At 66.4% G+C, this 41,603-nt stretch carries 42 protein-coding genes and 1 pseudogene; 23 read left to right on the top strand and 20 right to left on the bottom strand.

Annotated features, from left to right (window positions below; translation table 11 throughout):
- The coding region (locus VFC51_07070) for a hypothetical protein (protein ID HZT06776.1) at nucleotides 1-300 on the top strand (300 nt) is incomplete at its 5' end.
- A 294-nt stretch (nucleotides 301-594) separates the two neighbouring features.
- Here VFC51_07070 and VFC51_07075 read toward each other — a convergent pair.
- Nucleotides 595-1,674: an LLM class flavin-dependent oxidoreductase gene (locus VFC51_07075; GenBank protein ID HZT06777.1), complete on the bottom strand. Its 1,080-nt coding sequence runs from the start codon at nucleotides 1,672-1,674 to the stop codon at nucleotides 595-597.
- Nucleotides 1,675-1,860: 186 nt separating this feature from the next.
- Here VFC51_07075 and hpaB point away from each other — a divergent pair, with 186 nt between their 5' ends.
- Nucleotides 1,861-3,330 (top strand): 4-hydroxyphenylacetate 3-monooxygenase, oxygenase component, encoded by a 1,470-nt coding sequence (gene hpaB / locus VFC51_07080; protein HZT06778.1) that lies wholly within the window; start codon nucleotides 1,861-1,863, stop codon nucleotides 3,328-3,330.
- A 53-nt stretch (nucleotides 3,331-3,383) separates the two neighbouring features.
- On the opposite strand, the gene VFC51_07085 is transcribed toward hpaB, so the two are convergent.
- From VFC51_07085 to VFC51_07135, 11 genes are all read right to left on the bottom strand, one after another.
- Nucleotides 3,384-4,100: a hypothetical protein gene (locus VFC51_07085; GenBank protein HZT06779.1), complete on the bottom strand. Its 717-nt coding sequence runs from the start codon at nucleotides 4,098-4,100 to the stop codon at nucleotides 3,384-3,386.
- Between the two features lie 43 nt (nucleotides 4,101-4,143).
- Nucleotides 4,144-5,325 (bottom strand): trypsin-like peptidase domain-containing protein, encoded by a 1,182-nt coding sequence (locus VFC51_07090; protein ID HZT06780.1) that lies wholly within the window; start codon nucleotides 5,323-5,325, stop codon nucleotides 4,144-4,146.
- Nucleotides 5,326-5,449: 124 nt separating this feature from the next.
- Entirely contained in the window at nucleotides 5,450-7,030 is a 1,581-nt protein-coding gene (locus VFC51_07095) for a C39 family peptidase (GenBank protein HZT06781.1), read from the bottom strand.
- Nucleotides 7,031-7,211: 181 nt separating this feature from the next.
- Complete coding sequence (locus VFC51_07100; protein HZT06782.1) at nucleotides 7,212-8,684, bottom strand: ATP-binding protein; 1,473 nt, start codon at nucleotides 8,682-8,684, stop codon at nucleotides 7,212-7,214.
- A 1-nt stretch (nucleotide 8,685) separates the two neighbouring features.
- A complete protein-coding gene (locus tag VFC51_07105) occupies nucleotides 8,686-9,372 on the bottom strand; it encodes a response regulator transcription factor (GenBank protein ID HZT06783.1) in 687 nt (228 codons plus the stop codon).
- 3 nt (nucleotides 9,373-9,375) lie between these two features.
- Complete coding sequence (locus VFC51_07110) at nucleotides 9,376-10,638, bottom strand: ABC transporter permease (protein HZT06784.1); 1,263 nt, start codon at nucleotides 10,636-10,638, stop codon at nucleotides 9,376-9,378.
- A complete protein-coding gene (locus VFC51_07115; GenBank protein ID HZT06785.1) occupies nucleotides 10,635-11,366 on the bottom strand; it encodes an ABC transporter ATP-binding protein in 732 nt (243 codons plus the stop codon). The genes VFC51_07110 and VFC51_07115 overlap by 4 nt, the downstream gene beginning before the upstream one ends.
- Nucleotides 11,367-11,544: 178 nt before the next feature.
- Nucleotides 11,545-14,274: a biotin/lipoyl-binding protein gene (locus VFC51_07120; GenBank protein HZT06786.1), complete on the bottom strand. Its 2,730-nt coding sequence runs from the start codon at nucleotides 14,272-14,274 to the stop codon at nucleotides 11,545-11,547.
- A gap of 200 nt (nucleotides 14,275-14,474) precedes the next feature.
- The gene (locus VFC51_07125; protein HZT06787.1) at nucleotides 14,475-14,984 is read right to left on the bottom strand and encodes a DUF3090 family protein; all 510 of its coding nucleotides are present in this window, start codon (nucleotides 14,982-14,984) and stop codon (nucleotides 14,475-14,477) included.
- Nucleotides 14,985-15,129: 145 nt separating this feature from the next.
- Nucleotides 15,130-16,125: an ABC transporter permease gene (locus tag VFC51_07130; GenBank protein HZT06788.1), complete on the bottom strand. Its 996-nt coding sequence runs from the start codon at nucleotides 16,123-16,125 to the stop codon at nucleotides 15,130-15,132.
- A gap of 66 nt (nucleotides 16,126-16,191) precedes the next feature.
- Nucleotides 16,192-17,160 (bottom strand): ABC transporter permease, encoded by a 969-nt coding sequence (locus tag VFC51_07135; GenBank protein ID HZT06789.1) that lies wholly within the window; start codon nucleotides 17,158-17,160, stop codon nucleotides 16,192-16,194.
- A 293-nt stretch (nucleotides 17,161-17,453) separates the two neighbouring features.
- On the opposite strand from VFC51_07135, the gene glyA reads away from it, so the two are divergent.
- The 3 genes from glyA to VFC51_07150 all read left to right on the top strand — a co-directional run bounded on the left by glyA (nucleotide 17,454) and on the right by VFC51_07150 (nucleotide 19,686).
- Nucleotides 17,454-18,704, top strand: a complete 1,251-nt coding sequence (glyA, locus tag VFC51_07140; protein HZT06790.1) for a serine hydroxymethyltransferase — start codon at nucleotides 17,454-17,456, stop codon at nucleotides 18,702-18,704.
- A 221-nt stretch (nucleotides 18,705-18,925) separates the two neighbouring features.
- Nucleotides 18,926-19,156 carry a hypothetical protein gene (locus VFC51_07145; GenBank protein ID HZT06791.1) on the top strand — a complete coding sequence of 77 codons (231 nt, stop codon included), beginning with the start codon at nucleotides 18,926-18,928 and terminating at the stop codon, nucleotides 19,154-19,156.
- Between the two features lie 110 nt (nucleotides 19,157-19,266).
- Nucleotides 19,267-19,686 carry a DUF420 domain-containing protein gene (locus VFC51_07150; GenBank protein HZT06792.1) on the top strand — a complete coding sequence of 140 codons (420 nt, stop codon included), beginning with the start codon at nucleotides 19,267-19,269 and terminating at the stop codon, nucleotides 19,684-19,686.
- A gap of 31 nt (nucleotides 19,687-19,717) precedes the next feature.
- Here VFC51_07150 and VFC51_07155 read toward each other — a convergent pair whose 3' ends face one another.
- A complete protein-coding gene (locus tag VFC51_07155) occupies nucleotides 19,718-21,556 on the bottom strand; it encodes a heme o synthase (protein ID HZT06793.1) in 1,839 nt (612 codons plus the stop codon).
- Between the two features lie 313 nt (nucleotides 21,557-21,869).
- On the opposite strand from VFC51_07155, the gene coxB reads away from it, so the two are divergent.
- The 5 genes from coxB to VFC51_07180 all read left to right on the top strand — a co-directional run bounded on the left by coxB (nucleotide 21,870) and on the right by VFC51_07180 (nucleotide 26,825).
- Nucleotides 21,870-22,901: a cytochrome c oxidase subunit II gene (gene coxB, locus VFC51_07160; protein ID HZT06794.1), complete on the top strand. Its 1,032-nt coding sequence runs from the start codon at nucleotides 21,870-21,872 to the stop codon at nucleotides 22,899-22,901.
- Between the two features lie 66 nt (nucleotides 22,902-22,967).
- Entirely contained in the window at nucleotides 22,968-24,938 is a 1,971-nt protein-coding gene (gene ctaD, locus VFC51_07165) for a cytochrome c oxidase subunit I (protein ID HZT06795.1), read from the top strand.
- Nucleotides 24,939-25,001: 63 nt separating this feature from the next.
- Entirely contained in the window at nucleotides 25,002-25,610 is a 609-nt protein-coding gene (locus tag VFC51_07170; protein HZT06796.1) for a cytochrome c oxidase subunit 3, read from the top strand.
- A 28-nt stretch (nucleotides 25,611-25,638) separates the two neighbouring features.
- Nucleotides 25,639-25,956, top strand: coding sequence for a cytochrome C oxidase subunit IV family protein (locus VFC51_07175; GenBank protein ID HZT06797.1), 318 nt, complete (start codon nucleotides 25,639-25,641; stop codon nucleotides 25,954-25,956).
- 68 nt (nucleotides 25,957-26,024) lie between these two features.
- Nucleotides 26,025-26,825, top strand: coding sequence for a cytochrome c oxidase assembly protein (locus VFC51_07180; protein ID HZT06798.1), 801 nt, complete (start codon nucleotides 26,025-26,027; stop codon nucleotides 26,823-26,825).
- Between the two features lie 4 nt (nucleotides 26,826-26,829).
- Here the strand turns inward: VFC51_07180 and VFC51_07185 are convergent, their stop codons facing one another.
- Nucleotides 26,830-27,063, bottom strand: coding sequence for a hypothetical protein (locus VFC51_07185; GenBank protein HZT06799.1), 234 nt, complete (start codon nucleotides 27,061-27,063; stop codon nucleotides 26,830-26,832).
- Nucleotides 27,064-27,259: 196 nt separating this feature from the next.
- On the opposite strand from VFC51_07185, the gene VFC51_07190 reads away from it, so the two are divergent.
- The 7 genes from VFC51_07190 to VFC51_07220 all read left to right on the top strand — a co-directional run bounded on the left by VFC51_07190 (nucleotide 27,260) and on the right by VFC51_07220 (nucleotide 31,022).
- Entirely contained in the window at nucleotides 27,260-27,547 is a 288-nt protein-coding gene (locus VFC51_07190) for a hypothetical protein (GenBank protein ID HZT06800.1), read from the top strand.
- A 114-nt stretch (nucleotides 27,548-27,661) separates the two neighbouring features.
- Nucleotides 27,662-28,081, top strand: a complete 420-nt coding sequence (locus VFC51_07195) for a cytochrome c (GenBank protein HZT06801.1) — start codon at nucleotides 27,662-27,664, stop codon at nucleotides 28,079-28,081.
- A gap of 106 nt (nucleotides 28,082-28,187) precedes the next feature.
- A complete protein-coding gene (locus VFC51_07200) occupies nucleotides 28,188-28,571 on the top strand; it encodes a cytochrome c maturation protein CcmE (protein ID HZT06802.1) in 384 nt (127 codons plus the stop codon).
- Between the two features lie 63 nt (nucleotides 28,572-28,634).
- Nucleotides 28,635-29,423, top strand: a complete 789-nt coding sequence (gene ccmA, locus VFC51_07205; GenBank protein HZT06803.1) for a heme ABC exporter ATP-binding protein CcmA — start codon at nucleotides 28,635-28,637, stop codon at nucleotides 29,421-29,423.
- Entirely contained in the window at nucleotides 29,420-30,121 is a 702-nt protein-coding gene (locus VFC51_07210) for a heme exporter protein CcmB (protein HZT06804.1), read from the top strand. Before ccmA ends, VFC51_07210 begins: the two co-directional genes overlap by 4 nt.
- Nucleotides 30,122-30,820: a cytochrome c biogenesis protein CcsA gene (ccsA, locus tag VFC51_07215; protein HZT06805.1), complete on the top strand. Its 699-nt coding sequence runs from the start codon at nucleotides 30,122-30,124 to the stop codon at nucleotides 30,818-30,820.
- Entirely contained in the window at nucleotides 30,813-31,022 is a 210-nt protein-coding gene (locus VFC51_07220; protein HZT06806.1) for a hypothetical protein, read from the top strand. The genes ccsA and VFC51_07220 overlap by 8 nt, the downstream gene beginning before the upstream one ends.
- Here VFC51_07220 and VFC51_07225 read toward each other — a convergent pair.
- From VFC51_07225 to VFC51_07235, 3 genes are read right to left on the bottom strand one after another with little or no spacing between them, the layout of a single operon-like run.
- A complete protein-coding gene (locus VFC51_07225; protein ID HZT06807.1) occupies nucleotides 30,989-31,996 on the bottom strand; it encodes an NUDIX domain-containing protein in 1,008 nt (335 codons plus the stop codon). The genes VFC51_07220 and VFC51_07225 overlap by 34 nt on opposite strands.
- On the bottom strand, nucleotides 31,993-33,090 hold the full coding sequence (rlmN, locus tag VFC51_07230; protein ID HZT06808.1) for a 23S rRNA (adenine(2503)-C(2))-methyltransferase RlmN: 1,098 nt from the start codon (nucleotides 33,088-33,090) through the stop codon (nucleotides 31,993-31,995). The genes VFC51_07225 and rlmN overlap by 4 nt, the downstream gene beginning before the upstream one ends.
- Before the next feature lie 28 nt (nucleotides 33,091-33,118).
- Nucleotides 33,119-33,832 (bottom strand): dienelactone hydrolase family protein, encoded by a 714-nt coding sequence (locus VFC51_07235; GenBank protein HZT06809.1) that lies wholly within the window; start codon nucleotides 33,830-33,832, stop codon nucleotides 33,119-33,121.
- 313 nt (nucleotides 33,833-34,145) lie between these two features.
- On the opposite strand from VFC51_07235, the gene VFC51_07240 reads away from it, so the two are divergent.
- A complete protein-coding gene (locus VFC51_07240) occupies nucleotides 34,146-35,228 on the top strand; it encodes a sodium:calcium antiporter (protein HZT06810.1) in 1,083 nt (360 codons plus the stop codon).
- A 309-nt stretch (nucleotides 35,229-35,537) separates the two neighbouring features.
- Here the strand turns inward: VFC51_07240 and VFC51_07245 are convergent.
- Nucleotides 35,538-36,209: pseudogene (locus VFC51_07245) on the bottom strand (sigma-70 family RNA polymerase sigma factor).
- Nucleotides 36,206-36,592, bottom strand: coding sequence for a hypothetical protein (locus VFC51_07250; protein HZT06811.1), 387 nt, complete (start codon nucleotides 36,590-36,592; stop codon nucleotides 36,206-36,208). Before VFC51_07250 ends, VFC51_07245 begins: the two are co-directional and overlap by 4 nt.
- Nucleotides 36,593-36,684: 92 nt before the next feature.
- Between VFC51_07250 and VFC51_07255 the strand changes: the two genes are divergently transcribed.
- The 3 genes from VFC51_07255 (at nucleotide 36,685) to VFC51_07265 (ending at nucleotide 39,007) form a co-directional block, all read left to right on the top strand.
- Nucleotides 36,685-37,575, top strand: a complete 891-nt coding sequence (locus VFC51_07255) for an SDR family oxidoreductase (protein HZT06812.1) — start codon at nucleotides 36,685-36,687, stop codon at nucleotides 37,573-37,575.
- Nucleotides 37,572-38,006, top strand: a complete 435-nt coding sequence (locus tag VFC51_07260; protein HZT06813.1) for an HIT family protein — start codon at nucleotides 37,572-37,574, stop codon at nucleotides 38,004-38,006. Before VFC51_07255 ends, VFC51_07260 begins: the two co-directional genes overlap by 4 nt.
- A gap of 587 nt (nucleotides 38,007-38,593) precedes the next feature.
- A complete protein-coding gene (locus VFC51_07265) occupies nucleotides 38,594-39,007 on the top strand; it encodes an arsenate reductase ArsC (protein ID HZT06814.1) in 414 nt (137 codons plus the stop codon).
- Nucleotides 39,008-39,554: 547 nt separating this feature from the next.
- Here the strand turns inward: VFC51_07265 and VFC51_07270 are convergent.
- Nucleotides 39,555-39,668, bottom strand: coding sequence for an AbrB/MazE/SpoVT family DNA-binding domain-containing protein (locus tag VFC51_07270; GenBank protein HZT06815.1), 114 nt, complete (start codon nucleotides 39,666-39,668; stop codon nucleotides 39,555-39,557).
- Between the two features lie 289 nt (nucleotides 39,669-39,957).
- Between VFC51_07270 and VFC51_07275 the strand changes: the two genes are divergently transcribed.
- Together VFC51_07275 and VFC51_07280 are read left to right on the top strand one after the other, a co-directional pair.
- Nucleotides 39,958-40,743: an alpha/beta hydrolase gene (locus tag VFC51_07275; GenBank protein ID HZT06816.1), complete on the top strand. Its 786-nt coding sequence runs from the start codon at nucleotides 39,958-39,960 to the stop codon at nucleotides 40,741-40,743.
- 11 nt (nucleotides 40,744-40,754) lie between these two features.
- Nucleotides 40,755-41,603 (top strand): LLM class flavin-dependent oxidoreductase (locus VFC51_07280; GenBank protein HZT06817.1); only part of this gene is annotated, 849 nt, incomplete at its 3' end.

Consider the following 41,603-nt stretch of genomic DNA (forward strand, 5'->3'; position numbering starts at 1 on the left):
GTCTGGACGGGCACCGAGATGCTGATCTGGCCCGGCGGTGGCTCTGAGGGCATCGGCGGGGCCTATCGCCCGTACTGGCTTGCCGTCCGGAGCCCAACCCAGGCTTACGGCGTCGACGACTCGCCCCTGTTCGTCGCCCAGCCCGGGGAGCTGTATCGCGTCATCCAGTTCCAAGACGACTGGGCCCTGGTCCAAGCCGACGGGGATCCGCCGTCCCTCGAGGAATGGGTGGCCATCGACGACCGAGTCGAGCTTTCGACCCCATTTCCGCCGGACCCCGTTGACGACGTGCGACCGTGAGGTACGTTCTTGCTCAAGCGCCCGTTTGCTGCTGCCCGCTACATCGAAAGGAGACGCTATGTCCGCACACGGGACTCGATTTTCACAATGCTTGTCGGTCCCCCTCGCCGTGCTCATCGCGGTGACCTCGATATTCAGTGTCCTATTGTCGGGGGCGCCAGGGCTTGCGCGGGCGGAGGCGGAGATTCTTGACCAGCGAGTCGAAGCGGAAAACCACGTGGCTCGAACTGACGCCCCGCGGATTGGGCAGACTTTCACCGCCGGCGTTTCTCAGTAACGGTGACAATGCGGGGCTTACGCCGGAGCGACCGATCGAGCGGCGGCGCCGTCGCGGCCCGTAGCCGGCTCGTCTCCCCGGAATCTCGGCATGACCTCGGCCGCGAAAAGGCGCATCGCCTTCAAGACCTCGGCGTGCGGAATCCCACCGAAGTTGAAGGTCACGCTCAGGATGTCGAAGTCGTAGTTGCTCCGCGTGGCCTCGATCCCGCGGATGCACTCTTCGGGCGTGCCGTAGACGTTGCGGCCCTGGGCGCGCATCCCCTCCCAGTCATACGACGGCCGCGGCTGCCCGCTGCTGAAGACGCCAATGCGCGCCTCGATCTGCCGCTCGTCGTAGCGCTGGATCGCCCGCTCGGCGACCTGCTTCGCGTGGGCGCCGTCTTCCTCGATCCAGACGCGCACGTGGAGCTTGCAGAAGTGGGTCGCCGGGTCGTGGCCGCCCTCCGCCAGACCGGCCCGGTAGGCGGCGACCGACGGTCGCAGGCGCTCCGGTGGAAACGGGTGCGCGACGGTCATGATGTTGAAGCCGCGAAGCCCGGCCATCCGCAGCGATGATTCCGACGTGCCCGCGAGCCAGATGGGCGGGTGCGGCTTCTGGATCGGCCGTGGATACATGGCCGCGTCGGGCAGGCGCCAAAATCGTCCGTCGTGCTTGAACGAGTCCTTGGTCCACGCTTTCGTGATGATCTCCAGCGCCTCTTCGAACCGTTCTCGGCTCTCGTCGCGCGGCACGCCGTAGACCTCGAAGTCGCCGGGCGCATTCCCGATCCCGACGCCGAACTCGAGCCGCCCGCCCGAGACGACGTCGACCATGGCGTAGTCCTCGGCGATCTGGACCGGATGATGCAGCGGAAGGATCGAGATGGCGGACCCCAGGTGGATCCGCGAGGTGCGAGCGGCCGCGGCAGACATGATGAGCGCCGGGTTTGGGACGGGGCCGCCGTAGAGCACGAAATGATGCTCGGTGAACCAGTAGCACTCGAACCCCAGCTCCTCCGCGAGCTGGACCTGCTCCAGCACCTGACGAAAATACCCGTCGAACGGCGGGTCCTCGCCCGGGAAATAGGTCGGCAAGAGGTGCATGTGAAAGCGCATTCGTCCCCCAACAGATCTGTTGACGCGCTCGGAGAACAGGGGTCAGCGTGAACGGGTTGGCCCGCGCGTGCTGTGTTTCCTACCGCACACGCGCCCCTTCCTGCAAGGCGCCGGCCAATCGGCGAAAATAGCCGCGGCTGCTCATCGCGCGCGTTGGGCGACCAGCCAGACCGACGAGGAGAGAGCATGCCGGCGCGAAGCGGGAGCGAATACCTTCACGGCCTGCGCGACGAACGGGAGATCTGGTTCGAGGGCGAGCGCGTGGCGGACGTGACCACGCACCCGGTGCTTGGCCGCGCCGCCGCCACGCTGGCTCAGCTCTACGATCTCCAATGCGATCCATCTGCCAAGTCCGACTTCACCTATCCATCGCCGTCGACGGGAAACGCGGTCGGCCTGTCCTTCCTCCAGCCTCGGTCCGTTGACGACCTCGTTCGGCGCCGTGCGATGTTCAAGCGCTGGGCCGACTTTAGCGGCGGCATGCTCGGTCGAACGCCGGACTACCTCAACGCGATCCTGGCCGGCGCGGCCTCGTGCTCATCCTATTTCGGGCGGAATGGCGACGAATTTCGCGAGCGGATCGAGCGGTACTACCAGATGAGCCGGGAGCGCGACCTGTGCGCGACCCATGCGTTCGTGGATCCGCAGACGAATCGCGCGCGGACGCAGTCGCAGCAGGCGGATCCCGACGTTCCTCTCCACATCGTGGGTGAGAGCGCTCAGGGGCTGGTCGTGAGCGGGGCCCGGATGCTGGCCACCCTCGCGCCGTACGCCGACGAGCTGCACGTGTTCCCGTCGCCATCCCGAACGGACCCCAGCGACGCCGCCCGCTATGCCTTCGCCTTCGCGTGTCCGGTCGCCACGCCTGGCCTGAAATTCGTGTGTCGGGAGAGCTTCGACGTCGGCCGTTCCACGTCGGAGCACCCGCTCACGGCGCGGTACGAGGAGATGGACGCGGTCGTCATCTTCGACGAGGCCGTGATCCCGTGGGAGCGCGTGTTCCTCAAGGGCGACATCGCGCTGTGCAACCGGCTCTTTCGCGAGACGCCCATCTTCCTGCACGGCATCCATCAGTTCACGACGAAGAACCTGGCGAAGACCGAGTTCGTGCTCGGCGTGGCGAGCCTGGTCGCGGAAGCGATCGGGCGGACGGAGCTGCCCGCCTACCAGCAGCTCCTCGGCGAGATCGTCGACGCCACGCAGACGCTTCGGTCGTTCGTGCGCGCCGCGGAGGCGGACGCCGTGACCGATGAGAACGGCTTCGTCCACCCCAACCCGGACATCATGAACACGGCGCGCAACTACTACCCACGCGTCTATCCGCGACTGATCGAGATCCTCCAGCTTATCGGGTCCAGTGGTCTCATGGCTACGCCGACGGATCGCGAGGTGACGGCGCCGGACCTCATGGGGGACATCGACCGCTATTACCAGTCGGCGACGCTCAACGGCCGCGATCGCGTGCGGCTCTTTCGGCTCGCCTGGGACCTCGCCTGCAGCTCGTTTGCCGGTCGGCAGGTGCTGTACGAGCGGTTCTTTGCCGGGGACGTGTCGATGCTCCTGGCCGCCCGCTTCAACAGCTTCGATCGGGCGGCGATCGTCGCACGCGTTCGCGCCCTGCTCGAGCGGTCCTCACCGACCACCGCGGCCCGCTAAGCCGCGGGCCAGCTCGGCACGACCCGGACGGGCCCAGCGAAACAGCGCGAAGGCTACCGCGGTCCCAAGCCCATGCCCGGAATCGGTCGATCGATCGCCCGGCGAATCATGTCGTGGATGCGCGACCGGAACTGGTCCTCGAACGCCGACGCGAGCTGATCGGCGAGCGCGTCCGGATCGATCCCCTGGTTCTGTCCGATCTCAGCGATCGTTGCGCCGCCCTCGAGCTGCTGGCGAAGATCGTCGGGATCCATGTTGAGCACGTCCGCTACCGTCGCGAGCATCTCGCGCGGCCCCATACCGGGCCCGGTTCCCGCGCCATCGCCCTGGGCGGGCCCGCGCATGCGGCCAAATGCGCCACCCGCGCCGGGCCTGGGGCGAGGCCCACCGCCGCCCATGCGATCCTGCATGCGCTCGCGCATCGCCTGGAAGCGCTCCTCCATCATGGGCCGCATGTCGTCGTGGGTCTTCTGGAGGGCCGATGTGAGCGCGTCCTCGGAAACTCCGAGGTTCGCGGCGAGGTCCGAGAGGAACGCGTCGTGGAGCTCGCCCATGCCGGCGCCGTCCGGTGGCCCGCCCCACATATGAGCGCGCGGCCCTGGTTGGTCACCGCCCGGTGGACCGCCCCATGGATGATCGGATGGGACCGGCCGGTCGCCGCCGGGCGGTCCGCCGGGCTGAGCCCCGGCGATGCCCACCGCCGCGGCGCACAGGGCAAGTCCCGCGCCGACGATGGATACGGTGCGCAGTACCAACGGAAGAGACTTCATTTGATCCTCCTTTCCCTGATTGGTCGACGTGCTCGGGCGCTCGCTATCGAGCGCTCGCCTGGCTATTTTCCCACGTCCCCAGGGTAACGTCCGCGGTCTGGTTTTGCCCGCCGCGCACGTACGTCACGCGGATCGTGTCGCCGGGGTCCTTCTGGTCGATGAGCTGGGCGATGTCTTCAACACTCCGTACGGGATGCCCGTCGATCTCCGTAATGATGTCGGCGCCGGACGCGTCGCCACGGCCGCTGCCGAGCAACCCTGCCTGGGCGGCCGGCCCGCCGGGGGTGGTGTTGGCGAGCACCACGCCCTGCTGGACCGGCGTGTGGAGCTGCTCGGCCAGGGACGGGGTGAGGGCGCGGCCGGCGATTCCGAGCCAGGCGTGCTTTGGCTCGCGCCCCGCGAGGAGGTCGGGAAGATATCGCTTCAAGGTGTTCACCGGAATGGCGAATCCGATGCCGACGTTTCCCTGGGGCGAGGCCTCGATCTGCTCGTTGATCCCGATCACCTCCCCCTGGAGGTTCAGGAGCGGACCGCCCGAATTGCCGGGGTTGATGGCCGCGTCGGTCTGGATCATGTTGGTGATCAAGCGCTGCTCGATTCCCTGCCGCGTGCGCCCGAGCGAGCTGACGATGCCCAGGGATTCCGATCGCTCGAGCCCGAAGGGGTTGCCGATGGCGACGACCGTTTGCCCGACCTTGAGGCTGCCGGAGTCTCCCAGCCGAACGATCGTGAGCTGACGCAGCTTGTCCGCGGGCGCCTGGAGTCGCACGAGCGCGAGGTCATCGGCGACGTCGCTCGCGACCACCTCCCCGATATAGCTGGAGCCGTCCGCCAGGGTGATGTCGAGCCGCTGCGCGTTGCTGACGACGTGCTGGTTGGTCACGATGCTGCCCTGGTCGTCGATGATGAAGCCGGATCCTGTTCCTTGCTGCTGAATCGTCCGCCCGAATACGTCGCGCGATTGGGCGCTGATGGTGATGTTCACAACTCCCGCGCTGACCCGGTCGTAGACCTGGCTCGGCGCGTCGCCAGCGTCCGCCGACGGGGCGGTCCCTCCGTTGGACGGGGGCGTCGGGATCGCCGTCGGCCGGATCTCGGCCTGTGGTCGGGGACCCACGGCGATGGGCGGCGTGATAGACGTAAACGGCGCAGAGCCGAGCGAGTACACACCCGCGACGCCGATCACGATGCCGATGATCAAAGCAATGACGAGCTTCACGTACACCCCTTCACTCCTGGCGGACGCGCGGCTGGCGGACACCGTCCGACTCAGACCACGAGGATTCTAGGCGAAACGCGCCGAACGCAAGTGTGCGAACCGTAAACGGTATGTTAACGAACGTTCCCGGCTAGTCGTTTTCGGCTGGAATGACGCGAGCCATCGCGAACGTAATCGTCGCGGCCGTCGTTACCAGCGAGATGATGACGAGGAGCAGGGCGAGCCAGGGCATTGGCGGCGGTGGATCGGCAATGCCGGACGCCGGCCCCATTCCTCCGGTCGTCGGTCTGTGACTCGCGGGCGCCGCCCGGAGCGCAGGCGGGTCATCGCTCGATGGGGCTCCAATTCCCTGGACCACGGCCTGCCAGAAGATGGCCGCGCTCGGATCGATGGCGAACGCGTCGTCCGATCCGGGTAGCACTGCCGCGTTGACATCGGGATCGGGATACGTCAAATGGCGAATCGCGCTCGGGGAGAGGAGCGCTGCGCCGCTTGCATCCAGGGCGAAGGCCACCGCGTGCGCGGGGATGTCGGCGTCGGCCCAGGCGCGGAGGAGCGTCTCCGGTGGCATCAGCAGCGCGCGACCCGCTCCCTGGGCGTAGGCCGGATCGTTGTAGATGAACTGATCGCCTTTGACTCCGGTCAGCACGATGTAATGGTTCGTGCCGGGGTCGAGCCGTCCATTGCCCGGCAGGTCTGCATAGCGCGTGAGCGTGATGACGGGCTGACCCTGTTCCAGGGCGGCCCGTACGTCTTTGAGGGTCCACCGCTTCGAAATGCCGACGGGAACGAGGCCCGCGCGCTGCGCGACGGCCGCGATCGCGTACAAGGACGTGCCGTCGTCGGGGTTGCTGTCCCCCTGCAGGCGGTTGACCTCACCACGGATCGCGTCGGTCGGATAGCCCTTGAGGCCGAAGGCCTCGAAGACCATGCCCAAAGAGGCGGGACCGCAATTCGTGGGCGCGTACAGCGTTCCGTCGAACTGGCTGCGGTGCGGAACGCCGAGCCACAGGGTCGAGGAATCGAGCCATGCGGCCTCCGTCGATTGGGCGGGAACCCCCGCGTACCGAATGGGCGGTGGGAGGGGCAGGCCGTTGGCCCCGCGATCGCCGGTCGGGGTATCGCCGCCGTCCTCCGGCTGCACGGGGCCAGCCAGCTTCATCTTCGACGGAATGGCGGACATGATGGACACGTCGATCGACGGGGTGGGCTGGAACTGCGGCGTCAGCGCGATCCGTGCCAGCGCGGTGGCGGAGGCCTGCGCTCGGGCCTCCACGGCGGTCATGCGCGCTTCGGCTTCGATCTGCTGGGGCATGATCCAGGCGCCGATGTCCAGAGTGGGCGGCGGCTGGCCTGGCGCTATCGATACCGTCGGCGCGGGGGATGATGTCGGGCGTTGGGCGGTGACGTTGGCGATGACCGGCGAGCCTCGGACCAGCTCCGCGGTCGCTTCCGCGGCTCCGTAGAAGAACTGCGTTGCGACGGGCGCCCGCGTCGGCGTATTGCTGGGCACGGGTGTCGGAGGGAAGTAGGTCGCGGTCGGCGTGAACGTTGGCGGGGGCGGCGTCGGCGTAGAGGTCGGCCACGGCGTCGCCGTCGACGTTGGCACAACCGTGGACGCCCGCGCGGACGCGTGCGCCAGGACCCAGGCGACCAGCGCGATCGTCGAGACGAGGAGCAGCCTCGGTATCAGGTTCGTGGTATTCGCCATGATCCGAGCGTTCTGCCCCGGTGGATGGTACATCCGCAAGCCGGAAGAATACCCGCGTGCAGTCGACAACGTCAATGGCTGTCAGACAAATTGGTCACGACGCGTAACGCGCCAGCGGTGGATGGCGATCGAAACGACGGGACGTTGAAACGTTGGCCGAAGCACCCGGCACGAGGCGACGTCACATGCCCGCTGCGACGAGGTTCCGCGGGGCCGGTCGCGTGACGAGCGGGAGCGCCACCGTGAACGCGGTGCCGTCTTGCTCCGACGTTGCCAGCTCGATCCGTCCTCGGTGCGAGCGAACGATCTCCGACGCGATCGCGAGACCCAGCCCGGTCCCTTCCCCGTCGACGCTCCCGCGGAAGAACCGCTGGAAGATCCGATCGCGGTCTTCCTCGCGGATGAACGACCCGGTGTTGTGGATTCGGACGCACGCCATGCCGTCGCGGGCGAAAGTGGAGACGGATACGCGGCCGCCCGCGGGGCTGTGGGTGACCGCGTTGGCGATGATGTTGTCGAGCACCTGGTCGATTCTGTGCGGGTCTGCCGTGATGAACAGCGGCTCCGATGCCGTGTCGACGACGAGCTCTCGACCGTTCATGCGGAGCCGAACGCGCTTCAGCGCGCCGTCGACCAGCTCGGAGAGGTTCACGACCTCCGTCTCCATCTGGATCTGCCCGGACTCGATCTTCGAGAGGTACAGGAGGTCCTCCACCATCCGTTCCATGCGCGTGGCGTCCTCCTTGATGATTCGCGCCGCTTCGGCGATAGCATCTGGGTCGTGCGCCGTGCCGTCCAGAATTGCCTCGGAGAACCCCTCGACGCTGGTGAGCGGTGTTCGGAGCTCATGCGAGACGTCGGCCAGGAAGGCGCGCAGCGTTCGGTTGGACTTCGCCACCTGCTCGGCCATGAGGTTAAAGGCGGTCGCCAGTCGGGCGATCTCGTCGTGGCCGCGGGTGGGGATCCGCTGGTTGTAGTCGCCGCGCGCCATCGCCTCGGATGCCCGTGTGATGGTCGCAAGTGGCTTGGAGATGGACCGCGCGAGGAGCATCGCCACGGTCACCGATGCGACGAGGGAGATGAGCCCGGCGAGGCCGAGACGTCGGGCAACTTGCAGCCACTCCGCGCCGAGGCTCGCGACGGGGGCGGCGAGGGCGACGGAGTACTGCCGTGGCGGGAGCTGAGACGTCGTCTGCCGGCGCGTCCGCTCGAATCCCGAGAACGTCGGCGGCGCATTGACCGACACGATGGCGAGCGTGCCCTCGCCCGGTATGTCGGCCGTTCCCTGCATCACGGGGCTGAAGTAGTCGTTCGGCCTCGTTCCCTGGAAGTGCATGATCCGGCCTGCTAGCGTCCCGCCCGTGTCGTACAGGACGACGGAATTGTCCTGGCGCAAGAGCAGGATTCGGAAGTTCAGATCGTCTGCCTGGTCGTCGAGGAAGCTGCCAATCTCCTCTGGGGTGGAGCCCTGGACCTCGAGGATGCGGACCTGGACGGCCAGCGGAACGGCCAGAGTGGCCAGGCGATTCAGCGCCTGCTGGGTCTGATAGGGCTGGAGCAGGTAGGCGAAAGCCGACCCGGCGAGGGCAAGACAGAGCAGAATGACCGCGGCAAACGATATGACGAGCTGGGCTCTGAGCCCACGAGGAAACATGCTACGTCGTCACGAGCTTGTAGCCAACGCCCCATACCGTCTGGATTCGTACGCTCGATCCGGAGATCTTGTCCCGGAGCCCGGCGACGTGGACGTCGACCGTTCGTGTGTCGCCCACGTAGTCGTAACCCCAAACGAAATGGATGAGGCGCTCGCGGTCGAACACAACCCCCGGGTTGCGCGCGAGGGTGAGCAGGAGGTCAAACTCTTTGGGACGCAGATCGATGGGGCGGGAATTGATGCGCACTTCCCGCCCATCGGCGTCGATTTCCATACCGTCGAGGTGCACGAACCGGGAAGGGTTCTTCCCGCTCTGATACCGCCGGAGCACAGCCTTCGTTCGGGCGACGAGCTCCCGGGGGTTGAACGGCTTGGTGATGTAATCGTCGGCCCCCAGCTCGAGTCCGACGATCTTGTCCACGTCGTCGGTTCTCGCGGTCAGGATAATGATGGGGATGTCGCCTTCGGCGCGGAGCTTGCGGCAAACTTCCCATCCGTCCATGCCGGGCATCATCAGGTCGAGCACAACCAGGTCCGGGCGCGAGGTGTGGACGTGCTGGAGCGCGTCCTGGCCGTTGGTCGCGGTCTCCACCCGAAAGCCGTCTGAAGTGAGATAAAGCTTCGCAAGTTGGGTCACGTTGCGCTCGTCGTCGACGACGAGCACGGTCGCGTCGTTTATTGGTGCCATATGCTACTCGTACCGCAGCGCGTCGATGGGGTTGAGCCGGGACGCGCGCATTGCAGGATAGATACCGAAAAAGAGGCCGACGGTCGCGGACACCGTGAATGCCAGCAGCACGGCATCCGGCGCCACAACGCTCGGTATCGACTGCCCCCCGAGCTGCAGCTCGGAGATGAGCCGCGAGAGTCCGGTGCCCATAAGTATGCCAATGATCCCGCCCGCCGCGCTCACGACGACCGCCTCGACGAGGAATTGCGAGAGGATGTCGCGTCGCTTCGCTCCGACTGCCTTGCGAATCCCGATCTCGCGGGTCCTCTCCGTTACTGATACCAACATGATGTTCATAATTCCAATGCCGCCGACGACGAGCGAGATCCCGGCGATGGCCCCGAGGAAGGCGGTAAACAACCCGGTGACCTGGCTGATGGTCGCCAAGAAATCGAGCTGGGAGCTGATGACGAAATCGTCTTGAGCCACGCGGTGCCGGGTGCGCAACAGGTCGCCGACGGCCTGGATCAGGGGGTTGACCGCGTCTTCATCGACCGCCTGGATCGTGATTGTCGTCACCATGTCCGCGGCCCGCGGCGTGCGAGCCGGCTGGAGTCGCGCGCTGACCGTCGTGAGGGGAACGAAGGCCTGGTCGTCGAGATTCTGGAACGCGCCACCGCCCTTGCTCTGCATCACGCCGATGACCTTCATGATGCTGCCGGAGCGGCCGAACACGCTCACGCGGACGTTCTGGCCCACGGGGTCCTGATCGCCGAACAGGTTGGTCGCGACGCTGGCCCCGAGCACGATCACGCGGGAGCGGGCATCCAGGTTTTGCTGTGCGATGAAGTCGCCCTCTGCGGTGTGGAAATTTCGCACGTCCTGGTACTCGGGGGTAACGCCGACGATGCGCGTCTGGAGATTCTGCCCTCCGTAGATGAGCTGCGCCCCGCCCACGGCGCGCTCGGGCGCGACGCCGGCGGCCAGGTTCCCCAGGAAGCTATCCGCGATAGCCTTCGCATCGTCGTAGCTGAGCGTCTGGGCGTTTCCCGCCGCCGTCCGGACGTTGCTCTGCTGCCGCTGTGCGCCAGGTGACACAAAGATGAGGTTCGTGCCGAGACTCTGGACCTGCTCGGTTATCTGCTGCTGGGCGCCGCGCCCGATGGACATCAAGGTGATCACGGCGGCGACGCCGATAATCACGCCCAGCATCGTGAGGACGCCGCGGAGCTTGTTGGCCATCAAAGCCCGGAGCGCGACCCGCAGCGCTTCGACGGCGTTCATCGGTCCCCATCCTCCGCCGGCAGATGCGCGAGGACGTCGGCCGCGCGAATCGGGCGCTCCACTGTGTGGTCTTCCTGCACTCGACCGTCCCGAATGTGGACGACGCGGTCGCCGTGGTTGCCGACGTCTGGCTCATGGGTCACCAGGACGATGGTGATGCCGCGCTCGCGATTGAGACTCTGAAACAGGGCAAGGATCTCCTCGCTGCTGCGCGTATCCAGATTGCCCGTGGGCTCGTCGGCGAGAATGATGGCCGGTTCCGTGACCAGTGAGCGCGCGATGGCGACGCGCTGCTGCTGGCCTCCGCTCATCTCGCTCGGTTTGTGGTTGAGCCGATGGCCCAGCCCGACGGCCTCGAGCGCGGCGATGGCGCGCTCTCGCTTGTTCTTCGCGCCGGCGTAGAGCAGCGGGAGCTGGACCTGCTCGACCGCCGGCACGCGCGGAAGCAGGTTGAACATCTGGAAGACGAACCCGATGCGGCGATTCCGCACCTCCGCCAGGGCGTCGTCGCCCAATTGGCTGGTCTCGATCCCATCCAGCTCATAGGTGCCGCTCGTCGGCTGGTCGAGACAGCCGATGACGTTCATGAGGGTCGACTTCCCCGATCCCGACGGTCCCATAATAGCGACGAACTCGCCGCGGCGCACGTCGAGGTCAACGCCGCGCAGGGCGTGGACAGTCGTTTCTCCCAGCTCGTAGACCTTCGTGATCCCGCGAATGCGAATCACGGGCGGCTCGACAGCAATGGGCTGGGATGCTGGTTTCGGGTCCCCTGTCTCAGGCCGAAGCCCGCGGGAATCGGCCGGCGACTGCGCCGGGGTCGTGACGGAGCGTTCTGCAGCCGTCGTCTCGAGGTCCCGCTCGGTCGTGAGCCGGATTCCGGCGAGGACGTCGACCGCAGTCATGTCAAAAGCCCCCAGGCCTCGCAACGGGCCCGGGGCCAAAGGTGGTAATTCCCGCGCCTCCCGGTCGGGCGCCGGGGACGGCCGCGCGCGCCGCCGTGGTGGGCAGAACCACCACGTCTCCCTCTTCGAGCCCGGAGACCACCTCGGTGTTCGTATCGTTGGAGATCCCGATCTGCACGGTGCGCGCTTCGATACCGTTCGGTGTTTGGACCTGGACCTGACGCTGCTGAACGCGGGTCCGCGCCTCTGTCGGCTGGCCGCTCTGGCCCTGCGGGCGTTGAGCCTGCCCCGGGGGGCGCTGCGCCTGACCGCCCGTAGCAGCGCCGCCCTGCGCCTGACCGCCCGTGGCAGCGCCGCCCTGGGCCCGCACGGGGGACAGGGCGCGGTTCGGGACCATCAGCACGCCGTCCCGCTCGGCCGTCACGATTTCCGCGCTGGCCGTCATTCCCTGGCGCACGCCCTGAGCGTTCTGGAGCTGGATCGTCACCTGGTACCCAACCACGCCCTGCGTTGTCGTGCTGGCCGGCGAGACCGCCGTGACCGTGCCGGGGAACCGGCGGCCCGGCAGGCCGTCGAAGGTCACGTTCGCCTTCTGCCCGACTTCAACCTGGGAGATGTCGGACTCATCGACCTGCGCGTACACCACGAGGCTGGCGGGATTGATGATGGTGATTCCGTTGCCCCCGTTCGATCCGCCGGTGCCCGTTCCGCCGCCCGTGACGCCGCTCAGGCTGTTTTCGTCGACCGCGATGTTCACCGTGCCGATCACGCCGTCATAGGGAGCAACGATCGTCGCGTCGCTGAGGTTCGTGAGTGCATTCTGGAGGCTCGTTTGGGCCTGGGCGAGCGCCGCCCGCGCAGCGGCGATGTCGGATGGCAGGTACGGCGTCTGCTTCTCGGAAAGGGTTGCCTGCGCGGCCCGAACCGCCTGGCGCTGGGCCTCGAGGTCTGTGTCTGTCGAGGGCTGAAGTTTGAGCTGAAGCGCTGCCTGGGCAGCCAGGACCGCCTGCTGCTGTGCCTCGATGTCGGCGTCCGTGTATGGATAGACCTTGAGGGTCAGATTGTTCTGCGCTTCGCGCAAGGCGGCCTGCGCGGCCACCAGATCCGCGTCCTGCGGACCGGCGAGGAGTTGGTCCAGCTTCGCCTGCGCCGAGCGCACGGCCGCGTCGGCCGCGTCGACGGCGGTCTGCGCGCTCACCAGGTCGACATTCTTCGGTCCACTGGTGATCTGGCTCAGATTCTGAACCGCCGCGTCATAGCTTGCCTGTGCCGCCGCCACCGCGCTACGCGCGGATTCGACGTCGGTGGCGAGCGGTGTGACGAGGCTCTGGAGGCGTGATTGGGCGCTGGCGAGATTCGCCCGAGCCTGGTCGACCGCGGACTGGTCGCTCTGCTGGTTGGCTCCGATGGTCTGCCGAAGCTGGTCGAGGGTACGCTGGGCGCTCACGAGCTGGGTCTGAGCAACGTCGACGGCGCCGCGCGCCGCGTCGACGTCGGACGCCGACGGCCCAGCCTGGAGCTGCGTGAGCTTCGCCTGAGCGCTGTTCAGCGTTGCCTGGGCTGCCGTCACCGCGTCTGCGTCGGCCTGCCGTTGAGCTTGGGGCACAGTGCCGATCTGTTGATCCTGATCGCGCTTCGCAGTCGCGGTATACAGCGCGACCTGCGCCTGGGCGACGGCCGCTTGCGCAGCGGTGAGGTCCGCCTGGCTCGCGCCGGCCTCGACTTGCTGGAGCTTGGCCTGCGCAGAGGCGAGATTGTTCTGCGCCTGCTGGTACGCGCTCTGCGCGTTCAGAAGCTGGACCGCCGTCCCGCCCGCATTGTTGGCTTGCTGCTTCGAGAGCGCGCTCTGGAGGGCGGCTTGCGCGCTCTGGACGTCGCTCTGGGCGGCGGCGACGTCCTCGGACTTTGGATTGACGAGATCGGCGAGCTTGGTCTGGGCGCTGGAGAGGTTCGCCTGCGCAGTCTGCACCGCGCTCTGCGCCTGGGCAAGCTGCGCGGGGTAGCTGGTGGTGAGGTCATTGAGCTTCGCGCGGGCGCTCGCAGCGTTGGCCTTGGCGCTATCGAGCGCGGTCTGCGCCGCGACCAGGTCGGCGTCCTGCGGCGGTCCGACGAGCTGGTCCAGCTTGGCCTGAGCCGCGTCGACAGCGGCGCGCGCCGAGTCCACATCCTCCGGGCGACTGCCGGCCTGCATCACCTGAAGCTTCGCCTGAGCGGCCTGGAGCTGGGCCTGGGCGGAGGCGATATCCTCCGGTCGGGACTGCTGCATGCCGGCCAGCTTGGCCTGCGCGCTGGCGAGCTCGGCCTGCGCGATGATGACGTCCTCGGGGCGAGGACCGGCCAGCTCTTGATCCAGCTTCGCTTGCGCCGAGTCCACCTGCGCCTGGGATTGTTGGACGGCGAGATCGAGCTGCGTCGTGTCCAGCCGCGCGAGCACCTGGCCGGCCTTAACCTGATCGCCAACCGCAACGTTGACTTCCTTGACCGTTCCGTCGGCTTTGAAGGTGAGTCGGCTGCTCTGGGTGGCTGCTACGTTTCCCGTGGCGTTGACGGTTGCGGTAATCGTGCCGCGAGAGACGGTCGCGGTTTGTTGCGCCACGGGCGGCGGCGGTGCGCTGATGCGCCGGTATAAGAGGACGCCGCCACCACCGATGATGATCGCGGACACCAGAAGCGTAAGCAGCGTTCCTACCGGTGGCAACCGATGTCTGCGTAACTGGCCAGCGATTTCCATATCATCTACTCCGTCACGCAGATCGGCTCGGCCGTGGACGGACTTCGCACGGGTCAGCAGCCACAGCCTGTCCGATCTCGCGTGTGGCACTGCTCCCGATTCAGTGTAGTGGCCGGGCGTGATGTGGATCTTACTGAAGTGTTAAGGATCTGCAAGATCCGGTGTTTGCCGCGGGGAGCGGCCCAACGCGCGCGAACTCGCTAGTGGACGTGTCCGTTCGCCGCCGGGCACACGTGCTTCCCTTCTATCGGGGCTCCACAGAGCGGGCAGCGCGGGCGGCCGGCCGCTACGATCTCCGCGATCTTGGCGCTGAGGGCTCGTACCTGCGGGCGAGAGGCGCTCCACTGGTAACGCAGCGGGCCCGGTCCCGACTCTTCCAGCTCGTCCGCGGTGAAGACGAGCCGTCGGTTGCGCTCATCGTAGCCCACTGCGAGACGGCCTGCCCGAAAGTCGATCGACGGCCGCCCCGGGAACCGGCTGGCGAGGGTGAGGGTGGTGCGGGCTTCTTCCATCCCGCGGCCGGTCGCGCCCGCGACCTGCTGGTCGATGATGACGGCCAGCGCTTCGAGCTGTTCTTTCTCGACCCACAGCGAGAGGGTTGTGTCCCCATGTTCGGCGAGGAGGCGAAACGTCCGATGGCCGGGCGCGCCGATCGCTTCCGCGTCGATCTCGTCCACTTCTCCCAGGTCACGCACGCGTGGCTCGGTCACGGATCTCCCCAAAACCGGATTGGTGAAAATGACATGGAGTCGCGGTGCGAGTGAAGGATAGCACGGTTGCCTGGAGAAGGCCGAGGCCGCGGTCCCGCCTTGGGGATCGCGGCCTCGGCCACCCCGCGTCGCACCTGGTGAAATGTTACCGTCGAGTCATCCGGGGGTCGAACGCGTCGCGGAGACCGTCACCGATCATATTGAAGCTGAACAGCGTGAGGAAGATGCAGATTCCTGGGAAGAAGACGAGCCACGGTGCGCTGAAGAAGTACTGCTGGGCGTTCGAGAGCATGTTGCCCCAGCTGGGCATAGGGGGCTGAATGCCAAGTCCCAGATACGAGAGGCTCGTCTCCGCGCGAATCGCGCCGCCCGCGCCGAGGGTTACTGATACAAACAGCGGAGACAGCGAGTTGGGAATGATGTGGCGGAAGATCAGTCGCGACCAATTCGCTCCCACAGCGCGCGCAGCCTCGCTGAAGAGCTGCTGCTTCAGCGTGAGCGTCATGGCTCTCGTGATGCGGGAGCTGCGTAACATGCTGAGCACGGTGAGGATCACGCACATGGTCCAGAAACCAGGCGGGAGGATCTTCGAGATCACCATGAGAATGGGCAGCTCTGGAAGCGCCTGATTGACGTCGTTGATACGCATCAGGATGTTGTCCCACACGCTTCCAAAGTACCCGGCCACGGCGCCGAAGGTTGCGCCGATCACGACCGCCGTGATCGACACGAAAAAGCCGATGCCGAGCGAGACGCGACCGCCGAACATCGCGCGGGTCATGGTGTCGCGGCCGAGATCGTCGGTTCCAAGCGGGTGACCGAACTTCAGGGCACGCTCGGGCGTTTGGGCGCTTATCGCGTCGAAGTTGTAGAGGGCCGGAGCGCCGCCGCCGGCGGGCAACATGACGAAGCTCGGCTTGCTGAACCGTTCCCGGAGGTTGACCTGGTCCGGCGCGTACGGCGTGACCAAAGGACCCAGATAGGAGAAGATCGTGATACCCGCCACAATACAGAGCCCGATGACAGCCATCCGGTGACGGATGAACCGCCGGAAGATGAGCATCTTCAGGCTAACGATCTTGACTTCCCGCTCTTCAATTCGTGGAAGTACCCGAGTCCCGGCGGTTATCTCTCTCGCCATCTCAGCTTCCTTTCTCTCCCCGCGTCAGGTGTCGCGACTGTCGGGCAGCCGCTTGTCGCCGCGCCGTCAGTCGTACCGGATTCGAGGATCGACGACTCCGTACAAGATGTCCGCGATCAAGTTCCCCCAGAGCACCATGAACGCCAGCACCATGAGGATCGCCATCGAGACCACGAAATCGTTGCCCATGACCGAGTCGAAGAGCAGCTTGCCCATACCCGGATAGCTGAACACCGTTTCCGTGATGGTCGCACCCGCGAAGAACCGCGCGAAGGATGAGCCGATGACCGTGATCAATGGAAGCAGTGAGTTCTTCAGTGCATGCTTGATCACGACCGACTGCTCGGTCAACCCCTTGGCGCGGGCCGTGCGCAGATAATCGAGCTGGAGCACGTCCAGCAAACTGTTTCGCGTGTACCGGGTCCACGACGCCATCTCTGTCAACGAGGTCACGATCATCGGCATGATGAGGTATTTCCCGCGGTCCGTGACCTGATTCCAGAATCCGGGCTGCACGTCGCTGCTCATGATGCCGCCCGGAGGTAACCAGTGGAGGTTGACGCTGAAGAGCACAATGAGCATAAGGCCCATCCAGAAGCCGGGCACAGAGAACCCGAAGAAGGCGAACGCCATCCCTGCGTAGTCGACGAACGAGTATTGCTTCACGGCGGAGACAACGCCCAGAATCAGCGCGACGACGAGCGCCAGGATTAGCGCCGAGACCGACAGAATCAGCGTGTTGACGAGGCGGGGCCCGACGAGCTGCTGGACCGGGATTTTGTACTGGCGCGAGTAGCCCAGCTGCCCCTGAACAACCTGTCCGGCCCACTTGAAGTACCGAATGTAGATCGGGTCGTCCAGCCCGTAAATCTGCCGGAGCCGCATGTAGTCTTCGTAGGTGAAGTCGGGGTTGTCCTCGAGCATCTGGTCGAGAGGATCGCCCGGCATGGACGTCAGCAGCGCGAACACCAGCACAGAGATGAGGATGAGGATCGGGATCATCTGGACGACGCGATTGATGATGTACTTCAGCACACGCCCCTCCTCAGCGCTCACGCCATTGCAGACGAGCTACCGGCGCACACATTCGACAGCCCGCCACGCGGTAGGGCATGAGCCCGCGCTGGTGGATGCATCGTACATAGGGTGCGATGCAAAACACAAATCAGTTTTTCTCGGAATCCCTATAAGGGAAACCTTATGGTTTGATAAAAGGTGGGAAGGTTCGCCCTCGTATACTGTCGGGTGGGTGCTTCCGAAATCATGGGGCATTTCTACAGGAGGGTGGGTTGGCATCGACCCGGAGCGCAGTACGCACTGACGGCACCCTGGCGGAGGTGGACCCAGAGCTCGCCGCGATCCTCCGTGACGAGGAGGAGCGGCAGCGAAATACGCTGGCGCTGATCGCGAGTGAGAACTACGCGTCGGTGGCGGTGCGCCAGGCCGCGGGCTCGATCCTCACCAATAAGTATTCCGAAGGCTATCCCGGCAAGCGCTACTACGCGGGCAATCACTGGATCGACGCCGCCGAGGCGCTGGCCATCGAGCGCGCCAAACAGCTCTTTGGCGCAGAGCACGCCAACGTCCAGCCGCACGCCGGCTCCCAGGCCAACATGGCCGCGTATTTTGCGACCCTCAATATGGGGGACACGGTCCTCGCCATGGAGCTGGCGCAGGGTGGCCACCTCACCCACGGCGCCGGCTTCAACTTCTCCGGCAAGCTCTACCGATTCGTCCACTACGGGGTCCGCCGCGATACGGAGACTCTCGACTACGACGAGATCGAGGCGATCGCGCGCCGCGAGCAGCCGAAGCTGATCGTGGCAGGGGCGACCGCGTATCCGCGCATTATCGATTTCGCTCGCTTCCGCCAGATCGCGGACGCTGTCGGCGCGCGTCTCATGGTGGACATGGCGCACATCGCCGGGCTCGTGGCAGCGGGCATGCATCCCAGTCCTGTGCCCTACGCCGATGTTGTAACCTTCACGACCCACAAGACACTGCGCGGCCCCCGCGGGGGCGCCATTCTGTGTCGCCAGGAGCTTGCCCGGAAGGTCGACACCGCGGTCTTTCCGGGCCTCCAGGGCGGCCCGCTGGACCACGCGGTCGCCGCCAAGGCGGTCGCCTTTCGCGAAGCGCTCCAGCCCGAGTACCGTACCTACCAGGCCCAGGTCGTCGCCAACTGTCGTGCCCTCGCGGACGGAATGGCGCGTCAGGGGGCTCGAATCGTTTCGGGCGGCACGGACAATCATCTCTTTCTCCTGGACCTCACGCCGCTGGGTCTCGACGGACAACAGGGGTCCGATCGAGCAGAGGCGGCGGGCCTCATCGTGAACAAGAACTTGATTCCGTTCGATCCCCTGCCCTCTACGCGCGCGAGCGGACTCCGCATCGGGACCGCGTGCGCGACGACCCGAGGACTCGGTGAATCGGAGATGGACACGGCCGCCGGTTTCCTCTACCGCGCGCTCACGGCTTCCGACGACGATACGCTCCGAGCCATTTCAGCGGAAGTGCGCGCGCTGCTCGACGACTTCCCGGCTCCGTTCCTGCAGCCCCTGGAGCCGGTCGGCGCCTGACCCGTCGCTCAAGTCCCGCGGCGCAGCCGGGATCTGCGACAGCCGTCCTGTGATTGACGCGTGACCCGTCTTTGTCGTGCGGAGAATTCGTTGTGACCCCGGGACTGGTACACCCATGGCACTGCGGATTGCGCCACAAGCCCCGATTCTCCATCGCCTGAACGCGGTGCGGATCGATCTCGCGCCAGCGCCCGCACCTTACCGACAAACGGGGGGAACCGGTGTTTACGCGTCGCGCGCCGGCCATCGACGAAAAGCGGATCATCGACTTTGTCGCCCAGCACGAAACGTTGAGCGAGACGTCCCTCTCCCTCGCCTATAAGCTGGGCGTGGATGCGCGCGTGGCTCGGCGGACCCTGGATGAGCTCGTTAAGGCGGGCGCTCTTCACTGCAGGACCTTCGAGGATATCGAGCCCGTCTACTACCGGAATCCAGGACGCCGCGCGAGCTGACGTTCTCCGACCGCTGATAGAATCGGTCGCGAGGCGTCGCATCGCACGGCGTACCGCCTTGCTGCCGGTCGCATCGAGAAATCCTCGGCGGCGGCCCTCCTGGAGATTCCGTGCCCTCGTGGCTTCCCGCGGCGAACACCGCGCTCATCGTCATCAGCGGGCTCTGCCTCGCCGTCGGCTACGCGTTCGTTCGGCGCCGCAACATTCGCGCGCACCATCGGAGCATGATCACCGCGGCTGTGTTCGCTGCCCTCTTCGTCGTCGTCTACGTCGTGCGCGCCGCGATCGGCGGTCCGAAGCCTTTCCTCGGTCCGCCGCTGTGGCACGCCGTCTACATCGCGATTCTCGTTCCCCACACGCTGCTCGCGATCGCGGTGGCGCCGCTTGCGTTCGTCACGCTCCGCCGTGCGCTTCGGGGCGATGTGCCCGCGCATCGGCGCATCGCTCGCGTCACGCTTCCCGTCTGGGGCTTTGTAGCCCTGAGCGGCTGGGTCGTGTACGTGCTGCTCTACGTGGTGGAGTGGCGTTAGCGCGGTCGGCGACGCGGGGGTCCGTCTCCTGCTAGAGCAACCGGTCGACGATCATCACGCTGAAAAGCGCTGGCAGGTACAGCAGCGAATAGCGAAAGAGGCGCCGAGCGGCGACGTCCGACGCCTGGCGCGACAGTTGGACCGCGAGCGCGACGAACAGGCCGCCGAGAACAATTGCGCCCGCCAGGTAGATCGGTCCGAGCAGCCCGAATGCGACGACGCTGACGGTGAGAAGCGCAAGCAGCGCCGTGTAGAGCAGGATCTGGCGACGTGTCTCCGCGTCGCCGCGGACGACGGGCAGCATCGGAACACCAGCCTCCGCGTAGTCGCGCTTGATCAGAAGGGCGAGAGCCCAGAAGTGCGGCGGCGTCCAAAAGAAAATGATGGCGAAGAGGTAGATCGCCAGGAGGCTCACGTTCCCGGTGACGGCCGCCCACCCGACCACCGGTGGCACCGCGCCTGCGGCCCCGCCGATGACGATATTGTGCACCGTGGAGCGCTTGAGCCACCGGGTATACACGAGCACGTAGAAGCCGAACGCCGCGATGGTGAGCGACGCGGCCAGGAGATTCACCCCCACCGCCAGGATCCCAAACGACATCGCGGCCAGCCCGACGCCGAAGCGCAACGCCGCGGGCGGGTCGACCCGGCCGGCCGGGATCGCGCGCGAAGAGGTCCGTTTCATAACGGCGTCGATATCGCGATCGATACAGCAGTTCACGGCGTTCGCGGCGCCGGCGCCGAATGCGCCGCCCAGCATCGTCAGCAACACGGTGTGCAGCGGGGGAAGACCGTTCGCGGCGAGGATCATCGCGGCCAGGGTCGTGGCGAGAAGGAGCACGATGATACGAGGCTTCGTGAGGTTGAGGTAGGCGGCGAAGGTTGATCGGCGCGACGAGGCGTGGTCCGTAGGCGCCCGATGAGCGCCCGCGCGTCCGTCCGGCGCGACGCCATGAGCCGAAATCCGGTAGCTGATGACGGCAAGCGCGACAACCGACAGCCAGAGCCCCGCGGCCCCCGCCACGTGGAGAACCTGGGCGACGGGTGGCACGCCGGTCGAGACCATCGTCGCGCCGATCGCGATCTGGGTCACGAGCCATGCCACGACGACGCCGGCTGTCCACGAGATGGCGCGGTGGTGAGGCAGCATCCGCCAGGCGCGGGCTGCCACGACGATCAGATGGGCCGAGACCGCGTAAGCCAAAAAGCGGTGGACGAGCTGGATGTCCGTGGCGGGGTTCGCGCCAAAGGGAAGGAGCGCTCCGTTGCACGTGGGGAAACCTAGGCATCCCCACGTGGCTCCGCTGGCCCGGACGTACCCGCCTGCGAGGATCAGGGCGTACACGGCGATGACGCCGGAGGTCGCCAGTCGGCGGAATCGGCCGAGCGTGGCGGACCCATCGTCCTGCGCCTCAACCGTCGTGGGGTCGGCCTGCACGGGCGTGGCGCGGACGGCGACGGCGACGAGCGCGCCCAGAAGCGCCATGGCGAGTCCCAGGTGCGCCATCACGACGAGTGGGGGAAGCTCCATCATGACAGTTACCGCGCCAAGGGCGATCTGCGCCGCCAACAGCAAGCCGATAGCGATACCGGCTGCCGCGACGCGTCCCGCGAAGCCCGATGCCCTGAGCCAGAGCACGATCGACGCGACGATGAAGCACGATGTGATCGCCCCCAGCACTCGATGGCTGTATTCGATCACCGACGGGATGTGCCCCGGCGGAACGACCTGGCCGTAGCAGAGGGGCCAATCGGGACATCCCAAGCCCGACCCACTGGCGCGAACGACGGCCCCCATCACGATGAGAAGGTAGGTCGACAGGACCGCCAGATAGGCGACCGTGCGAAATGCGGCCGACGTCCCCTTCATGAGCGCATTCCTGTGGAGCGGGATGGCCTGCAGCGTCGCGTCACGATTCGCGGGCGCCGCCGGTGCACGGCGGCCGAGGGATGCGCACTCCGATCCTCCGGGGACGATGGTCCTGGTTCATGCGTCATCGAGGGGAGAGGTCGACGGCGAGACTCCGCGCCGACGGCAGAACGCTCGACTGAGGCGATGACGCTGGTCGAGCCCCTGGATTATACCCCGGTGCGTTCGCGCGCCTCTCGTCTCGTGGTTGCGCCGCCTCGGGCGTGCGGCTATAGTTCTCCGGCTCAATTCCCACGCCATCCATGGGAGGACGATGAGTCTGCGCCGTTCGCCGTACCTGCGGGTTGTTGCATTCGGCAGCGCGTTCGTCGCGTTGCTCTCGATTGCAGGCTGCACCCAGCTCGCCAATCCCCAAGCCCCTCAATCCACGGTGATCCCGGCGTCGAACTATGGCGCCATGATCACGCAGCTTTACGTCTTGATCTTCTGGATGGCTGCCGCCGTGTTCGTCGGCGTCGAGGGCTTTCTCGTATACGCGGTCATCCGGTTCCGCCGCCGCAGGGCGAATGAGTTCCCATCACAGGTCCATGGCAACACCACGCTCGAGGTGGCATGGACGCTGATTCCCGCGGTCGTCCTTCTGGTTATCGCTGTTCCGACCATCAGCACCATCTTCGCGTCGGACGTCGTGCCGCCGAAGGTGAACCAGCACATCCAGGTCATCGGGCATCAGTGGTGGTGGGAGTTCCGGTACCCAGACCTCAACGTGGTGACGGCCAATGAGCTGCACCTGCCAGTCGGCCAGACTGTCGTCTTCGATCTCAAGACCGTGGACGTGATCCACAGCTTCTGGATCCCCCGCATGGGCGGGAAGATGGACGTGATCCCCAATCGCGAAAATCGCCTCATCTTCACGCCGGACGAGATCGGTGAGTTCTACGGTCAGTGCGTCGAGTTCTGCGGATTTCAACACGCGAACATGCGACTGCGCCTCTTCGTCGAGTCGGAGGATGACTTCAATCGTTGGGCGAAGACGCAGGCGCAAGACGTCAGCGATCCGATCGGCGCATCGGCCACGCACGGGGCCCAGGTGTTCCAGCAGCGCGGATGCCCGGCGTGCCATACAATTAGGGGCACGCAAGCACAGGGCGTCATCGGCCCCGATTTGACGCACGTCGGCGCACGCAAGACGATTGCGGCCGGCACTCTGGACAACACCGCCGAGAACATGGCTCGGTGGATCAGCGATACGCAGAGCATCAAGCCGGGCAACAAAATGGTGGTCGTCCCCCCAACTGGGCAGGACCTGACCGACGTGGTGAATTACCTCCAGGGGCTCAAATAGCGCGCCGAGCGCGGTACGCGCGCATCGAGATTCTGGGCCCGTGATGCCTCAGCGGGGAGTAAAGACATGGCAACGATCGCAGCGCCCACCGCAGCCCGCCGTGGCCTGCTTGCTCGACCAATTGCGCCGACGGGACTGTGGAGCTGGCTCACCACCATCGACCACAAGCGCATCGGCATTCTGTATGGAAGCAGCGCGTTCGTCTTCTTCCTGATTGGCGGGATCGAAGCGCTGCTGATGCGCACGCAGCTTGCCCGGCCCAACAACACCCTCCTCGGCCCGGGGGAGTTCAACGCCCTGTTCACGATGCACGGTACGACGATGATCTTTCTCGTCGTCATGCCTCTGAGCGCGGCGTTCTTCAATTACATCGTTCCGCTGCAGATCGGAGCGCGCGACGTCGCCTTTCCTCGCCTGAACGCCTTCAGCTACTGGGTATTCCTCGGGGGAGCGATCCTGCTCAACATGAGCTTCCTCACCGGCATGGTGCCCGACGTTGGCTGGTTCGCTTACGCGCCGAACACGCTGAAGCAGTTCAGCCCCGACGTAGCGACCGACTTTTGGGTGGTCGGTCTTCAGGTCCTCGGTGTCGGAACGCTGGCCGCAGGCTTCAACTTTCTCGTGACCATCATCCAGCTCCGCGCGCCGGGCATGACCCTGATGCGCATGCCCCTCTTCACCTGGACGACGTTCATCACGTCCATCCTCATCGTTCTCGCATTCCCCGTGCTGGCCGCGGCGCTGATCGCGCTCATGTTCGACCGCCTCTTTGGGACCAATTTCTTCAACCCGGCTATGGGAGGCGAGCCCATCCTGTGGCAACACATGTTCTGGGTGTTCGGCCACCCCGAGGTCTACATTCTCATTCTTCCGTCCATGGGCATTGTGTCGGAGATCCTCCCGGTCTTTTCACGGAAGCCGCTGTTTGGCTATCCGTTCATGGTGTATGCCGTCGCCGCCATCGCGTTCCTGTCCTTTACGGTGTGGGCGCACCACATGTTCACTACGGGCCTCGGGCCCATCGCCGTATCGTTCTTCGCCGCGTCTACCATGCTCATTGCCGTGCCGACCGGGGTGAAGATCTTCAACTGGATCTCCACAATCTACGGCGGCTCCATTCGGCTCACGACCGCGTGCCTCATGGCGCTCTCATTTGTCGGCATGTTCACTATCGGTGGGCTGAGCGGCGTCATGCACGCCTCGCCACCCGTCGACACGCAACACCAGGACACGTATTTCGTCGTGGCGCACTTTCACTACGTCCTGTTCGGGGGCGCGATCTTCGGGCTCTTCGGCGGGATCTACTACTGGTTCCCCAAGTTCACCGGTCGGCTGCTGAACGAGACGCTGGGGAAGATCCATTGGGCGCTCTTCTTCATCGGGTTCAACCTGACGTTCGGGCCCATGCACTTCCTCGGCGTGGATGGCATGCCGCGGCGCATCTACATCTACTCAGAGGGTATGGGGTGGGACCTGTGGAACCTGGTCGCAACCATCGGCGCCTACACGCTCGGTCTGGGCGTCCTCGTCTTCATCTACAACGTTGCGCTCAGCCTCCGCTCCGGCGAGATCGCGGGGAGTGATCCCTGGGACGGGATGACGCTCGAGTGGTCGATTCCATCGCCACCGCCGGGCTACAACTTCGCTAGCGTCCCGACCGTGCATAGTCGAGACCCGTACTGGGCGCAGAAGCACCCCGAGCTGGCCGGGCACGAGCTGGCAGAGGGACGGGCCGATGCGACGCGCGTTGCCCAGCACTCTCCCGAAGTCCACGTGGCCGACGCCGGCGCGCACGGAGAAGCCGAGCACCACATCCACATGCCCGACCCGTCGTACTGGCCGCTGGTGGCCGCGTTCGGATTGTTCCTGGCGGGGTTCGGGGTGCTGCTGGGCGCCGGCTTGGGCGACTGGCTCTTCAACCCGTTCGTCATCGCCGACTACGTGTCGGGGTCGGAGTATTACGCCGTGACCGGCGTTGGCCTGTTCGTCCTTCTGGTCGGGATCTTCGGCTGGTCCCTCGAACCCGTGAACGGCTAGACCCCCTCACGCGGAGACGATTCGAAAGAGATCTGGGAAGAGAGACAAAGGAGGAGACGGCCGTTGGCGCAACTGGCAGCCGCACCGCCCACGCACGTCGAAGAGCACACAACCAGTACCGGCCTCAACAACCGCAAGGTGCTGATGTGGGCGTTCCTCGGCTCCGACTGCATGTTCTTTGGTTCCCTCATCATCGCTTTCCTCGTCTACCGAGGTAAATGGGTCGGGCACCCGAACCCCCAGGACGTCTTCGATATTCCCTACACGTCGGTGAGCGCCTTTGCCCTTCTCATGAGTAGTCTCGCCATGGTGCTGGCGCTCGCAGCTATCCAGCGCGGCGACGTGCGACGATTGAAGATCTGGCTCTTGACGGTGGCTGGGCTCGGCCTGGTCTTCATCGGCGGGCAGATCTACGAGTTCACCAGCTTCGGCGCCGAAGGGCTCAACCTCGCCACCAATACCGGCGGCACGACGTTCTTCGTGCTGACCGGCTTTCATGGCACGCACGTCTCGCTGGGGATTGCCTGGCTGCTGTCGCTCTTCGTCCTCGCATCCCAGGGGAAGATCACGCAAGCGCGAAGTCTCGACGTCGAGATCGCCGGGCTTTACTGGCACTTCGTTGACATCGTCTGGATCATCATCTTCACCGTCGTCTATCTGATTCCGGTGTGAGCCGGCACACGCTGATCTGGGAGGACGAATGAGCGCGCACGCCGTTCCCCATACTGTCGAGCACCATCCGGGCGCGAAGGAATACATCGCCATCGGAACCGCGCTCACGGTTATCACCGCGCTTGAGGTCACCGTCTACTATGTGCACGCGGTCCGGCCGGTCCTCCCGCCGATCCTCATCGCGCTGTCCGCGTTGAAGTTCGCGCTCGTCGTGATGTTCTACATGCACTTAAAGTTCGACAATCGAATGTTCACGGGCATGTTCCTGTTTGGCCTTGCTACCGCTGCGTTTACCGCCATCGCATTCCTCGCCCTCTTCGGGTTCGTCCGCGTGGCTGGGGCCTAAGCGGTCAGAAATCCGAATCCCGCACGACCGGTCACCCCTGGGCGACCGGCGACGTTCGCGTGTCGCCGATGTGGGATAAGATCGGCGCCGTCCTCGGCACGACCTGGGATCTTCACCCGACGCTGCTGGTCCTCATCGTGGGGCTCGCGGCCGTCTACGCCGCGGGCGTCGCGAACCGTCGACGGGTAGGGCGTCGCCTGCCCCCTCGCCAGGCGGCCGTGTTCGCGGCCGGGATCGTCTTGATGGCGCTGACCCTCGGCTCGCCGCTGCACCATCTCGCGGACAGCGACCTCTTCAGCGCCCACATGGCTCAGCATCTGGTCCTCACGCTGTTCGTCCCGCCCTTGCTGTTGCTGGGCACGCCGGAGTGGCTGCTGATGCCGGTCGTGCGCCACCCGTTCCTGTCGCGCGTCGGCCATCACCGCGCGTACGCTATCGCCTGCTTCGTCATGTTCAACGTCCTCTTCGCGTACGCGCACCTGCCGATCATCTACGACACGCTCTTCGGGTTCGACCTGCTGCACCGCCTCACCCACATCGTCTTTCTCGTCACGGCCGTCGTGACGTGGCTGCCGCTCCTGAGCCCGGTCCCACGCGTGTTTCCACGCATCTCGCCGCCGGCGCAGATGCTCTATGCCTTTGCCCACAGTGTGCCGGGCGCACTCATCGGCTCGCTCCTGACGCTTGCTGACCGCGTTCTGTACACGCACTACGGGTCAGCGCCCGAGCGGTTCGGCGTCTCCCCGCTGGCGGACCAGCAAGTGGGTGGGCTGCTCATGTGGGTGGTGGGAGGAACGTACTGGCTCGTGATCCTCACGGTCGTGTTCTTCATCTGGGCGGATCGTGAGGAGCGCCACGCCTATGGTTGAGGACTCACGACCTCTCGGGGTTGCCGGCCGCGGCGGAGGCGATGAAGCCAGCGGCCGTGATGAGGACGACGAGGATGAGGGCGACGACGGGTGTGGCGAAGTCGGCCAGACCTGGGGGCATGATGGCCTCGGCGTTGCTCTTCACAATATGGAGCATGACACCGATCAAGATAGCCACGACGGCGGCTGAGGGGAACACGACGAGCGGGATGAGAACGGCTGTCCGAACGCGCTCCAACGGGCGCTCCTCCAAGTGGGTAAGGCGTTTCGTCGGCGGGGAGGGCCGTAGGCGATCTCGCGCTCCTCGCCGCGCTGCTGTCAATCATGCCTAGTTTAGCGGCTACGCCGCGGTCGTCGCCAGGCTCGGAGGGTCGAAAGGCTGCGCTCGGCGCAGGCTGATACAATGGGGCTGAGCACAGGTTAGCCGGGGTCACATGGAAGGACGCGCCGCACTCTGGACGCTCGTTGGCATCTTCGTCGTCTTCAAGATCGCGACGACCGTGATGATCATTCTCGCCGCGCCCGAAGCCGCGGCCGCAATCGTCGGGTTCTTCATTGCGTTCCATTGGCCCTTCATTCTCGGCGGGATCATCTTCGGCTTGGCGCCCGCGATGTTCTGGATACGCCTCGTGCGCGTGCGGGCCAAGCGCGCCCGGCTCCAGGCCGCGGAGTGGCGCGTCGATCCGGCCGCCCCGACGTGGGTCGTGCAGCGGTTCGATTGATTCGGTTCGTTTGACTTTCACGACCGCGCACATTTAGACTTTTTCTGGCGGATGCGCGGGCCGCATCCCGGCGTAGATATTCACATGGGCTGCTATCGACGAGGAGGAAGGTCTGTGAAGCTTGGGGGTATCGCGCTCCTGATCATCGTGCTCGCCTTTTCCCTGGGCGCATGTCGAAACACCGGTGGCGGTGGTGGTGGCGGGACCTCGAGCGGCGGCAATCCCGACAACGGGAAAGCCCTCTTCTCTTCCAAAGGTTGCCCGACGTGCCACACGCTGAAATCGGTCCAGGGTGCCAATGGGACGATCGGTCCCGATCTGGATGGGATCGGGACCCGAGCTGGCGGAGCAGGGCATGAGGGCGCAAAGCCCCCGGAGACGCCCGAGCAGTACATCGACGAGTCGATCAAGGATCCGGGAGCCTTCGTCGTCTCCGGGTTCCCGCCTCCAAATCAGGGCGGCATGGTGCTCCCCGTACCGGTGAACGATGCCGAGCGCCGCGACCTCGTCGCCTTTCTCCTGACGCAGAAGTAGCTGTGAGCCAGCCCATCCAGTCACCGAGCTGGCTCGCCGAAAAATCGCGACCATGACCGCGGTGGCGGCGCCGCGCACGGGGGCCCCGGAGCATCGTTCCCGGTTCGTGCGGGCGCAGGTCCTGATACCGGCGCTCGTCGTGATCGTCGCGGCCGGGTACCTGCTCGTGACGGCGGTTCGCACGACCGCGGTCTACTATCTGACCGTCGGCGAGCTGAAGGCCGCGGGATCCAGCATCTACGATCAGCCCGTCCGCGTCGCTGGAAACGTGGTTCCTGGCTCAATCCAGCGGGACCCAACCTCCTTCGAGACTCGATTCCAGGCATCGGACGCGTCGGGCGTCCTGCCCGTGAGCTACCACGGCGTGCTTCCCGATATCTTCGGGGACGGAATCGAGGTTGTCGTAGAGGGGAAGTACGAACCGGACGGCACGTTCGTGGCGGGGACGCTTCTCGCCAAGTGCCCATCGAAGTTCGAGGGCGCCACCTAGCGCCGAACCGAACGAAGGATTCAGCCACTGCGTAAACTAGAGGCGATGGAACGCCCTTCGCCGATGCTGCCCACCGCGCCGTGCCCCGATGGCGCCGAGCGTGAAGAGCCCGCGCTTCGCCCGGCTCTGGAGGCGGCCGGTCTCGTCCGACGGTACGGGTCCACGGTGGCGCTGCGCGGGGTCGGCCTGGTCGTCCGACGTGGCGAAGCGGTCGCGCTTCTCGGCCCGAACGGCGCGGGAAAGACGACCCTCTTGCGCGTCCTGGCCACGCTGGCGCGGCCCTCGGCCGGGTCGATCGTCGTCGATGGGGTGGACGCTCTCCGCCACGCGTCGGTGGCGCGCCGACTGGTCGGGCTCGTCGCACACCAGACGTTCCTCTATGGCGAGCTGACCGCGCGGGAGAACCTTCGCTTCTACGGGCGCCTGTATGGACTCCACGATCTCGACGCTTGCGTCGCGCGCGCTCTCGACGTCATGGAGATCGCCCAGCGCGCCGACGCGCCGATTCGCACCCTGTCGCGCGGCATGCAGCAGCGCGTCGCGGTGGCCCGCGCGACCCTCCATGAGCCGCTCGTCCTGCTGTTGGACGAGCCTGAGACGGGTCTCGACGACGCATCCCAGGAGCGGCTGGCTCGGCTCATCGCGCGCTGGGCGCACGGAGGCGGCGCGGTTCTCGTGGCGAGTCATCGCCTCGAGTGGGTTTCCGGTCTCGCGGACCATGCCGTCGTGCTGCGCGAGGGGCGAGTCGCCGCCACCCTGGGTCCGAGACAAAACGGATCGCTTGACCTCGCGCGCGCCTACCACGAGGCAATCTCAGGGCAGGGCGTCGCCGCGATGGTGGCGAGCCCGTGACCGGCGCGTTGACCGCGGACCTGGGCTGGCGGGCGTACGCGCGGCAGCTCTACGCTCTCATGGCCAAGGATGTGATCGTCGAGCGACGAACGAAAGACGCGATCACCGCGATGCTCGTCTTTTCGCTCTTGGTGCTCGTGACGTTCAACTTCGCCCTCGATCTCCGGGCCGAGATCATGCCGGCCGTGGGGCCGGGCGTGCTCTGGACCGCCGTCGTGTTGGGCAGCACCCTGGGCCTCGGCCGAACCTTCGCCGTGGAGCGCGACCAGGGGACCCTGGACGGCCTGCTCATGGCGCCGGTGGATCGGAGCGCGCTGTATTTTGCGAAGCTACTGGCCAATATGCTGTTGATGGCGGCGGTGCTGCTCGTCAGCGTGCCCGTTTACGCCGCGCTCTTCAACGTGGCCGTGCGACCGCTGCCGCTCCTCGCCATCGTGGTGCTCGGCATCGTGGGGTTCGCCGCGGTGGGCACGCTCTTTTCAGCCATGGCCGCTCACACGCGAGCACGCGAGGTTATGCTTCCGATCCTGCTCTTTCCTGTGACCGTCCCGATCCTCATCGGTGTGGTGCAGGCCACCGGACTCGCCCTCGGCAACCCCGCTGCGCGCGATATGCCGTGGCTCAGCCTGCTGCTCGGGTTCGACGCGATGTACGTTTCGCTCGGAGCCGTCACCTTCGAGCACGCGTTGGAGGAATAGATGCTGACGAGCGCAGGAGCGCGCCGCGCTTTGGTGTGGATAGCGGCGATCGCATCGGCCGTCTCCGCGGCCATGATCGTCTTCTACGTCCCGAACGATCGAGTCCAGGGGGTCGTCCAGCGCATTTTCTACTTCCATCTCGCCCTGGCTTGGGTCGCGTACCTCGCCTTTTTCCTCGTGCTGGTGGCCAGTGTCGTCTACCTCGTGAGCCGCGACTTGCGCTGGGACGCGTTCGCTCGCGCCTCGGCCGAGCTGGGCGTGCTCTTCACGACGCTCGTGCTCATCGTCGGCTCGCTGTGGGGAAAGCCCATCTGGAACACGTGGTGGACCTGGGACCCGAGGCTGACGACGACCCTCGTTCTGTGGTTCATCTACGTCGCGTACCTCATGCTCCGCGCCTACACGCCCGACGTGGAGCGGGGCGCGCGATTCGGCGCGATCCTCGGGATCGTCGGGTTCGTGGACGTCCCCATTGTCCACTTCTCCGTTCAGTGGTGGCGCTCGCTCCACCCGGACCCCGTCTTCGCGCGGTCGGACCCGCAGCTCCCGACGCCCATGATCGTGACCCTGCTGGTCACCATCGCGGCCATGACCCTCGTCTTCTGTGCCCTCCTGACGTACCGGACGATGCTGGAGCGCATGCGCGATGACAACCGCGCGCTCGAAGACGACGAGGTCGGGGAGCGCGTCTATGCCTGAGGCGGTCGACCCTATGGCGAGCGTTGGGTACCTGATCGCCGCGGGCGCGGCGACGGTCGTGGGCATCGGCGGCTACGCGCTGTTGCTGTGGCGCTGGATCCGGGAGGCGAGGGTTCGAAGGGCGCGACTCCAGGCGCCCGCGGCGCCCGGCCCGGCGCCGGTCGGGCCTCAGCCACGCGCCGAGGCGTCCAGGCTTTCGTAGACGTCGCCGACCCACGGCATGCATCGATAGGCGGGAATCATCCGCGGCTCGACCCAGGCCAGCTCGTCGTGCTCCCAGTTGAGGTGCGGCTCACCATCGAGCACGCGAAAGAGAAACGGATGGACGCGCCACCGGATCCTGCGAAACGCGTCCGGAATCACGAACGCCTCTCCCGCCGACCGCAGAGCGAGCTGTTCCCGCGACAATCCCGTCTCCTCGCCGATCTCGGTGAGGGCGTGGTCCAGCGGGTCCGCGCCGAGGGGGAGGTAGCCCGCCACGACGTGCCAGCGGCCTGGCGCGCTATCCACCCGGGCGCTGCGCTTGAACAGGGCGAGCCGACCATCGCGCTCGAGGAAGCACGCGACGACGTCGGCCGCGGCGCCGTTGGTCTCGGACTGAAAATGTTGCCATTCGGAGCGCAGACGCCGGGCCGCGCGCTCTCCGGAATCGGAGGCGGGCGCCGGAGAGCCGGCGCGCCGCGCGTCGGCGGCCAGGCGCACGAGGTGGCCGGGCTCGTCGCGATCGGGAGGGAAGATCGATGCGCCATCGTCGCAGGCGTAGTAGAGGTACGGACCCCGCTCGGCGAACCAACGTCGGAGCGCCGGCCACCCGTCTGTGTCGTTGCGCTCCCGTCCATGCGCCAGAGTGTCGCGAAAGTCCGGCACATTGGGGATGAGGTGCAGGTGAGCGTGAGGAACGGTCTGCGCGACCGACCCGTGCTCCAGGATCGTGGTCGGACCGTATCGGTCCGCGAGAAAGGACCGCGTCGCTGCGATGAGCCCCTCCAGCTCGCTATCGTAGGGGATGGGGAGCGCGGCCACGCAGGGGAGGTGGTCGCGTGTGACGATGAGGAGATGCCCGTCGGCGATGGGGTGGAGGTCGGCCAGGAGCGAGAGGTGCTGCGTCTGCGTCACCGTCTGCGGCTCGATCTGATCGGGGTCGCAGAAAGGGCAGCGGGCGTCACTTCCGCTCATGCCTTCTCCCTGCCCACCGAGAGGGTGGCCGGTCGCACAGGTTGTTTCGGGCGCAGTCGAAGGTTCTCGGCTTTGAGCTGCCCGCACGCGGCCGCGATGTCTCGTCCGCGGCTGGCCCGAATGGTGCACGGCACGCCGCCATCGCGCACGCGCTGGGCGAATGTGCGAATGCGCGCCGGGGCGCTGGACGTGAAGCCGGACGCCGTCTGGTTATAGGGAATGAGGTTCACGTGGGCGGCGCGCCCCGCGAGGAGGTCTGCGAGCAGCCGGGCATGCTCGTCGGCGTCGTTGACGCCGTCCAACATCACGTACTCGAAGCTAACGCGCCGTCCGGACGCGCGCGCGTACCGGCTTGCCGCCGCCACGAGGTCGGCGATCGGAAAGCGCCGGTTGATGGGCATGAGGGCGCTGCGAAGCTCGTCCGTCGGCGCATGGAGCGACACGGCGAGCCGCGCGCCGAGGTTTGCCTCGGCCAGGAGGTCGATCTCGGGGACGAGCCCACTCGTCGAGACAGTGACGCGGCGAGGACTGAAGCCGAGCCCCAGCGGATCCGCGAGGGCGCGAATCGCCTGCACCACCGAGTGGAGATTGGCCAGGGGCTCACCCATGCCCATGAAGACGACGTTGTCGACCGCGCGGCCCGAGTCCGAATTCGCGCGATAGACCTGTTCGAGGATCTCCCCCGGGGTGAGATCGCGAGCGAATCCCATCTGCCCGGTCGCGCAAAATCGGCAGGCGAACGCGCACCCGGCCTGACTGGAGACGCAGATGGTGGTGCGCGGTGCGGCGCCCGGCACGGTGGAGGAGGGAATCGCGACGGTCTCGATTGTTTGTCCGTCCGCCGCCTGGAAGAGCCACTTCACCGTCCCGTCGGCCGATGTGCTACGGGCCGCCTCAGAGAGCGCGGCGAGCCGGAAGCGTTCGGCCAGGTGCGCGCGGAGCCGGGCGGGGAGCTCCGTGAGGTCGTCCCATGACGCAATGCGCCGAGCATGCGCCGCGTGGAAAAGCTGCCGCGCCCGGTACGGCTCGGCGCCCGCGCAGGCCAGATCGTCGACGAGCTCGGCGCGGGTGCGGTCCGTGACCGCGGGGGCCACGGTCCCGCTCCCGGTGCGCCGAGCCGCTTTACTTTCCGAGGTTCTGTTTGAAAAAGGCGACCATCCGCTCCCACGCGTCGGCCGAGGCAGCGGGATCGTGCCGGTCGCCCTTTCGTTCGTTGAAGAAGGCGTGCTGCGCCCCTGGATAGACCTTGTATTCAAAACTCTTTCCATGTTTCTTCATGGCTTCCGCGAGGGCGGGCGCTCCGGACGTCAGCCGCTCGTCCGCTTCCCCATAGAAGGCCAACACCGGGCAGGTCAGCTTCGCAACGTCGTCGATAGGGTCCGGGTTGCGCCCGTAGAAGATGATCGCGGCATCCACGTCCGGGTTCGAGATGGCCGCGTTGATGGACGTGCCCCCGCCCCAACAGAAGCCGACGGTCCCGATGCCATCGCGCTTCACGTATGGCTGGCTCTGCAGCCAGTCGAAGAGCGCCTTGAGGTCCTGATTGACCTGAGGTGCGGGGTTGGACTCGGGCCCGCCTCCGCGCTGGAACAGGTTCGGGGCGATGGCGGTGAAGCCCTGGCGAGCGAGGCGCTGGGTGAGATTCTCGAAGTGGGGGCCCGCGGTGTCGTTGTTGGGATCGATCCCCATATTCTCGTGGATGACGATCACTGTTGGGAACGGGCCGCCGGTCTTCGGTCGGGCCAGAATGGCGTCCATCTGGATGCCTTGGCCGGGGACTTTCACCATCTCCGTTTGGATCTGGTCGTTCGTGAAGACGTCGGCCGGAGCTGCCATGGGCTCAGTCCCTCCCCTTGTTGCGCAAAATACGGCCCGGACTGAAGCCAGGGCCTTGTGGCATTGTAGCCCTGGGGCTGGGAAGCTTCAACAGACGGCCAGTATCATCCTGGTGGGCCACATTTGACGGCCGTGACCACAGCGCGGGCGCAGACTGCTTCGGCGGGGTTCATCCTCTGCCGTGGCGTCGAGCGCCCCGTCGGGTCGGCTGGGGACACGGGCCAGCCCTGCCGGATCGTGATGGCACGATCGCGGGAACTGACCCGCTCGCAATCAACCTGTCCTCGATTCCGCCCGGGAGGCGCCTCGCAGCGTGCCAACAGTGCTGTTCCTCGCCCTCGCACTGATGCTGCTGGTGGCTGGGGCCGAGTACTTCACGAACGCGGTTGAGTGGCTGGGGCGGAGGCTGCGGCTGTCCGACAGCGCCACGGGGAGCGTTCTGGCCGCGGTGGGGACGGCCATGCCGGAGACGCTCGTCCCGATCGTCGCGATCTTCTTCTCCGACGGCGCCGACTCGGACGCGGTGGGGATCGGCGGCATCCTCGGCGCGCCCTTCATGATCTCGACCCTGGCCATGCTGGTCATCGCGGCGGCCCTTTGGAGCTTTCGCAGGCGTCGGCGAACGATGCATCTGGAGTTCAACACGGCGACGGCCGAGCAGGACCTGCGGTTCTTTCTCGCCGCGTACGGACTGGCCTTCGGTGCCGCCTTCATTCCGCCTGGGCTTACGGCCGTGCGGATCGCCATCGGCCTGTCCCTCATCCCGCTCTACGCCATCTATACGCGGCGCCTGCTGAGCCATGCGTACGAGCCAAGCGAGGAGGAGCTGCGCCCCCTCCATCTGCTGGGTCATATCCCGAGCTGGGCCCTACCCTTTCAGGACTGGGCCGCGAATCCCGGTCTCGCGCCCATCGCGGTCCAGGTGATCATCGCCCTGGCGCTCATCATGGGAGGCGCACACCTCTTCGTACACGAGGTGGAGGAGCTGGCGACGGCGGTGGGGCTTGCGCCGCTCTTGTTGAGTCTGCTCATCACCCCGATCGCCACCGAGCTGCCGGAGAAGCTGAACAGCGTGCTCTGGATCCGCCGCCGCAAGGACACCCTGGCGTTCGGCAACATGAGTGGAGCGCTGGTCTTTCAATCGGCGTTTCCGGTCACGATCGGCATCCTATTCACCGAATGGACGCTGTCGCTCGTGCCGGGCACGCCCAACTTTCTTCCCGCCCTGAGCTGCGTCCTGGCTCTGATCTCCGGCGCAATCCTGCTCTTCTTCGTCCGCCGGTACGACTCCCTCCACGCCGGTCACCTCCTCGCCAGCGGATCGCTGTACTTCGTGTTCCTCGGGGCGGTGCTGCTCAGTGTTCTCTCGGGGTCGGAGGTCTCCGCGCACCCGTGAGCCGCGCGCGGCCAGACGCGCCAACGTTTCGTCCGCCGTCGCGTCGGCGAGGCGGCCGCTCTGCGTTCCGCTTCGGCCGACGATGGCGCCCGCGGCCTCGAGCTGACCGATCAGCTCGACGAACCGCGCCCGCCCGATCCCTGCGACGGTGGCGACCTTCCGTCGCCCCGGGACGATCCGCTTCGGTCCGGCCATGGCGTGGAGCGCGCGGACGAGGCGATCCAAACCGAATTCCGGGTCGTGCCCTTGGCTCAACGCCGGTGCGGGGGTGGGTGGGTCCTCGCGGAGGTCCTCGCCGAGGAGCGAGAGGGCGCGTCGATAGAGGCGATGGGTGGTGGGGCGACTGATCCCCAAGGCGAGGGCGATGGTGGCGAAGTCGTACCCCTCGCCGATATGCAGGGCGAGGATCAGGCGCATCCGCTCGGGGAGCGCGGTCACGGTATCGCGCCAGGCGAGGTCCGGCGCGGGGGCCTCGCCCACGGCGGCGCGGTCGGCCACGACGAGCAGCTCGTCGTGCGGCAGGCTCACGACCTCGGCCACGCGGCTCGTGTGGCGCACGCCGGCGGTGGCGACGAATCGGCGGAGCGTGCGCGGGAAGCTCGCGAAGAAGTAGGCGAGGAAGCTGCCCTGGGGCCGCCAGCGCTCCGCCAGCTCGGCAAGAGCCACCCACGTCTGCTGAACGAGATCCTGATACGTCAGGCTCGGCGGGAGCGCGGCGCTCCGATAGCGCCGAAGCACGCTCAGCATGATGGGGGTCATGCGCTCGTGGAGCGTGGCCAGAGCGGCGCGATCGCCGGCCTGATATCGACGCACGAGATCGACCGCCTCATCCTCCGCCACCGGCTGCGCGTGGTTGGCGAGAACGTCGACCGGCTGCGTGGTCGCGGCATGAGGAGCATCGCTCGGAGCGGGATCGACCGCGCAGGCGACGCGAGGGGTGGCTGGGCTGCGGATGCCCAACGGATCGCGCTGTTGCGTCACAGCTTCACATCCAGATCGCGGCCGAGGTTGTCCAGGACGCGCTCGAGCGAGGCCGCGAGCTGGTCCGTGGATCGCTCGTCCAGCTCGTGGCGCGCCTTCAGGCTTCGGCAGAGGGTCTCGATGCCGCGGCGCGCGGCGTCGAGGTCGCCGGCGCTGATCACGCGGCGGATCAGGACGCGCAGGATGGCGATCTCGGCGTCGACGCCCTCGAGCTGAGCGGCGACGAGGAGGGCCTCCTGCTCATCCTCCGAAAGCTGGGTCGTATAGAATCGACGGGCGCGGCGGCGGAGCTCGACGCCGTCGTGGAACTGGCACCGTTCCGAATGCGGTTGGGCCTCGCGGCAACAGGGCTTCCCGTTCGCCAGGGTCGCGACGCACTGCACGGGCGCCTCCTATAGAACGTTTGTTCTATGAGAATAGCACGCATCTCGCCGATGTCAACCGTCGGCGCGCTCACGTGCGGGTGGAGAATCCCATGAAAGCGCTGGTGGTCGGCGCGCCGGGCCAGGTCGGGTCCGCGCTCATGCGCATCTTGCCCACGGCCGGCTTCGAGGCGGTCGGCACCTACCGATCGCGCCCGCGCCCAGGGATGCAGCGCCTGGATGTGACCGATGGCGCCGCCGTGGACGACGTCATCGATCGCGAACGGCCAGCGCTGGTCTTTCTCACCGCGGCGCTCACCGCGGTGGACTACTGCGAGGACCATGCCGACGAGGCGACGGCCATCAACGTGCGCGGGTCGGCCGCCGTTGCGCGGGCCGCGGCGCGGCACGGGGCGAAGCTCGTGTTCTACTCCACGGAGTACGTCTTCGACGGCGCGGCGGGGCCCTACGGCGAGGATGACCCGATCAGTCCGGCGGGCGTCTACGCGTGGAGCAAGGCCGAGGGCGAGCGGGCGGTGCTGGACGCGGCGCCCGACGCGCTGATCGCCCGCACGACGGTCGTATTCAGCTGGGACCCGGACTCGCTCAACTTCGGCATGCAGGTGTGGAAGCGCTTGTCGGCGGGCGAGCGGATGCGCGTGCCGGGCGACCAGGTGAGCAATCCGACGCTGGCCGACTTTCTCGCCCTGGCCACCATCGTGCTCGCCCAGGACGACGTGCGCGGGATCGTGAACGTCGTGGGGCAGGACCGGGTGGATCGGGCGACCTTCGCACGGCGTCTGGCGGCGGGCCTGGGGCTCGATGCCGGCCTCATCGACGCGGTCGCCACGGCGGACCTCCATCAGGCCGCGGCGAGGCCGTTGAACGCCGGCCTGCGGACGGAGAAGCTGGCCGCGCTGCTCGGCCGCCCGCCCATGAGCCTCGACGACGCCATCGCGATCTTTGCGCGGCGCGCCCGCGCGGGGACGAGCGCCGCCACGTGACGGAATCGCCATGCGCCTTCTGCGCGATCGTCGCCGGGCGCATCGACGCGGCGATCGTCTTCGAGGACGACGTGTCCATCGCGTTTCTCGACCACCGGCCGCTCTTTCTCGGCCATACCCTCCTGGTGCCGCGGCTGCACGTCGAGCTGCTCCCGGACCTTCCCGCCGAGCTGCTGCAGCCCTTCTTCGGGGCCGCGCAGCTCCTGACGCGCGCGGTTCAGGAGGCGACGGCCGCCGACGGCGCGTTCCTGGCCCTCAACCACCGGGTGAGCCAGAGCGTGCCCCACGTGCACCTCCACATCATCCCGCGACGCTTTCACGACGGGCTGCGTGGCTTTTTCTGGCCACGGCAGCGCTACCCCGACGCCGATCAGATGGCGGAGACCGCGCGCAGCATCAGCGCCGCGGCCGCGCGCCTACGGGGTGGGTGAGGCTGCAAGCAGTGCTGTCCTTGGCGACCAAGGAATTTTCCGGGCGCGCGTGCCCTTGACGCGGTGCCCCATCGATGGGATTGTCCTCCTAAGACCTCACATCGGTGTCCGGTGGCCTGGGTACGGCAAGGGAACGCCGAACCCGCTCCAGTTCCGACCGTTGACTCGCGCGCCTGTGCGCCCCTGTGCATTGACGCGCTGAAGACGAGCCACCTATCATCCGGGTGCAGCGTCGGCACGGCTCCGCACCTGTGGACGCGGTCTGGCTAGTCGTCGAGGGCTCTGGACACCGCTCGGCATACTCTGAGAGATCCCTCACCCGACGGGTTGCGTACGTGTCGCTACGAACAGCCCGCTCCTTTAGAGTCGCGCAACCAACCCCTTCGGGGGCAACCAAGGATCGTGGCTTCCGGCGTACGCAACTCAGGTAGCGGCAATCGCGCTCCCTCTCGCCGACGAGGTCCAGCGTCGTGATCATCTGAGCCTCGAGCGACGCGTTGGCCAAGCCGGCCTTCGAAGACGACGTGACCCTGGAGGGCCGCCACGCGAAGGGATGATTGGTCGCTGCGGGTCGATTGGAGGCGAAGATGGCGAAAGACCATCCGGTGGTTCTCTACGTCTGTGTCCACAACGCTGGCCGCTCGCAAATGGCGGCTGCCTTTACTCGTCAGCTGAGCCAGGGCAGGGTGGAGGTGCGCTCGGCAGGCTCCGTTCCTGCCAATGAGATCAACCCCATTGTCGTTCAGGCCATGCAAGAGGTGGAGATCGACCTGTCCCAGGAATACCCTAAGCCGATCGCCGATGAAGTGGTCCGAGAAGCTGATGTGGTGATCACCATGGGCTGCGGAGATGCCTGCCCGGTGTACCCCGGGAAGAAGTACGAAGACTGGGACCTGGACGATCCTGCTGGCCAGCCGATAGAAAAGGTGCGCGTGATTCGCGATGAAATCCGCTCTCGGGTTGAACATTTATTGTCCCAGCTCGCTGAGGTCCGGGGATGAGCGCAAAACGAACAACGACGACCTGCGCCTCCGCCACTGAAGTTTTGGGCCCGCCACCGCCCCGTCCTACAACCGTATTCCGCATTCACGGATGGGTCTTCCGCTTCCCGATCTACGAGTCTGCATGCCGTGTCCCTGGCAAAGAAGCTCGGTGTCGGCTCCCGAGGGTCTGAGGCCCGGCCGCAAGTCGGCTCCCCGGTGTGTCCGCCTCGCGAAGTCCTCTTCGAGGGGGCTTAAGCGGATGACGTAGGCGCGCTTGCCACATCTACCGGCGGTGCATCAATCCCATTTGCGGGCAGGCGCCGAGAGCGATAGATCCCGCGGCCAATGTGGTTGGGGGAAAATGTCGGCGATCACGAAAATTCAGGGCCTTCCGCCGCTGGCGTCCCGCGTGATGGTCCACCGTCCGTAGGCGATCCCCTCGCCAGCCCCGCCGCCGGCGTCGCAGCGGTGGAAAAGTGGGGCAGAAGGCCCGCTGAGCCACCCCCCAGGCGTGCGCGGCCCCGGACTCCGCATCATCGCGCCGGTCACTCTCTTGTCAGGTGGGTCATTTATCCACGTCTTCGGGCGTGATGCCGAGCTTCTCGCGGAATTCGGCCGGAATCGTGATCTGGCCGCCTCTGACGGGGCGAATGATCTTGCTGGTCACCTCGTTTTTCACGTTCAGCTCAATGCATCAGCGTTTATCTGTTATCTCCATGATTTTGGATCAGACGGACCGCCCGAAACCCCGATCGGCGCGCGTGCTGGCGAGCACGCGGCTGTTCCGATCGTTGACTCGCGCGCTTGCGCATTGACGCGCTGAAGACGGGCCACCTATCATCCGGGTGCAGCGTCGGCACGGCTCGGCTCCGCCTTCGTTCCGCCAGACCCTCTCCTACGTTCGACCGCACGGGTCGCCGGCCGCTGCTGAGCGCGCCCGGAGCAGGGGCGGCTCGCGAGGTGTGCGCATGGTCCAGGCTCCGCCATCCGAATTCCTCGACGTCGCTGGCGTGCGCACGCACCTCCGCCAGCGGGGGAGCGGCGACCCGCTGCTCCTCCTGCACGGCGCAGGCGGCTCGGGCGTGTGGAGTCCCTACCAGGAATCGCTCTCGCAACGCTTTCGCCTGATCGTACCGGACCACCCTGGGTTCGGCGAGTCCGAGCGGCCGGACTGGCTCGAGACGATGGACGATCTGGTCTATCACTACCTGGATTTGCTCGAGCTGCTGGGCATCCCCCGCGTCCGGATCGCCGGCAGCTCGCTCGGCGGGTGGCTCGCCGCCGAGATCGCGGTCGCCCACCCGGAGGTCGTGGAGCGCCTGGCCCTCATCGACCCGGCCGGCCTCAAGGTCCCGGGCATGTTCCTCCCGGACATCTTCTCCATGACCGAGGAGGAGCAGACGCGCATCCTCTTCTTCGACCAGGCGCTGGCCGAGCAGCAGATTCCGCCCGCCCCGACGAGCGATGCTGTGCTGCAGCGGATCAAGAACCTGACAACGGTGGCGCGCGTCGCCTGGAACCCGTACCTCTACAACCCGCGACTGCAGCGGCGGCTGCGGCGGGTCAAAGCCCCGACGCTCCTCATCTGGGGGCGGGAAGACCGGCTCATCCCCATCGAGAATGCCAGGCTCTGGCTGGACGGGATCCCCCACGCGCGTCTCGTCCCCATCGATCGCTGCGGCCATGTCCCCCACCGCGAGCGGCCGGACGAGCTCCTGCGCGCGCTCGTCGACTTCATGACTGAGGGAGCATAGGAGGCGCCACTATGGAATTTCATCTCTTCCATCTGATGCCGTGGCCATACCTCCCCGACGATTTCGAGCGGCACAACCCGTCGGCGTGGGTCACCTACAGCAACGCCAACTACGACCCCGTCAAAGGGCACGAGCTGTACAACCGCTACCTCGACGAGCTGGAGTACGCGGAGGAGCTGGGCTTCGACGGCGTGTGCGTCAACGAGCACCACCAGACGGCCTACGGCCAGATGCCCGCGCCCAACATCATCGCGGCGACCCTGGCTCGGCGCACGAAACGCATCACCATCGCCATCCTCGGCAATGCGATCCCCCTGCGCGACCATCCCCTCCGCGTGGCGGAGGAGGTGGCGATGCTGGACGTCATCACCGGCGGCCGCATCATCTCGGGCTTCGTCCGGGGCATCGGCGCGGAGTACTTCGCTTTCGGCGTGAACCCGGTCGACTCGCGCGACCGGTTCCTCGAGGCCTGCGATCTGATCCTGCGCGCCTGGACCGAGCCCGGCCCCTTCACCTATGACGGGAAGTACTACCAGCTTCGGTACGTGAACGTCTGGCCGCGCCCCATCCAGAAGCCGCACCCGCGCATCTTTGTTCCTTCCACGGGGAGCGTCGAAACGATCGAGTGGGCCTCGCAGAATCGCTATCCATTCATTCGCGTGTACGAAGTCGCGGCCGTGGTGAAGCAGCTCTTCGAGGAGTATCGGGCGGCGGCGCAGCGCTGGGGCTACGAGGCCGGGCCCGAGCTGTTGGGCTGGATGGTGCCGATTTACGTCGCGGAGACGGAGCAGGCGGCCCGCGCCGAGGCCGAGCGGCACGTGATGTATCTCTTCCAGAAGCTCCAGCACCGGCCCCTGTCG

The organism is Chloroflexota bacterium, assembly GCA_035652535.1.
Taxonomy (GTDB): domain Bacteria; phylum Chloroflexota; class UBA6077; order UBA6077; family SHYK01; genus DASRDP01.

What these genes read in the sequence shown, in the direction of transcription:
- VFC51_07075 (HZT06777.1), bottom strand. Translation starts at nt 1,674, where the DNA reads ATGCGCTTTCACATGCACCTCTTGCCGACCTATTTCCCGGGCGAGGAC.
- hpaB (HZT06778.1), top strand. Translation starts at nt 1,861, where the DNA reads ATGCCGGCGCGAAGCGGGAGCGAATACCTTCACGGCCTGCGCGACGAA.
- VFC51_07085 (HZT06779.1), bottom strand. Translation starts at nt 4,100, where the DNA reads ATGAAGTCTCTTCCGTTGGTACTGCGCACCGTATCCATCGTCGGCGCG.
- VFC51_07095 (HZT06781.1), bottom strand. Translation starts at nt 7,030, where the DNA reads ATGGCGAATACCACGAACCTGATACCGAGGCTGCTCCTCGTCTCGACG.
- VFC51_07100 (HZT06782.1), bottom strand. Translation starts at nt 8,684, where the DNA reads ATGTTTCCTCGTGGGCTCAGAGCCCAGCTCGTCATATCGTTTGCCGCG.
- VFC51_07105 (HZT06783.1), bottom strand. Translation starts at nt 9,372, where the DNA reads ATGGCACCAATAAACGACGCGACCGTGCTCGTCGTCGACGACGAGCGC.
- VFC51_07110 (HZT06784.1), bottom strand. Translation starts at nt 10,638, where the DNA reads ATGAACGCCGTCGAAGCGCTGCGGGTCGCGCTCCGGGCTTTGATGGCC.
- VFC51_07120 (HZT06786.1), bottom strand. Translation starts at nt 14,274, where the DNA reads ATGGAAATCGCTGGCCAGTTACGCAGACATCGGTTGCCACCGGTAGGA.
- VFC51_07130 (HZT06788.1), bottom strand. Translation starts at nt 16,125, where the DNA reads ATGGCGAGAGAGATAACCGCCGGGACTCGGGTACTTCCACGAATTGAA.
- VFC51_07155 (HZT06793.1), bottom strand. Translation starts at nt 21,556, where the DNA reads ATGAAGGGGACGTCGGCCGCATTTCGCACGGTCGCCTATCTGGCGGTC.
- coxB (HZT06794.1), top strand. Translation starts at nt 21,870, where the DNA reads ATGAGTCTGCGCCGTTCGCCGTACCTGCGGGTTGTTGCATTCGGCAGC.
- ctaD (HZT06795.1), top strand. Translation starts at nt 22,968, where the DNA reads ATGGCAACGATCGCAGCGCCCACCGCAGCCCGCCGTGGCCTGCTTGCT.
- VFC51_07175 (HZT06797.1), top strand. Translation starts at nt 25,639, where the DNA reads ATGAGCGCGCACGCCGTTCCCCATACTGTCGAGCACCATCCGGGCGCG.
- VFC51_07180 (HZT06798.1), top strand. Translation starts at nt 26,025, where the DNA reads ATGTGGGATAAGATCGGCGCCGTCCTCGGCACGACCTGGGATCTTCAC.
- VFC51_07190 (HZT06800.1), top strand. Translation starts at nt 27,260, where the DNA reads ATGGAAGGACGCGCCGCACTCTGGACGCTCGTTGGCATCTTCGTCGTC.
- ccmA (HZT06803.1), top strand. Translation starts at nt 28,635, where the DNA reads ATGCTGCCCACCGCGCCGTGCCCCGATGGCGCCGAGCGTGAAGAGCCC.
- ccsA (HZT06805.1), top strand. Translation starts at nt 30,122, where the DNA reads ATGCTGACGAGCGCAGGAGCGCGCCGCGCTTTGGTGTGGATAGCGGCG.
- VFC51_07220 (HZT06806.1), top strand. Translation starts at nt 30,813, where the DNA reads ATGCCTGAGGCGGTCGACCCTATGGCGAGCGTTGGGTACCTGATCGCC.
- VFC51_07225 (HZT06807.1), bottom strand. Translation starts at nt 31,996, where the DNA reads ATGAGCGGAAGTGACGCCCGCTGCCCTTTCTGCGACCCCGATCAGATC.
- VFC51_07235 (HZT06809.1), bottom strand. Translation starts at nt 33,832, where the DNA reads ATGGCAGCTCCGGCCGACGTCTTCACGAACGACCAGATCCAAACGGAG.
- VFC51_07255 (HZT06812.1), top strand. Translation starts at nt 36,685, where the DNA reads ATGAAAGCGCTGGTGGTCGGCGCGCCGGGCCAGGTCGGGTCCGCGCTC.
- VFC51_07265 (HZT06814.1), top strand. Translation starts at nt 38,594, where the DNA reads ATGGCGAAAGACCATCCGGTGGTTCTCTACGTCTGTGTCCACAACGCT.
- VFC51_07275 (HZT06816.1), top strand. Translation starts at nt 39,958, where the DNA reads ATGGTCCAGGCTCCGCCATCCGAATTCCTCGACGTCGCTGGCGTGCGC.